Raw genomic sequence first — 51,348 nt, 5'->3', positions numbered from 1 at the left:
GCCACGGTGTACGGGCGGCGGCCCCTTTTCTCTCTCCGCTCCCACACCCCTTGCAGAGGCAGCGATGGCACACGCGCAGGTCCGCGACATCCCCCCCCCCCCCCCCCCGCCCCCGGGGGGTGCCGGGCCCCCCCCCCCCCCCCCCCCCCCGCCGTACTCACCCGCCTCGGTGCCACCCCCTCCGGGGCGCCCGGCATGCGGAACACCGGCCTCCGCGGCCGCGCCGCGAGTACCTGGCGGCCGACGGGCGCCCCGGGGTGTTGTCGGCCGCCCCATCGGCGTACGCTGACAGGCGCCATGCCGTACGAACCACCCACGCACACCGTCGAGCGCTCACTGCGCGCCACCACCGGTGCCAGGATTGTCGCCGGTGTCGACGAGGTCGGACGCGGAGCGTGGGCGGGACCGGTCACCGTGTGCGCGGCCGTCACCGGCCTGCGCAGACCTCCCGCCGGACTCACCGACTCCAAGCTGATCAGCCCCAAGCGCCGTGCGGAGCTCGCACCGTTGCTGGAGCGCTGGGTCACCGCGTTCGGTCTCGGCGACGCCTCTGCGCAGGAGATCGACGAGCTCGGGATGACGGCCGCGCTCCGCCTCGCCGCCGTACGGGCTCTCGAAGCCCTGCCGGTGCGGCCGGACGCGGTGATACTCGACGGCAAGCACGACTACCTGGGACAGCCCTGGCAGGTCCGCACGGTGATCAAGGGCGACCAGTCCTGTATCGCGGTCGCGGCCGCTTCGGTGATCGCGAAGGTCCACCGGGACACGATGATGGCCGAACTGGGCGCGGATTCAGGCGAGTACGCCGCATTCGCCTTCGACGCCAACGCCGGCTACCCGTCGCCCGTGCACAGGGCCGCGCTGGAGGAGTGGGGACCGACACCCCACCACCGTCTGTCGTGGTCCTATCTCGACGCGCTGCCCAGGTGGCAGCACCTCAAGAAGGTCCGCATCTCCGCCGAGGCGGCTGCACTGGAAAGCGGGGGCCAACTCGGCTTCGACTTCTGATCGCGCACATGTACCCACCCGCCGACGCCCCGTGTGCCGGCGTTTGATAGACAACCACCCATGCCTCTCATCCCCGAGGAGCCTCAGATTCACGAGAGCGCCCAGGGTCCCCGCGTCACTCCGGCCGCAGGCCGCACCGCGTCGACCCCCCGTCCCGTACCCGGCCCGCGTTCAGCGGCCACGCCGCGCCCCGGTCGTCCCGGGCCCGGCCCCGCGAGGCCCGCGCCCCCCGCGCAGCGTCCGCACCCCACCCCCGGCCGCCCCCAGGCGGATCGGCCGGAGAATCGTTCCGCACCGCAGATCCAGCTGATCCCCGCCTCGGCGGACGGCGCACTCGACGCCGCCGACGAAGCAGTGGACCTGCTGCTCGACTCCGGCCGCGCACCGGGCGACATCCTGGTGCTCACCACCGGTGAGCAGCACCCGTGGGCCGCGCACGAACTCTCCTTCGGCGAGGCCGCCTACTGGGCGCAGCACGAGGCCGGCGACGATGTCTTCTTCGCCGGTGCCGCAGTCGCGGACCGGGTGCGGAGCCGCCCGGTGGTGATCGTCGCCGTCAATGGCGGTGACGCCGTCCCCGGCGCGCTGACCGGTGCGCGGGAACGCGCCGGAGCACTGCTGATCGTGTGCGGGGAACCGCAGCGGATCAACGCGGTGCTCGGCGCCGGAGTCTGATCCGCGGGGCGTACCCGGCCGCGGCCGCGGGCCCGGCTGCCCGACGGGGCGGCCGGGTCGGCGGGCCGTGGGTCAGCGGGCCGCGGTGCGCCGCAGCGCCTGTGCCGCGCCGCCGCCGGTGCGCAGCGGGGCCGGATCCTGGTCCAGCGAGGTGTCGGCGAGAGCGGACGGCTGCGACATGGAGTGGGGACGCCGCCCGCCACGGCCCTCGCCCAGCACCTGCCAACCGCCGCGGGTCAGCGTGATGTACGCGCCGCACCGCAGCCCGTGCAGTGTGCAGGCGTCCCGCAGGCCCCACATCCACGCCCCGTCCTCCTCCGTCCAACGTTCGTCGCCCTCACGGCAGTAGAGAAGCACCGCGGTACGGACAGGGGTGCGGCGGCGAAGATCGTGCGGGATGACCCGGCGCAGATGCGCCAGCAACGCGTTGCGGAACTCCCAGCCGTCCGAGGCGGTGGAGCGGCGGGCGAACGAAGCGCTGGCCGTGAGGCGTTCCTCGTGGTCGAGCACGGCGACCACAGCGGTCGCCGGGGTCGGCCGGTGCCGGGAGTGCAGGCCGCTGACGACCTCGCGGGGGCTGCGCAGCAGCGGTATGCCGGCTTCGGCCCACTCGGTGGGTTCGAGCATCCTGGCAAGACGGTTGGCGGAGTCGGCGGACGCCGACATCGAAGTGGCTGCGGACGGAGCGAATCCGAAGGTCACGATCCTCCCTTCGCATACGCGCCCATGGTGCGGGCAGGGTCGAGTGAGGGCGCACCGTGGCACAGCCCTTCCGGGCCGCGAAAGGGACTGTGCGGGGAGCGAGTCCAATTCTTCCTGGCGTATCGGCAGGCGGCAACGAGCAATTGGCGCAGCTGACGGGAATCAGCCGAAATGACTCTGATATCCCTGCCCACACCGTGCCCGGGTGATGCCTTCCGCCCCATCCGAACGGCGAGGACCAGCGGAAACACCGCTCCGCCCCGCTCTGCTGCCCGTCAGAACCCCGGTGATCCCAGAGCGCTCCCCGCGCCCGGGAACACTTGGCCGAACGGTCCTCTGTGAGCTGTGGGTCACGTGGGGTGAAGTGGCCGATTGTCCGAGGCATCGGGTTGCATGGGGGCATGGACAACCTGGAGCTCCGCGCCGAAGCCGATGACATCCTTGCCGAGCTCGTCGGTGACCCCGGGGGTTCGGCGCGGCTGCGGGAGGACCAGTGGCAGGCGGTGGCGGCTCTGGTGCGGGAGCGCCGCCGTGCGCTGGTGGTGCAGCGCACGGGCTGGGGCAAGTCCGCGGTGTACTTCGTCGCCACCGCCCTGCTGCGCCGGCGCGGCTCCGGGCCCACGGTGATCGTCTCGCCGCTGCTGGCGCTGATGCGCAACCAGGTCGACTCGGCGGCGCGGGCCGGTATCCGGGCGCGCACCATCAACTCGGCCAATCCGGAGGAGTGGGACACCATCTACGAGGAGGTCGAGCGCGGCGACACCGATGTGCTCCTCGTGAGTCCGGAACGCCTCAACTCGGTGGACTTCCGCGATCAGGTGCTGCCCAAGCTCGCGGCCACCACCGGTCTGCTGGTGGTGGACGAGGCGCACTGCATCTCCGACTGGGGCCATGACTTCCGTCCCGACTACCGCAGGCTGCGGGCGATGCTCGCCGAGCTCTCCCCCGGCGTACCGGTGCTGGCCACCACGGCGACCGCGAACGCACGGGTCACCGCGGACGTGGCCGATCAGCTGGGCACCGGCGCGGGCGAGGCCCTGGTGCTGCGCGGTCCGCTGGAGCGGGAGAGCCTGCGGCTGGGTGTCGTCCGGCTGCCGGACGCGGCGCACCGTCTGGCCTGGCTCGCCGAGCACCTGGACGAATTGCAGGGTTCGGGAATCATCTACACCCTCACTGTCGCGGCGGCCGAGGAGGCCACCGCCTACCTGCGCGGGCGCGGCTTCCGCGTGGCGTCGTACACGGGGAAGACGGAGAACGCCGACCGCCTGCAGGCCGAGGCCGACCTCCAGGAGAACCGGGTCAAGGCGCTGGTCGCGACATCGGCCCTGGGCATGGGCTTCGACAAGCCGGACCTGGGCTTCGTGGTGCATCTCGGCTCGCCGTCCTCGCCGATCGCCTACTACCAGCAGGTGGGGCGGGCGGGGCGCGGTGTGGCCCACGCCGATGTGCTGCTGCTGCCGGGCAAGGAGGACGAGGCCATCTGGCGCTACTTCGCCGATACGGCCTTTCCGCCCGAGGCGCAGGTCCGACAGACTCTCTCGGCCCTCGTCACCGCGGGACGGCCCTTGTCCGTGCCGGCCCTGGAGGCCGTGGTGGATCTTCGGCGCACTCGCTTGGAGGCGATGCTGAAGGTGCTGGACGTCGACGGCGCGGTCAAGCGTGTGAAGGGCGGCTGGACGGCCACGGGAGCCGAGTGGGTGTACGACGCCGAACGCTACGCGTGGGTGGCGCGGCAGCGGACAGCCGAGCAGCAGGCCATGCGCGACTACGCGAGCACATCCCGGTGCCGGATGGAGTTCCTGCGCCGGCAGCTGGACGACGAGGGAGCGGCGCCGTGCGGCCGATGCGACAACTGCGCGGGCGCCTGGGCCGATTCAGCCGTTTCGGCGGACACCTTGATGGGCGCGACGAAGGAACTGGACCGCCCGGGGGTGGAGGTCGAGCCGCGCCGGATGTGGCCGACGGGGATGCCCGCACTGGGCATCGAGCTCAAGGGCCGTATCCCGGCCAAGGAGCAGTGCTCCACCGGGCGTGCCCTGGGGCGGCTCTCGGACATCGGCTGGGGCAACCGGCTGCGCCCGCTGCTGGCCGAGAACGCGCCCGACGGGCCGGTCCCCGACGACGTCCTGAAGGCCGCGGTGGCGGTCCTCGCCGACTGGGCGCGCTCCTCGGGCGGCTGGGCGCCGAATGCCCCGGACGCCACTGCCCGGCCGGTGGGAGTCGTCGCCGTACCCTCCCTGACCCGTCCGCAACTCGTCGGCTCCCTGGCCGAGGGGATCGCGACGGTCGGCCGCCTCCCCTTCCTCGGCACCCTGACGTACACCGGGCCGAGCGGCGCGCACCCGGCACGCCGCAGCAACTCCGCCCAACGGCTCAGGGCGCTCTTCGGTGCCTTCGCCGTCCCCGAGGAACTGGCCGGAGCCCTCGCCCGTACTCCCGGCCCCGTCCTGCTCGTGGACGACTGCACCGAATCCGGCTGGACCCTCGCTGTCGCCGCCCGGCTCCTGCGCCGGGCGGGGAGCGACCAGGTCCTTCCACTGGTCCTCGCCGCGGCGGGCTGACAGGCCCCGGCGACAGCCGTTGCCCCGGCGATCGACCAGCCGTTCCCGCCGAGGAGTCGGGCACGTACGGAGTCGGCCGCGGCCCTGGGTCCTGCGACGCGGATCAGGTGGCTCATGTCCCCATGCAACCCGATGGGTACGACGGACCGCCAACGCCCCGTGACCCTTGTGGACAAGTTATCCACAGGGGGTCGCGGAATCCGTCCGCTCGCGGGACGGTCGTGCCATGAACCAGCACCACGAATCCAATGGTCCGGCCGACGAGCAGCAGATCACCCTCCGAGGACCTGCCGAACTCGCCGACGCTCTCCCGTATCTCATGGGGTTTCACCCGAACGACAGCGTGATCATGGTCGCCCTGCACGGCGGCCGGGGCCGCTTCGGCGGGCGGCTCAGGCTCGGCATCCCGCAGTCGCCGCAGGAATGGGCGCCCGTCGCCGAGCAGCTCGCCGAGTGCCTGATCAAGGGGAGCGAGCGGCGTGGTGAACGCCCTGACGCGATCGTCATCTTCCTCTGCAAGGATCCCGCCGAGGGCGAGTCCGGCAGCCAGGTCATGGAGCGGCTGCGACCACTCGCCCAGCGTCTGCGTACGGCCTGTGGCGCGCTGGACGTACCGGTGCTCGAAGCACTCTGCATCTCCGACGGCCGGTACTGGTCCTACTGCTGTCCGGACGGGCGTTGCTGTCCGGCGGAGGGAAACCGGCTGGCCATGCCCGGCACTTCGGTGATGGCGGCCGCTGCCGCCTACGCGGGCATTCAAGTGCGCGGAACGCTACGGGAGATGGAGGCACGGCTCGCGCCCCTGACCACCTCGGAGGCAGCGGGCCAGCAACGCGCCCTCGACTCGGCGGGTGTCGAGCTGATGCCCAAGCTCCTCGACGAGGCGGGGCGCGAGGACGTGGCCCGCGAGACCCTGGACCTGGCCCGGAGGCTCATGAGGCGCCTCAGGGAGGCACCGGTGGCCGCACCATCCGCCGCGGACATCAGCGATGACCGGTTGATCAGTCACGACGAGGCAGCCGCGGTGATCCTCGGCCTGCAGGACCGGGAGACCCGCGACAAGGCGGCGGAGTGGATGGAAGGCCCGGAAGCCGATTCGGCGCTGCGGCTCTGGCGAGCACTGTCCCGTCGTTGCGTGGCACCGTACGAGGAGCATGCCGCGGCGCCACTGACCCTGGCCGGATGGGTCTCGTGGTCGACGGGCGACGAACCGGGTGCGCGGGTTGCTCTGGGCCTCGCCCTGCGGATGGACCCCATGTACACCTTCGCCCAACTGCTTCATGAGGCGTGCAACCAGGGCCTCGACCCGGAGACCCTGCGCCGGTGCCTGCGCGGGGAGCGCAGTGCGCGGACGGGGCGGCGAGGGCACCGGACGGACCGGGGTGCGCGCCCCCGCACGGTGCGGCCGACCACCGCGCGGCCGACCACCGCGCGTCGGAAGAAGCCCCCGTCCGGCGCCACTCGTCCCGAATCCGCGGTCACCCGGCGCGGGTCCCGGCAGGCCACCCCCGGCCGGCGCGCATCCCGTGACGCCGAATGACCCGCACGCGGTGCTCTTCCAGGAGGTCTTGGAAGAGCACCGCGAAGGGAGTGTTTATCGTCAGGCAGACGACTATGATCACGGCATGCCGCCCTACGACCCGTCGACCTTCCCGCCCTTCGCTGTCACCGTCGACCTGGTCGTGCTCACGGTGCGCCGCCACGCGCTCTGCGCGCTGGTGGTACGCCGTGGTGAGCCACCGTTCCAGGGGCGATGGGCGCTGCCCGGCGGATTCGTGCGAGCCGATGAGGATCTCGGTGCCGCAGCGGCGCGTGAGCTCGTCGAGGAGACCGGTCTGTGCGCCCAGGATCCGGCGGCCCCTGCGGTCGGGAACGGCGCCCACCTGGAACAGCTCGCCACCTATGGAGACCCGGCTCGTGACCCGCGGATGCGAGTCGTCAGCGTCGCTCATCTCGCCCTGGCGCCCGATCTGCCGGCCCCACGGGCGGGCGGCGACGCGAACAGTGCGCGATGGGCGTCCGTCGAGGACCTGCTCGGGGCGGACGGGAGCCTCGGCCACGAGGGTGAGAAACAGACCCCGCTGGCCTTCGATCACGCGCAGATCCTTGCCGACGGGGTCGAACGCGCCCGCTCCAAGATCGAATACTCCTCCCTGGCCACCGCGTTCTGCCCGCCGGAGTTCACGGTCGGCGAGCTCCGGAGGGTGTACGAGGCGGTATGGGGAGTGGTTCTCGACCCGCGGAACTTCCATCGCAAGGTAACCGGCACCCCCGGCTTCCTGATGCCCACCGGTGGGACGACCACTCGCCAGGGCGGCCGTCCGGCCCAGCTCTTCCGGGCCGGTGCGGCCACCGTGCTCAACCCTCCGATGCTGAGGCCGGAGGTCTGACCTCGCGGAACACCCACGGGGTCGGCGCTGCGCAAAAAGTCGGATATGTCGGGTTATCTTTCTGCGGTACCCGCACTGCCGTCGAGCGGTCTCACCTTCCGCGAGGGAAGCGATGCTCCAGGCCATCGGACTCACCAGCACCCCCCGCCGCGGCCTTCGGGCAGCCGTGGACGACCTCACCTTCGAAGCCCGGCCCGGCCACGTCACCGCACTTCTGGGTGGTCCGGGCTCGGGCAAGACCGCAGCCCTGCGCCTCATGCTCGAACTCGACGCGGGGCGGGGAGTCACCTACTTCCGGGGCAGGCCGATGCACCGGATCCCGCACCCCGCACGCGAGGTGGGAGTGCTGCTCGGAGACGTGCCGGGGCACCCTGTCCGTACTGCTCGCGGCCAGCTCCGGATGCTCTGCGCGGCCGGAGGCGTACCCGCGGCACGGGCCGATGAACTGCTTGAACTCGTAGGTCTCGCCGCGCTCCGTGACCAGCGCATCGGCACGCTCTCGCTCGGCATGGACCGGCGCCTCGCCCTGGCTTCGGCGCTGCTGGGCGATCCGCACACGCTCGTCCTCGACGATCCGACGGAAGGCCTGGCACCACGCGAGGGCTGCTGGGTGCACGGGCTGTTGCGGGCCCATGCGGCCCGGGGCGGGACCGTTCTGTACTCCACGGCGGACCCCAAGGAGGCCGCAAGGGCCGCCGACCACGTCGTCACCATCGACGGCGGCCGCCTGGTTGCCGACCAGGACGCCGATGCCTTCTCCCGGACCCGCCTCCGCCCCCGGGTCGCGGTCCGGACCCCGCACGCGGCCCGGCTCGCGGCAGTGGTCAGCCGCGAGGCCCGGGCGGCCCGCCGCTCGGTGGAGGTGGTCACCGAAGCGGGCGGCCGTCTCGCCGTGTACGGCTCCTCCTGTGCGGAGATCGGGGATGCGGCGTTCCGGCACGGGCTTCCGGTCCATCGACTGGTGGACGAGATCGGTGACACCGGCCCCGCGGCACCCAGGGGCGGCATGGACCCCACGGATCCCGACGGCTCAGCCGGTCCAGGAGTCTCCTCGGCCCCCTCGAACCCCAAGGACCCCGCAGACCACGCGGGGCGAGACAGGGGCAAAGAGGCAGGCGATCCGCGACCGGTCGCGCGGGCGTCGGCACCGCAGTCGGCGCTTCCCATCCGGAGGCGTCCGGCCCGCGGACCGCTCCACCCGTTGCGATACGAGTTGCGCCGTCTGCTCGGCGTCAGGACAACCGCCTTGATCATGGCCGTTGTTCTGGTCGTCTCCGTCGGGCTCTCCGTGCTCCTCGCCCGCAACGGCCATGCGCCGTTGCCGAAGGTGCTGGCGGCCTGGCCGTCGCTGCTGCCCCTGCCGCCTGCGGCGGTCGGGGCGGGACTGCTCGGCGCCCTCTCGTTCGGTGACGAATTCCGCTACCCCGCGCTCGCCGCGGGCCGCGGTACCGTCCCCCGCCGCCTGGGGCTGCTGCTGGCCAAACTGGTGGTGTCCGCGGGCGTCGCCGTGGTGCTCGCGCTGGCCGTGGTCCTGGTCTCCGCCGAAACCCTTCGCCTCCTGTACGGCCATGACTGGATCCACGTCCCACCGAATTCCGTTTCCCTGGGCGTGAGTTGGGCGGCGCTGACCGTGGGCTGCGCCTGGGCGGGTCTGCTGGCCGCCGGGGTCTTCAGGGTGACGACGGCCGGTGTCGCCGCGGTACTCGCCATTCCTGTACTTGTTGTACCGCTTGTCCAGATGGTGCTGACGGGACCGGGGTCCCGTCCGGTCACCGGGCTTCCGGCCAGGCTCCGCGGACTGATGTGGCCGCGCTGGCCACACGAGACGGACCGATGGATCGCCCTCGCCGTGGGCGTCGTGGCGCATCCGGTGGGGACCGCGCTGGCGCTCTCGCTGTCGGTCCTGGTCTGCGCGTATCTGTTCACCGGCCTTCATGGCAGGGTCCGTTGGCGGTCGCAGAGGGCTGCCGGATCGGGTCAGGCTTCGTAACCCTTTTGGGAATGCCCGGTTTATACCAGTAAAGCGTCAATTGGGGGGCTGGCGCTGATCACCCTTTCGTGTGCTTTTCACCAAAGACCTCAAGAGCCGAGTGAGCTACGCCGACAAAGGATGCGTGAGTACCCTTGCGCACACCATGATGACCGCCGCCCGCTCCGCCGATTCCGGCCTCGCCGTCGGCCCGGGTGAAATCGACCGCTACTCGTACGCGGAGGCGCCGGCCGGCGAGCGTGCCGCTCTTCGCTCCTGGGACGGCCCCGACGCCGACCTCGGCCGGGTGAACCGGCGGGGCTCGGCCAGCCGGGGCCGCGGCCTCCACGGCCAGCTCGTCCAGCAGCTCGGCCAGATGATCGTCTCCGGCGACCTGGGCGCCGACCGCCCTCTCGTGCCGGAAGAGATCGGCCAGCGTTTCGAGGTCTCCCGCACCGTCGTACGCGAGTCCCTGCGCGTCCTCGAAGCCAAGGGCCTGGTCAGCGCCCGGCCCAACGTGGGCACCCGGGTCCGCCCCGTCAGCGACTGGAACCTGCTGGACCCCGACATCATCGAATGGCGCGCCTTCGGCCCTCAGCGCGAGGACCAGCGTCGCGAGCTCGGGGAGCTCCGGTGGACGATCGAACCCCTTGCCGCCCGTCTCGCCGCGGGCCACGGCCGTGAGGACATTCAGCAGCGCCTCGGAGACATGGTCGAGATCATGGGGCACGCGGTCGGACAGGGCGACGCGATCACCTGTTCCCGGGCCGACGCGGAGTTCCACTCCCTGCTCATCCAGGCGGCGGGCAACCGCATGCTGGAGCACCTCTCCGGCATCGTCTCCGCCGCACTGCAGGTGTCCGGCGGTCCGGTCACGGGCTGTGACCGCCCCGGCGAAGCGTCCCTCGGCCACCATGCCCGGATCGTCGATGCCCTCGCGTCCGGTGACGCGGCGGGTGCCGAGGCGGCCATGCGTCAACTGCTCGTGGTCCACCCCGAGGTGGAGCGTGTGGTGCCGGCACCCCGCGAGCACTGAGCGCGGCACGGCCGGGGTGTGCGAACCGCGTGTCGCCGGGCCGCCACGGTCCGGCGACACAGTTGTGGGGAATTTGCACTCTTGGTCGCGTTCATCGCAAATGAGGTGTGACTCGGGCCACGCGGATTGGGCGTAACACTCCTCGAAACAGTGCGATGACTTAAGAGGTGACCGTCGCGGAAGGAATACAGCAGCCATTCAGTGCGCTGTGCAGTTCTGAGGCCAAACCCGCGCCGCCGGTACATTCCCAGCCCGGCGGTCGTCGGCTCCAGCCCTCTCCAGGGCCGGGCCGGAAGCCGTTTCCATCGTTCCGAGAGGTTGTTCGTGTCGGCCAGCACATCCCGTACGCTCCCGCCGGAGATCGCCGAGTCCGAGTCTGTGATGGCGCTCATCGAGCGGGGAAAGGCTGATGGGCAGATCGCCGGCGATGACGTGCGTCGGGCCTTCGAGGCTGACCAGATTCCGCCAACCCAGTGGAAGAATGTTCTGCGCAGCCTCAACCAGATCCTCGAGGAAGAGGGTGTGACGCTGATGGTCAGTGCCGCGGAGCCGTCCAAACGTGCCCGCAAGAGCGTCGCAGCGAAGAGCCCGGTCAAGCGCACCGCCACCAAGACTGTCGCGGCCAAGACGACCGTGACCAGGACGGTCGCGGCCACTGCCGCCCCGTCGGCAGAGACCGTGGACGTGGTGGCCGACGACGCTGCCGCGGCCGGCCCTGCGAAGAAGGCAGCAGCCAAGAAGACGGCTGCCAAGAAGACCGCCGTGAAGAAGACGGCGGCCAAGAAGACGGCATCGAAGAAGTCCGGAAAGCAGGACGACGAGCTCCTCGACGGCGACGAGGCGGTCGAGGAAGTAAAGGCCGGCAAGGGCGAGGAAGAGGAGGGCGAGGGCGAGAACAAGGGCTTCGTCCTCTCCGACGACGACGAGGACGACGCACCTGCGCAGCAGGTCGCCGTCGCCGGCGCCACCGCCGACCCGGTCAAGGACTACCTGAAGCAGATCGGCAAGGTTCCCCTCCTCAACGCCGAGCAGGAGGTCGAGCTCGCCAAGCGCATCGAGGCCGGTCTGTTCGCCGAGGACAAGCTGGCGAACTCCGACAAGCTCGCTCCGAAGCTCAAGCGCGAGCTGGAGATCATCGCCGAGGACGGCCGCCGCGCCAAGAACCACCTGCTGGAGGCCAACCTCCGTCTCGTGGTGTCGCTGGCCAAGCGCTACACCGGCCGCGGCATGCTTTTCCTGGACCTCATCCAGGAAGGCAACCTCGGTCTGATCCGCGCGGTCGAGAAGTTCGACTACACCAAGGGCTACAAGTTCTCCACGTACGCCACCTGGTGGATCCGTCAGGCGATCACCCGCGCCATGGCCGACCAGGCCCGCACCATCCGTATCCCGGTGCACATGGTCGAGGTCATCAACAAGCTCGCCCGTGTGCAGCGCCAGATGCTCCAGGACCTGGGCCGTGAGCCCACGCCGGAGGAGCTGGCCAAGGAACTCGACATGACCCCCGAGAAGGTCATCGAGGTCCAGAAGTACGGTCGTGAGCCGATCTCCCTCCACACCCCGCTGGGTGAGGACGGGGACAGCGAGTTCGGTGACCTGATCGAGGACTCCGAGGCGGTCGTCCCGGCCGACGCGGTCAGCTTCACGCTCCTCCAGGAGCAGCTGCACTCGGTGCTCGACACGCTCTCCGAGCGCGAGGCCGGTGTCGTCTCGATGCGCTTCGGTCTCACCGACGGCCAGCCGAAGACCCTGGACGAGATCGGCAAGGTCTACGGCGTGACGCGTGAGCGCATCCGTCAGATCGAGTCGAAGACCATGTCGAAGCTGCGCCACCCGTCGCGTTCGCAGGTGCTGCGCGACTACCTCGACTAGGTCGCAGGAGTACACGGACCGAGGGCCCGGATCCCATTGGGGAGCCGGGCCCTCGGCCTATCAGCACGTGCGGTCGGCGACCGGCGGGATGACTCTGGGTGGGAATGGTTCACCACAGAGTCAGGAGTGCGCATGTCCCGTACCGCCTTCCGCGCCCTGACCGGGGCGTTCGCCCTGGTCGCCGCCGCAGCCCTGATACCGCTCGGATCACCTGCCCAGGCAGCCGAGGACGGCATCGTCATCGGTGGCCAGCCCGCGCACGTCAAGGACAGCCCGTGGGTCGTGGCGCTTTCCAGCCGCGACCGGTTCGGGGGAGCGCGCGCCGGCCAGTTCTGCGGCGGTGCCCTGGTGGCGCCCAAGAAGGTGCTGACCGCTGCGCACTGCCTGAGCCGGGCGGCGCTCGGCGTCGATGTCGCCAGCGTGCGCGATCTGCGCGTCATCGCGGGCCGCGATGCCCTGCTCGGGACCGGGGGGAAGGAGATCGCGGTCCGGGATACCTGGACCAATCCGGGGTTCGACCCCATCACGAACGCGGGGGACCTGGCCGTGCTCACCCTTGCCGAGGCGCTCCCCGAGAAGAGCGTGATCCCGATGGCCGAAGCCGGCGACGAGGCGTACGTACCGGGCACCGAGGCGGCCGTCTATGGATGGGGTGACACGACGGGCAACAGCGACTACGCGGCGTCGCTGAGATCGGCGAAAGTGAGCGTTCTGCCCGACGCCCTGTGCACGCAGGCATACCCGGGCGGCAGGAACGGCATGTACGACGCCTCAGCGATGCTCTGCGCGGGCGAACTGCTCGGCGGGTACGACGCATGCCAGGGCGACAGCGGCGGGCCGCTGGTGGCCCGTGGGCGGCTCATCGGGCTGGTGTCCTGGGGGAACGGCTGCGCCCGCGCCGGGAGCCCGGGTGTGTACACGCGGATCTCCGCCGCGATCGGCTGGATGCCGGAAGGCAGCTGAACGGCGGCACCGCGAAGGTACGAGAACGGGCGGCTCCCCCTCTGGGGAGCCGCCCGTCGGCAGGTCCGGGACCTGGCCCTTGCTCGTCGTGGATGCGAGGTGTCAGTGTTGTTCCTCTTCGGCGGCTTGGGCCTGCACAGCCGTGAGCCGGTCCGTCTCATCCTGTATTTCCGCGGCGATCTTCTTGAGTTCCGGCTCGAACTTGCGACCGTGGTGGGCGCAGAAGAGCAGTTCACCGCCGCTGATCAGGACGACGCGCAGATATGCCTGGGCGCCGCAACGGTCGCAGCGGTCTGCTGCGGTCAGCGGGCTCGCGGGGGTCAGAACAGTAGTCACGTCGCCTCTTCTCTAGCTCGACGAGCTGTCGTACCAGGGTCAACATCCAACCAGGCCGAAAACGTTCCCGCTCGTGGCTTTTCTTCGAAACTTCTTCTCAAGATGGCTGTCTGTTGCCGGTTGGCGGCGAATGTGCCGTATTGCGGAGCGCTACGGTTTCGCGTTGCTTGTCTTGGTGGGATCCTCCCGGCCGGCTTGCCGGTTTGTTCATGAGGACGTGCCCGGAGCCTAAATGGTTCATGCCTGGAAGGGAACGTGATGTTCGCGTCACTCCTACGAGGGATCGAACGTGTATGCGAGGCTGGACTAGTGTGAGGGTTGTCGAAGGGTGGCGTTACAACCGCTCTACCAGGCCTCGGTACCCTCTCAGCGGCGACCGAAGCCGAGCCCGTTACCCACTGGGCCCCAAATGAAATTCAGCGAGGAGCGAACCGCGTGACCGCCGATACGTCCGTGCCGTCCACTGCGCTGCTGACCGGAGCAGACCGAGACGGCTCCAACTACACCGCGCGGCATCTGCTCGTACTCGAAGGGCTCGAAGCGGTTCGCAAGCGCCCCGGGATGTACATCGGGTCCACCGACAGCCGCGGCCTCATGCACTGCCTCTGGGAGATCATCGACAATTCCGTCGACGAGGCCCTGGGCGGCTACTGCGATCACATCGAGGTCATCCTCCACGACGACAATTCCGTGGAGGTCCGGGACAACGGACGGGGCATCCCCGTCGATGTCGAGCCCAAGACGGGTCTGTCCGGCGTCGAGGTCGTGATGACCAAGCTGCACGCCGGCGGAAAGTTCGGCGGCGGCTCGTACGCCGCGTCCGGCGGTCTGCACGGCGTCGGTGCCTCCGTCGTCAACGCGCTCTCCGCCCGGCTCGACGTCGAGGTCGACCGCAACAGCGCGACGCACTCGATCAGCTTCCGGCGCGGAGTCCCGGGGATCTTCACCGAGCAGGGGCCGGACAGCCCGTTCGACCCGGCCAACGGTCTGCTCAAGGGCAAGCGGGTGCCGAAGGCGCGCACCGGCACCAGGGTGCGTTACTGGGCAGACCGGCAGATCTTCCTCAAGGACGCCAGGCTCAACCTGGAGACGCTCCACCAGCGGGCGCGACAGACGGCCTTCCTCGTTCCGGGCCTCACGATCGTCGTCCGCGACGAGCGCGGGCTCGACGGCGAGGGCAAGACCGAGGAGACCTTCCGCTTCGACGGCGGCATCAGCGAATTCTGCGAGTACCTCGCCCAGGACAAGGCGGTCTGCGACGTCCTGCGCCTGACCGGGCAGGGCACCTTCAAGGAGACCGTGCCGGTCCTGGACGAGCGCGGTCACATGACGGCGACCGAGGTCACGCGTGAGCTCGCGGTCGACATCGCCCTGCGCTGGGGCACCGGGTACGACACCAACCTGAAGTCCTTCGTCAACATCATCGCCACCCCCAAGGGCGGCACGCATGTGACCGGATTCGAGCGTTCCGTGACCAAGACGGTCAACGAGGCGCTGCGCTCCGCCAAGCTGCTCCGCGTCGCCGAGGACGACATCGTCAAGGACGACGCGCTCGAGGGCCTCACCGCGGTGGTCACCGTGCGCCTGGCAGAGCCGCAGTTCGAGGGCCAGACCAAGGAGGTGCTCGGTACCTCCGCGGCCAACCGGATCGTCGCCAACGTCGTGGCCAAGGAACTCAAGGCGTTCCTGACCTCGACGAAGCGCGACGCGAAGGCCCAGGCCAGGGCGGTCCTGGACAAGGCCGTCGCGGCCGCGCGGACCCGCATCGCGGCCCGCCAGCACAAGGACGCGCAGCGCCGCAAGACGGCGCTGGAGTCCTCCTCGCTGCCGGCGAAGCTCGCCGACTGCCGCAGCGACGACGTGGACCGCAGCGAACTCTTCATCGTCGAGGGCGACTCCGCGCTCGGTACGGCGAAGCTCGCCCGGAACAGTGAGTTCCAGGCGCTGCTGCCGATCCGGGGCAAGATCCTCAACGTCCAGAAGGCGTCCGTCTCGGACATGCTGAAGAACGCCGAGTGCGGTGCGATCATCCAGGTCATAGGAGCCGGGTCCGGACGGACCTTCGACATCGACGCGGCTCGCTACGGCAAGATCGTTCTGCTGGTGGACGCCGATGTCGACGGCGCGCACATCCGCGTGCTGCTGCTGACGCTGTTCCAGCGGTACATGCGGCCCATGGTCGAGGCCGGCCGGGTCTTCGCCGCGGTGCCCCCGCTCCACCGGATCGAGCTGGTCCAGCCGAAGAAGGGCCAGGACAAGTACATCTACACGTACTCGGACAACGAGCTGCGCCAGCGGCTGTTGGAGCTCCAGCGGAAGAACGTCCGGTACAAGGACTCGATCCAGCGCTACAAGGGTCTGGGCGAGATGGACGCCGACCAGTTGGCGGAGACCACGATGGATCCGCGCCACCGCACCCTGCGCAGGATCAACATCGGCGACCTGGAAGCGTCCGAGCAGGTCTTTGATCTGCTGATGGGCAATGAGGTGGCGCCGCGCAAGGAGTTCATCACCAGCTCCGCCGCCACCCTGGACCGCTCGCGCATCGACGTCTGAGCGATGCCGTCTCCACCCGCGGGTGGAGACGGCATCTCCACCCGTGATCAACCCCTGAGCCGATGCTCCGACTTGGCTGCTTCCGTAGCGTCGAAGGCGTTCACCTTCCCGCACATCGGAGGCAGCCATGTCAGGGCTCGTCAACGTTCTGGTGATCGGCGCAGTGATCGCTGTTGTCGTCGTTCGTCAGTGCTCGGCACAGCAGATCACGGACGACCGGCGCTGGTGGATCCTGCCGGGGGTGCTTCTCGTCCTGTCGCTGCGCGAGCCCGGTCCGGTGGATCCGCGTCACGCGGTGCTGTCCGTGGCGATCCTGGGCGCGGAGCTGGTGGTGGGGGCGGTGACAGGCGCCGGCTGGGCCTGGACCACCCGGTTGTGGCGTGAGGCGGACGGCTCGCTGTGGAGCAGGGGCACCAGGGCCACAGCCTTCGTCTGGACAGCGGGGCTGGCACTGAGGGCGGCACTTTACGGGGCTGCCGCACTGATGGGCATACGCCAGGGCACCGCGGCCCTGTTGGCGGCTCTCGCCGTGATGTTGGCGGCGCGCGGAGGCGCGCTGATGTGGCGGACGGGGCAGATGCGTCCGGCTTACGGTGGCTCCGCGTACGGTGGCTCCGCGCATGGAGGCTCCGCGTACGGTGGCGGCGACGGGACGATGTCGCGGTCGGCGTGGAAGGACCGCGTATGACGCGTACGACCTGGACCAGTTGGCCGTCCCGGGAAGCCCTGTCGGGGGCGAGCCACACCCGTCCGCGGAAGATGCTCACCTGGTCCGTCCGGGTGGGGCTGCTCACCGCCATGCTCTGGGGCACGTTCAGCGGCGGACAGTTCGGGCCCTGGGAGATCGCGCTCGGTCTGGTGGGGGTACTGGGCTGCGCGTTCGCCGCATGGGCATTCTTCCGGGCCAGTCTGGAACACCGGCTGTGGCCGTCGCTCGGTCTGCTGGCGTTGTTGATGCTCATGGCGTCCGGGGCACAGCAGGCGGGTGCCGATGTGCCCGCGCTGATCCTCTGGTGCGGCTGTGCGATCGCCGCGCTGGAGCGGTTGCCGCTCACGGCGGGCCTCCCCGCCGCGGCCGTCGCACTCGGGGCGTACGCCGCAGTCAGCACCGACGGCTGGCTCTCCACTTTCCTGTCCACAGCGGGTCTCTCGCTGGCGGGCTATGTGCTCCGGCTGGATGCCGAGGCCCGGGGCAATGCCCAGCGGCTCCTGGTGCAGGAGCGTGCCGCCCGCAAGGCCGAGGCCGAGACGGCCGCGCTGGACGAGCGGGCCAGGATCGCGCGGGAGATACACGATGTGCTCGCCCACAGCCTCTCCGCCCAGCTGGTGCATCTGGAGGCGGCGCGGCTGCTGATCGAGCGGGAGCCCGCAGGGGAGTTCCGGGACCGAGTGCTGGAACGGGTCGTGGCGGCACGGTCCATGGCGCGTGAGGGGCTCGCGGAGACCCGTCAGGCTCTCTCTGCGCTCCGGGGAGAGGTGTCTCCGGTGGAGGAATTCCTGCGGCAGCTGGTGGCCGCGGAGCCGGCGCAGGTCAGCGTGGCGGGGGAGCAGCGGACGCTGACCGCCGAGGCTTCGCAGACGGTCCGCAGGGTGGCGCAGGAGGCCCTGACCAATGTGCGCAAGCACGCCCCGGGGGCCAGGGTTCTCGTGCGGCTGGAGTATCTGCCGGACGAAGTCGCCCTGGAGGTGAGCGATTCGGGTGGACGCAGACCTGAGGGCGAGCTGTCCGGCAGTGGCTCCGGATACGGTCTGCTCGGGATGAGGGAACGGGCCGAGCTGTTGGGCGGGACGCTGGAGGCCGGCCCCGGCGAGGAGGGTTTCGTGGTGAGTCTGCGGGTGCCGGCGTGAACGCGCGGGTCGTGGTCGCCGACGACCAGTCGGTGGTGCGTGAGGGGATCGTGATGCTGCTGGGGCTGCTGCCCGGAATCGAGGTGGTCGGGTCGGCGAAGGACGGGGAGGAGGCCGTGGAGCTCGTGGCCGAACTGGCCCCCGACGTCGTTCTGATGGATCTGCGGATGCCCCGGTGCGACGGGGCGGAGGCGACACGGCGGATCCGCAGGGACCATCCGGGGACCCAGGTGGTGGTGCTCACGACGTTCGCCGACGACGACTCGCTCTTCCCCGCGCTGCGGGCCGGGGCACGCGGCTATCTCACCAAGGACGCGGGGGGTGAGGAGATCGTGCGGGCCATCCAGGCCGTGCTGTCCGGCGAAGCCGGCCTCTCGCCCAGCGTGCAGCGCCGTCTGCTGGAGCGTGTGACCACGGGCCCGCCGCCGGCGCCCGAGCCCCAGCTGCCCGACGGCCTGACGCCACGTGAGCTGGAAGTGCTGGTGCTGATCGCGGAGGGGCTGTCCAATCAGGAGATCGCCCGCAGACTGCACATCTCGCAGGCCACCGTGAAGAGCCACATCAACAATCTCTTCGCCAAGGCCGGAGTGCGTGACCGGGCACAGGCCGTTCGCTATGCGTACGTTCGGGGCCTCGCACAGCCGCCCGGGCAGGCCGTCACCTGAAGAGGTGAAGACAGGCGAATGAACTGCCCGGGATCTTCCCGATCTGCCCATTCTTGGGTACACGGCCGAAGTGGTCCGTGGACAAGGGGAGTTGTTCCGTGGAGAAGGAAGCAGGGCGTGAGGCCGCAGTGATGCGACTCGACGACCCGTGGTACGACGCGCTGGCCTCTGGATGGGGCGAGCTGGACGGTACGGGGAGCTTCGCTCCCACCGGACCACCCGGGCCCGCGGACCCGCGGCGCGGCCACAGCGCGGCCGACATCTATCTGGAGGTGCAGCGCAGCGAGGCATTCCAGGAAGTGCGCCGCCGGTACCGGCGGTTCGTCCTCCCCGCCACCTCCGCCTTCCTCGCCTGGTACCTCGTCTACGTCGTCGCCGCGATCACCGCGCCGGGAGTGATGGCCCACCCGGTGGCGGGGGCGGTCAATGTGGCGATGGTCGCGGGGCTCGGGCAGTTCCTCACGACCTTCCTGCTCACCGGGGCGTACGCCCGCCACGCGCGGCTGCGCAGGGACCGGGCCGCGCTCGAACTGCGCTGGGAGACACAGGAGATGACGCGGGGAGCCGGACGTTGAACGGGAACCATCAGACGCTGGCGCTCCTGCTGTTCAGCGCCTTCATCGCGGTGACGCTCGCCATCACCACCTGGGTGAGCCGCAACCGCCACGGCTCGGCCGAGGAGTTCTATGCGGGCGGCCGTCTGTTCTCCCCCATGGAAAACGGTTTCGCCATCGCGGGCGACTACATGTCGGCCGCCTCGTTCCTCGGTATCTCCGGTCTGATCGCCCTCTTCGGCTATGACGGCATGCTCTATTCGGTCGGCTTCCTCGTCGCCTGGCTCGTCGTCCTGCTGCTCGTCGCCGAACTGGTGCGCAACTGCGGCCGATTCACGCTCGCCGACGTGGTGGCGGCGCGGATGGCGGAGCGCCCGGTCCGGATCGCGGCGGGCACTTCGTCCGTCACCGTCTCCGTGCTCTATCTGGTGGCACAGATGGTGGGCGCGGGCAGCCTGGTCGCCCTGCTCCTCGGCGGTACGAGCGGCGCCGCCCGCTCCTGGACCGTCATCGGTGTCGGGGCACTCATGGTCGTCTACGTGTCGCTCGGCGGGATGCGCGCCACCACCTGGATCCAGATCGTCAAGGCGGTTCTGCTGATGGCGGGAGCGGTCGTGCTCACCGTTCTCGTCCTGCTCCGCTTCCACGGCGATTTCAACGCCCTGCTCAACTCCGCCGCGGAACGGAGCGGGCACGGAAGCCGGTTCCTCGCGCCGGGTCTCCGGTACGGCGGATCGTGGACTGCACGCATCGACTTCATCAGCCTGGGACTGGCCCTGGTGCTCGGCACCGCCGGGCTGCCGCACATCCTGTCGCGGTTCTACACCGTGCCCACCGCCCGTGCGGCCCGCCGTTCGGTCGTCTGGTCGATCGGGCTGATCGGCAGCTTCTACCTGATGACGATCGTGCTCGGATTCGGGGCGGCCGCTCTGGTCGGTTCGGCCGATGTCCGGGCGTCCAACGCCGCCGGCAACACGGCGATCCCGCTGCTGGCCATGGAGCTGGGCGGCGGCGAGGGGTCCACCGGGGGCGCGATCCTGTTCGCCGTGGTCGCCGCGGTCGCCTTCGCGACCATCCTCGCGGTCGTCGCGGGGATCACCCTCGCCTCGTCCGCCTCCGTGGCCCATGATCTCTACGCCTCGATCAGGCGCCCGGGCTCCAAGCAGTACAGCGAGGTCGCCGTGGCCAGGGTGGCCGCCGCCGCGATCGGGGTGGCAGCCATCGGGCTCGGACTGATCGCCCAGGACCTGAACGTGGCGTTCCTGGTCGGGCTGGCCTTCGCCGTCGCCGCCTCGGCCAACCTTCCGGTGCTCCTGTACTCGCTGTTCTGGCGGAACTTCACCACCCGCGGCGCGGTCTGGTCCGTCTACGGCGGGCTGATTCCCGCCGTGCTGCTGGTGCTGCTCTCGCCGGTCGTTTCCGGCAGCCCCGCCTCGCTCTTCCCGGGCGTCGACTTCCAGCTCTTCCCCCTGGAGAACCCCGGGCTGGTCTCCATCCCCCTGGGCTTCCTGGCCGGCTGGGTCGGAACGATCACCTCCACCGATCCGCCCGACGAGGCCAAGCACGCGGAGACCGAGGTCCGCGCACTGACCGGGGCGGGCGCGGTGTAGCCCCGCACCACCGCACGGCCGGGGTCAGGAATGTGTGCCGGTGGACCAGGTGTAGCGGTGTTCCGGTCGGCCCGTCTCGCCGTACCGCAGCGTCAGCCGCACCCTGCCGGTTCGTTCCAGCAGCTTCAGATAGCGCTGGGCGGTCTGCCTGCTCATGCCGGCGCTCTCCGCGATCTCCTGCGCGGAGAGCGGCCCCTGCGCGCTCCGGAGTGCCTGCCTGACGAGTTCCGCCGTGGTCGGCGAGTGGCCCTTGGGCAGATCGGGTTCGCCCGCCGCCCACAGGGCGCCGAAGAGCCGGTCCACCTCACCCTGCTCGGCCTCGCCGCCGCGTTCCAGCGTGTGGCGCAGCGCCGCGTACGCCTCCAGCTTGGTGCGCAGCCCCGCGTACGCGAACGGCTTCACCAGATACTGCAGCGCGCCGTGCCGCATGGCCTCCTGGACGGTGGCGACGTCGCGTGCCGCCGTCACCATGATCACGTCGGTGTGGTGGCCGAGCCTGCGCAGCTCCCGCACCATGGCCAGGCCGTTGCGGTCGGGCATGTAGTGGTCCAGCAGCACCAGGTCCACGGGCCGGCTCCCGATCGTGGCGAGGGCCTCGGCGGCGGAGTGCGCCTGGGCGGTCACCCGGAATCCCGGCACCCTGGCGACATAAGCCGCGTTGACCTTCGCGACCCGGATGTCGTCGTCCACGACCAGGACCTCGATCACTGAGCTTCTCCCGCTGTGCCGGTATTCGTTTCGGTCATTTCCACGGTGTCGGCAAGGGCCTCCGGCAGTACGACGGTGAACTCGGCGCCGCCGTCCACGCCTCCGTCCACGGTGACACCGCCACCCTGACGTTCCGCCAGCCGCCGCACCAGGGCGAGGCCCAGACCGCGCTTGCCGTGTGCCGGGACCTCCTTCGTCGACCAGCCCTCCGTGAAGATCGACTCGCGCTGTCCGGGCGGCACCCCGGGACCGCTGTCGCTGACCCGCAGCACCACCGTACGGCCCTCGGCGCGCAGACCCACCTCGACCAGAGCGCCGTCCGCACCGGCCGCCGCGTCCAGCGCGTTGTCCACCAGATTGCCGACGACGGTGACCAGCCCGCGAGGGTCCACCAGCCGGTCCTGGAGCAGCGTCCCCGGGGCCATGCGGAGCGCGACACCGCGTTCCGCCGCCACGGTCGCCTTGCCGACCAGGAGCGCGGCCAGCAGTGGATCGTGCACCTTCTCGGTGACCTGCTCGGCGGTCGCCCGCTGGACGCCCACGATCTCGGTGACGTACTCCATGGCGTCCTCGTGCAGGTCCAGTTCCAGCAGCCCCAGCAGGGTGTGCATGCGGTTGGCGTGCTCGTGGTCCTGGGCCCGCAGCGCGTCGATCAGGCCGCGCGTCGAGTCGAGCTCGCGGCCGAGGTGTTCGAGTTCGGTGCGGTCGCGGAGGGTGGCGACGGCGCCGCCGTCGTCGGTCGGCATCCGGTTGGCGAGCAGGACCCGGGTTCCCTGGACCGTCAGCAGATCGTCGCCGATCACCCGGCCCGCCAGCACATCGGCGGTCCGGCCCGCGCCGAGCACGGCGTCCAGCGGACGGCCCGCCGCGTCGGGGCCGAGCCCGAGCAGCCGCTGTGCCTCGTCGTTCAGCAGTCGCACCCTGCCCGTCCGGTCGAGCGCGACGACCCCTTCCCTGATGCCGTGCAGCATCGCCTCGCGCTCCGTCAGCAGCGCGGAGATGTCGGAGAACGCGAGGTCATGGGTCTGCCGCTGGAGACGCCGGGAGATCAGATAGGCGGCCAGCGCCCCCACGGCCAGCGCCCCGCCGGCGTAGGCGAACAGCCCGGGGATCGTGGCGAGGAGCCGGGCGCGGACACCCTCGTACGCGATCCCGACGGAGACCGCGCCCACGATGTGCTGCGCCTCGTCGCGCAGCGGCACCTTCCCGCGGGCGGAGCGGCCGAGCGTCCCGTTGTCGATCTCCATGACGTTGCGCCCGGCGAGCGCGTCGCTCGGGTCGGTGGAGACGACCCTGCCGATCTCGTCGGCGTCGGTGTGCGACCAGCGCACCCCGCGCCGGTCCATGACGACGACGTACTCGGCGCCGGTGGCGCGCCTGATCCGCTCGGCCGCGGACTGTACGGGGCCGGTGGGGGACGGGTCGGTGGCGAGCAGCGCCTCGGTGACCTGCGGCTGGGCCGCCGTGCTCTGCGCGATGGCCAGGGCACGGCGCATCGCCTGGTCGTCCAGCTGGGCGCTGAGGGGTGCCAGGAAGAGGCCGGTGGCCAGCACGGTGACGCCGGTGGCGACGGCCAGCTGCATCAGCAGGACCTGGGAGAAGACCCGCTGTGGCCAGACGGGCCGCCGTGCTGTCCTGGCGGTGGGCGGTGGGGCGCTCATCGTATGAACGGTAAAGGGCATTCCGGGGCTTTCCGAAATTCCCCTCCCGGGACCCGGGTGCCCGTCTCCCGGAGCCCCTCCCCGCGGATTGTCCGTCTATTCCGGCGGTTCACCCGTGGCGATGTCGGTGGCGCCGGGCAGCGGCTGAGGCGGTCGGGGCCCGCCGTACTGGCCGCTGGGGCGCATCCGCAGGGGCCGCTCGCCGTACTCCTCCAGGGCATGGGCGATCCAGCCGGCCGTGCGGGACACCGCGAACACCGTCTCGCCGGCCTCCGCGGACATGCCGCAGGAGACCGAGAGCACGGCGAGCGCCAAGTCGACATTGGCGTGCAGGGGAGCGTGCCGGGCCGTCGTGGCGACCACGTCGCGTGCGGCCGCCAGTGCCGCGTCCGCCTGCGGCACCTCGGCGAGCAGGGCGAACAGCGCCCGCGCCCGCGGGTCCTCGGCGGTGTAGAGGCGGTGGCCGAGGCCGGGCACCCTGCGTCCGGTACGGAGATGGTCCGCGACCACCGGCACGGCGCTGCCCCGCTCCAGGACCTCGGTCAGCATCCGGTGCGCCAGCCCGCTCGCCGCCCCGTGCAGCTGGCCCTCCAGGACTCCGAGGCCCGCGGAGACCACCGCGTACGGATGGGCGCGGGCGGATGCGGCGACCCGGGCGGCCAGCGTCGAGGCGGCGAGATCGTGGTCGATCAGCAGGGCCAGGGCGGTGTCCAGCGCGGTGACCGACGGTTCGTCGGCCGGCCGTACGGTGAGTTTCGGCCACAGCTGCCGGGCCAGTCCGGCACTCCTTCCCTCCGCCCGCTCCACGGTCTCCCCGGCCGCCGACGGTGCGCCGGAGGCCGGGGGCAGTGCGCCGACCAGGGTCGGAACGAGGCTCCGTGCGGCGGCGAGCACCGCTTCGTGCGAGAGGTCGAACCGGAGCGGATCGGCGGTCGACGAGGCGACCACCGCCACCCGCAACCGGTCCGTCGAGCCGCTGTGCACGGGAAGCGCGTCGACCGCCCGGCGCGCGGCGGCCAGCGCCTCATCCGGTGCCGTGAAGCGGACTCCGGGCCGCAGCTCGCCGGTCCAGAGCCACTCGGCGACCTCCTCGTACGCGTACCGCCGGGCCAGCTCGACCGCGTCGACCCCGCGGAAGTAGTAGCGGTCGTCCTCGATCAGTGTGATGCCGGTGCGGAAGACCAGGTCGCCGGTGGCGGGGGAGGGGGGCCTGCGGGCCGTGCGGCGGGCCAGGGCGTCGACCTCGGCGGCGTCGAACGTGCTGCCGCGTCCGCCCGGAGCGCGCCTGCTGCTGAGCTGGCCCCGGCTGACGTACGCGTACACCGTCTCCGGCTTCACTCCGAGACGTTCGGCCGTCTCCCGGGTGCTCAGCCGCTGCGGAGCCGTCGCCTCCGGATCGTCGCCGGAAGCTGCTTGATCCTTCATGCCGACACCGTATCCATATTGATTCAATCAATGTTGACAGGATTCAAGTCAATCATGGAAGGTCGAAATCAATGTCACGGGTACCCGCCGGGACGCTCACGGAGGAAGAGATGCCGACCATGACCAGCACCACCCCGCTCGACGTACCCCGAGGCCTCGCAGGTGTCGTCGTCACCGACACGGCTCTCGGCGATGTCCGGGGGCGCGAGGGCTTCTACCACTACCGGCAGTACTCGGCGATCGAGCTGGCGCAGGTCCGCAGCTTCGAGGACGTCTGGTACCTGATGTCCGAGGGCACGCTGCCCGACGCCGCGGCCCGTACCGAATTCGCCGCCCGTACCGTCGCGCTGCGCCGGCTGCCCGCCGAGGTGCGCGAGGCGCTGCCCGCCATCGCACGCGCCGGCGCCGCCTCCGGGCCCCTGGCCGGTCTGCGCACCGCCCTCTCGCTCCTCGGCGCCTCGGCCGGCTTCCGGCCGGTGTACGACATCGACGCCGACCGGCGCCGCGCCGACGCCCTGGCCGCCTGCGCCGCCGTTCCCACCGTGCTGACCGCCCTGCACCGCCTCGGCCGGGGCCTCGAACCGGTCGAGCCGCGTGACGACCTGCCCCATGCGGCCAACTACCTCTACATGCTCACCGGCTCGGAACCGGACCCCGCGCGCGCCAGGGCCGTGGAGCAGTACCTGATCTCCACCATCGACCATGGCTTCAACGCCTCGACGTTCACCGGCCGCGTCGTGGCCTCCACCGGCGCCGACATGGCGGCCTGCCTGGTGGCGGCCGTCGGCGCGCTCTCCGGACCGCTGCACGGCGGAGCGCCCAGCCGGGCGCTCGACACCCTGGACGCCATCGGCACCCCCGACCGCATCGACGGCTGGATCCGCGAACGCGTGCTCGCGGGCGAGCGGATCATGGGCTTCGGGCACCCCGTCTATCGCACCGAGGACCCCCGCTCCCGGATGCTGCGGGGCATCGCCCAGGACTTCGGCGGCCCGCTGGTCGACTTCGCCGTCCAGGTCGAGCGCCAGGTCGAGGCGATACTCGCCGAGCTCAAGCCGGGCCGGGAGCTGCACACCAACGTGGAGTTCTACGCCGGGGTCGTCATGGAGCTGTGCGGGCTGCCGCGCGAGATGTTCACGCCGACGTTCTGCGCGGCGAGGGTGGTCGGCTGGAGCGCCAATATCCTGGAGCAGGCGGAGGACTCGAAGATCATCCGCCCGGCGGCCCGCTACGTCGGTACGCCCCCGCCGCAGCCGGTCCCCATGCCCTGAGGTCCCCGAGAGAGGTCCGAGTTGAACCCGTCGTCCCCGCCCCGCAAGCAGCAGATCCCGGTCATCGTCCTTGCGGGGTTCCTGGGGTCGGGCAAGACGACCTTGCTCAACCACCTCCTGCGCAACCGCGCCGGAAACCGGATCGGCGTGATCGTCAACGACTTCGGCTCCATCGAGATCGACGCCATGACGGTCTCCGGACAGATCGGTTCCACGGTCTCGCTGGGCAACGGCTGCCTGTGCTGCGCGGTCGACGCGAGCGAACTCGACACCTTCCTGGAGACACTGACCAGGCCCGCCGCCCGTCTGGACGTGATCGTGATCGAGGCCAGCGGACTGGCCGAGCCGCAGGAACTCCTGCGCATGATCCTGGCCAGCGAGAATCCGCACATCGTGTACGGGGGACTGGTCGAGGTCGTCGACGCCGCCGAGTTCGACGCCACCCGGGACCGCCATCCGGAGATCGACCGCCATCTCGCCGTCGCCGACCTCGTCGTGCTGAACAAGACCGACCGCATCGGGAGCGACGAACAGGCCCGCATCCGGGACGTCATCGCCACGGTGGGTGCCCACGGCGGCGCGGCGGCCGTCATCGGTGCCGTGTACGGACGCATCGACCCGGAGCTGCTCTTCGACCCGGCGCTGCGGCCGAACGGCGAGGAGAAAGTACGCCAGCTCACCTTCGAGGATCTGCTCCGGGACCGGAGCGAGGAGGTCCTCGACGATGAGGGCGGGGACGGCCACGAGCACCACCTGCACGCCGCGTACGACAGCGTGTCCTTCACCGCGGACGTGCCGATGAACCCCCGCCGCCTGATGGAGTTTCTCGACTCCCGGCCACAGGGCCTCTACCGGATCAAGGGATTCGTCGACTTCGGTGCGGGCGACCGGGCCAACAAGTACGTCCTGCACGCGGTCGGCAGGTTCCTGCGGTTCGACCCGCAGCCCTGGAAGCGCGACGAGCCGCGCCGCACCCAGCTGGTGCTGATCGGCTCGGGCATCGCCCCGGACGCCCTGCACAAGGAACTCGCCGACTGTCGCGAGAACGCCGCACCGGGCCCGGACACGACGCGGGACGAGGGTCCGGACACGATGCAGGCCCAGGGCCCGGACACGACGCAGGACGCCGCACATGAGCGAAGCATGTGGGGCGTCCTGCGGTACGTACAACGGCCCGACCGGCCGGGCGACGCGTAGCACTCCGCCACGCGCCGCCCTGCCGTTCGGCTACACCGGGCCGGCGACCACCGCGACCGGCTTGGCCAGCGGCGTCCCCGAACCGTCGCGCCGCGGGTCCGGCTCCGGCAGCTCGCTCGGCGTGCCGTTCTGCTGCGCGGCGCGGGCGGGCGTCGCACCCGCCCAGCCGAACACCAGGACGTCCTCGCCCTTGAGGAACCGCTGGCAGCGCACCCCACCGGTGGCCCGGCCCTTGCGCGGGTACTGGTCGAACGGGGTGAGCTTGCACGTCAGCACCGAGTCGTCCAGCGTGCCGTGCGAGCCGGCGACGGTGAACACCACCGCGTCCGCGGCCGGATCCACCGCCGTGAACGAGATCACCTCGGCGTCCGCTGCGAGCTTGACACCCGCCATGCCACCGGCGGGACGGCCCTGCGGCCGCACCTGCGCCGCCTGGTAGCGCAGCAGCTGCGCGTCGGACGTGATGAAGACCAGGTCCTCCTCGCCGGTCCGCAGCTCGGCGGCGCCGACGACCCGGTCCCCGTCCTTGAGGGTGATGACCTCCAGCTCGTCCTTGTTGGCCGGGTAGTCCGGCACCACCCGCTTGACGACCCCCTGCAGGGTGCCGATCGCCAGCCCGGGGGAGGCCTCGTCGAGCGTGGTGAGGCAGACGACGGTCTCGTCGCTCTCCAGCGTGAGGAACTCGGCGACCATTGCCCCGCCCGACAGATTGGGCGCCGCATGGGTGTCCGGCAGCTGGGGCAGATCGATCACCGCGAGCCGCAGCAGCCGTCCCGTCGACGTCACCACGCCCACATCGCCGCGGGCCGTCGCCGGCACCGCCGACACGATCACATCGTGCTTGGAACGCTTGGCGTCCTCGGCGAGCACGATCGGCTCGTCATTGGCGGTACGGGCCAGCAGGCCGGTCGAGGACAGCAGCACCCGGCACGGGTCGTCCGCGACCTCCAGCGGCACCGCGGCGACCTGCGCACCGGCCGACTCCAGCAGCACCGTACGACGGTCGGTGCCGAACTTCTTGGCGACCGCGGCCAGTTCCGAGGAGACCAGCTTGCGCAGCTCGGTGTCCGATTCGAGGATGGCGGTGAGCGCCTCGATCTCGTCGTTGAGCCGGTCCCGCTCGCTCTCCAGCTCGATCCGGTCGAAGCGGGTCAGCCGGCGCAGCGGGGTGTCCAGGATGTACTGCGTCTGGATCTCGCTCAGCGAGAAGTGCTCGACGAGCCGCTCCTTCGCCTGCGCCGAGTTGTCGCTGGACCGGATGATCCGGATGACCTCGTCGATGTCGATCAGCGCGACGAGCAGGCCCTCGACCAGATGCAGCCGGTCGCTGCGCTTGCCCCGGCGGAACTCGCTGCGCCGGCGCACCACGTCGAAGCGGTGGTCGAGATAGACCTCCAGGAGCTCCTTGAGCCCCAGCGTGAGCGGCTGTCCGTCGACCAGCGCCACATTGTTGATGCCGAAGGACTCCTCCATCGGCGTCAGCCTGTAGAGCTGCTCCAGCACCGCTTCCGGCACGAAGCCGTTCTTCACCTCGATGACCAGGCGCAGGCCGTGCTCGCGGTCGGTCAGGTCCTTCACGTCCGCGATGCCCTGGAGCTTCTTCGCCGAGACCAGGTCCTTGATCTTGGCGATCACCTTCTCCGGGCCGACGGTGAAGGGCAGTTCGGTGACGACCAGGCCCTTGCGGCGGGCCGTCACGTTCTCCACCGAGACGGTCGCCCGGATCTTGAACGTGCCGCGGCCGCGGGCGTACGCGTCCTTGATGCCGCCCAGGCCCACGATCCGGCCGCCGGTGGGCAGGTCGGGACCCGGCACGAACCGCATCAGGGTCTCCAGGTCCGCGCCCGGATGCTTGATCAGGTGCCGGGCGGCGGCGATGACCTCGCCCAGGTTGTGCGGCGGCATGTTGGTCGCCATGCCGACCGCGATCCCGGACGACCCGTTGACCAGGAGGTTCGGGTACGCGGCGGGGAGAACGGTCGGTTCCGTCTCCTGGCCGTCGTAATTCGACTGGAAAGCGACGGTGTCCTCGTCGATCGACTCCGTCATCAGTGACGTCGCGTCGGCCATCCGGCACTCGGTGTACCGCATGGCGGCCGGCGGGTCGTCGTTTCCGAGCGAGCCGAAGTTGCCGTGGCCGTCGACCAGGGGGAGCCGCATGGAGAACGGCTGCGCCAGACGGACCAGCGCGTCGTAGATCGACGCGTCCCCGTGCGGGTGCAACTTGCCCATGACCTCGCCGACGACGCGGGCGCACTTCACGAAGCCGCGATCGGGGCGCAGGCCCATCTCGTTCATCTGGTACACGATGCGGCGGTGCACCGGCTTCATGCCGTCGCGGGCGTCGGGCAGGGCCCGTGAGTAGATCACCGAGTACGCGTACTCAAGGAAGGAGCCCTGCATTTCGTCGACGACGTCGATGTCGAGGATCTTCTCCTCGAAGTCGTCCGGCGGCGGGGTCTTCGTGCTGCGGCGGGCCATCGCTGCTGCGACTCCTTCACGGATTCTGTTCGGGCAACCTCAGGTTCTGACGCGGACCATTGTGGACCGCCGCACTGACATCGCCGACCTCGACCCGTCCCAAGAGGCGTTCCGGGCCCCGGCCGAGGCGCTTTCGCGCCCCGCCACGCGGGGGATGCGCCCCTCTTTCATGCGAACTTCCGCGTTACGGGAACTTCGCCAGGGGTCCGTGCGCTTGCCTAAAGTGACAGGTCTCGCAGGAAATCCAGTATCGCGATCGAAGGGACGTACATGCCCATGGGTCACACGGCCACCGCTCAGGCCGGCTCCGGCGGCCTGACAGCGACCGAGCACCGCCTGGCCAACGGCCTGCGCGTGGTGCTCTCCGAGGACCATCTGACCCCGGTCGCCGCGGTCTGCCTCTGGTACGACGTCGGCTCGCGCCACGAGGTCAAGGGGCGCACGGGGCTGGCTCACCTCTTCGAGCACCTGATGTTCCAGGGCTCCGGCCAGGTCAAGGGGAACGGCCACTTCGAGCTGGTGCAGGGGGCCGGTGGCTCGCTCAACGGGACCACCAGCTTCGAGCGCACCAACTATTTCGAGACCATGCCCACGCACCAGCTGGAGCTGGCCCTGTGGCTCGAGGCCGACCGGATGGGCTCGCTGCTCGCCGCGCTCGACGAGGAGTCCATGGAGAACCAGCGCGACGTCGTCAAGAACGAGCGCCGCCAGCGCTACGACAACGTCCCGTACGGCACGGCGTTCGAGAAGCTGACGGCACTGGCCTACCCCGAGGGCCATCCCTACCACCACACCCCGATCGGCTCGATGGCCGACCTGGACGCCGCGACCCTGGAGGACGCGCGCACCTTCTTCCGTACGTACTACGCGCCCAACAACGCGGTGCTCTCGGTCGTCGGCGACATCGACCCCGAGCAGACCCTCGCCTGGATCGAGAAGTACTTCGGCTCCATCCCGTCCCACGACGGCAAGCAGCCGCCGCGCGACGGCACGCTCCCCGCGATCATCGGCGAGCAGCTGCGCGAGGAGGTGCGCGAGGAGGTCCCGGCGCGCGCGCTGATGGCCGCCTACCGGCTGCCGCACGACGGCACCCGCGAGTGCGACGCGGCGGACCTCGCGCTGACCGTGCTCGGCGGCGGCGAGTCGTCGCGGCTGCACAACCGCCTCGTGCGCCGTGACCGTACGGCCGTGGCGGCCGGGTTCGGCCTGCTGCGGCTGGCCGGTGCGCCCTCGCTGGGCTGGCTGGACGTCAAGATGTCCGGTGGCGTCGAGGTGCCGCAGGTCGAGGCCGCGGTCGACGAGGAGCTCGCCCGGTTCGCCGCCGAGGGCCCCACGCCCGAGGAAATGGAGCGCGCGCAGGCCCAGTTGGAGCGCGAATGGCTGGACCGCCTCGGCACGGTCGCCGGCCGCGCCGACGAACTGTGCCGGTTCGCCGTGCTGTTCGGCGACCCGCAGCTCGCCCTGACCGCCGTTCAGCGGGTGCTCGACGTCTCCGCGGAGGAGGTCCAGGCGGCCGCCAAGGCCCAGCTGCGCCCCGACAACCGCGCGGTGCTGGTCTACGAGCCGATCGAACCGGCCGAGCCCGCGGACGCGGCGGACACCGACGAGACCGACGCGGCCGACGCCGACGACACCGACGCGCACGAGGGGGCGGACCAGTGACCGACGCTGCCGCGACTGGAGTTTCGATGCAGTACCACCCGCAGCCGGCCCCCGGCACCGCCCGCCCCTGGGCCTTCCCCGCGCCCGAGCGCGGCGCCCTGCCCAACGGCCTCACGGTGCTGCGCTGCCACCGCCCCGGCCAGCAGGTCGTGGCGGTCGAGATCTTCCTCGACGCCCCGCTGGACGCCGAGCCCGAGGGCCTCGACGGCGTGGCCACGATCATGTCGCGGGCGCTGAACGAGGGCACCGACAAGCACAGCGCCGAGGAGTTCGCCGCCGAGCTGGAGCGCTGCGGCGCCACCCTCGACGCGCACGCCGACCACCCCGGTGTCCGGGTCTCCCTGGAGGTCCCGGCCTCCCGGCTGGCCAAGGCCCTCGCGCTGGTCGCCGAGGCGCTGCGGGCGCCCGCCTTCGCCGAGAGCGAGATCGAGCGGCTGGTGCGCAACCGGCTCGACGAGATCCCGCACGAGCAGGCCAACCCGGCCCGGCGCGCCGCCAAGCAGCTGTCCAAGGAGCTCTTCCCGGCCGAGGCGCGGATGTCGCGCCCGCGCCAGGGCACCGAGGAGACGGTGGAGCGGATCGACTCGGCCGCCGTGCGTGCCTTCTTCGACGCCCACGTCCGGCCGTCCACGGCGACCGCCGTGGTCGTCGGTGACCTCACCGGCATCGACCTGGACGCCCTGCTCGCCGACACCCTCGGCGACTGGTCGGGGGACACCGCGGCCCCGCGCCCCGCCCCGCCGATCACCGCGGACGACACCGGGCGGGTGGTGATCGTCGACCGTCCGGGCGCGGTGCAGACGCAGCTGCTGATCGGCCGGATCGGCGCCGACCGGCACGACAGCGTGTGGCCGGCCCAGGTGCTCGGCACGTACTGCCTGGGCGGCACCCTCACCTCCCGTCTCGACCGGGTGCTGCGCGAGGAGAAGGGCTACACCTACGGCGTACGGGCCTTCGCCCAGGTGTTGCGGTCCTCGGCTCCGGACTCCGCCTCGGGGGCGACCGGCGCCGCGATGCTCGCCATCAGCGGTTCGGTGGACACGGAGTCCACCGAACCGGCGCTCAAGGACCTGTGGACCGTGCTGCGGACCCTGGCGGCCGAGGGGCTGACCGACGAGGAGCGCGAGACGGCCGTGCAGAACCTCGTGGGTGTGGCGCCCCTGAAGTTCGAGACGGCGGCCTCCGTCGCGGGCACCCTCGCCGACCAGGTCGAGCAGCACCTGCCCGACGACTTCCAGGCGCAGCTGTACGCCCGGCTCGCGGAGACCGGCACGGTCGAGGCGACCGCGGCGGTCGTCAACGCCTTCCCGGGTGACCGGCTGGTCACGATCCTCGTCGGCGACGCGGCACGGATCGAGGAGCCCGTCCGGGAGCTGGGCATCGGAGAGGTGTCGGTGGTCACCGGCTGACGAGAGGCCCGGCGGGCGCCGGGCGGGGCCGGTCATCAGCCCCGCCGCACCCCCACCCTCGGCATGTCGATATCGCCAGATATCGGGACAGAAGGAAGGCCCTTGCGAGTGCGATCTCGCCAGGGTCTTCCTTTTTGTCCGTTATGGGGGGAGGTTGCCTGTCTGCCCTGTGGGATGCGCTACAAAACGGCCTGTCCGTTTGGTGAATGAAAGTGACCCCGCTTAGCGTCGGCTCGACTGTCCGTCACTCGTATGCCGCATCCGTGACGTACCGGACAGTCATCGCCGAGTCCCCGTCAGGCGCGAGCCTGGGGAGCCGGGGACCCACGCAGTCCCTGGGGTGAATCGGATGCCTGAGCCCGCACGGGCCGGGGCGTCCGTAGGAGACCTTCCTGCTCCGAACCCGTCAGCTAACCCGGTAGGCGAGAAGGAAGGAAAGGACCAGCCACTCCATGGCGTTCACCCGTGCCACCGGGAAGCACCGTGCCCCGAGCCGACTGACGCGCCGCAGCGCGAAGGCCGTCGGCGTCGCGGCTCTGGCCACCACCGGCGTCATCGGCGGCCTGGCCGCTCCCGCCTTCGCAGCGGACTCCGACGCCCCCTCCGCGAGCGAGACCGGTCTCAGCCAGGTCATCGCCATCGACAAGACCCTCGCCGACCGGATCGACGCCCAGGCCGACGCCCAGCAGCACCAGGCCGACGCCGCGGCGAAGGCGAAGGCCGAGGCCCACCGCAAGGCCGAGGCCGAGAAGAAGGCCGAGGCGAAGGCGAAGGCCAAGGCCAAGGCCGAAGCGAAGCGCGCCGCCGAGGCCCGCGCCGAGAAGGCGCGCGCCGCCCGGTCCGCCGAACGCACCCGCCTGGGCGCCTTCCGGCTTCCGGTCGCCGGTTCGTACGTCAGCACCGGCTACAAGTCCAGCGGCTCGCTCTGGTCCTCCGGCAGCCACTCCGGCATCGACTTCCACGCCGCCTCCGGCAGTTCCGTCGTCGCCGTCGGCGCCGGCACCGTCGTCGAGGCCGGCTGGGGCGGCGCGTACGGCAACAACATCGTGCTCCGGATGACGGACGGCACGTACACGCAGTACGGCCACCTCTCCTCGATCGGCGTCTCCGTCGGCCAGAGCGTCGGCGCGGGCCAGCAGATCGGCCTCTCCGGCTCGACCGGCAACTCGACCGGACCGCACCTCCACTTCGAGGCCCGGACGACCCCGTCGTACGGCTCCGACATGGACCCGGTCGCGTACCTGCGCGCCCACGGCGTCGACGTCTGACCGACGCCCACGCACCACCTCGTCCGAAGGCCCCGGCGGCATGCCGGGGCCTTCGGCATTTCAGCCGCCCGCCCGCGGGGGACGACCGCCCGCCCGGTCACCCCGTGGCCAAAAGATATTCATGAATTTTCGCCCGGCATCGGAAATGCGGCCGCATTGCAATAGAGTCGCACAACAGGCGTCGGCCGGCCGCGATTTGCGGGTGATTGAGGCGGAGGTTCGGACATGCGCATTCCGGCGCATTCGGTATGCACGGCAATCCGTGACGACATCGTCTCCGGTGTCTTCGAACGCGGCAGCCGTCTCACGGAGGAGTTGCTGGCCCGCCGTTACGGGGTCTCCCGCGTCCCGGTGCGCGAGGCGCTGCGCACCCTGGAGTCCGAGGGTTTCGTGGTCACCCGCCGGCACGCGGGCGCCTGCGTCGCCGAGCCCACCGAACGGGAGGCGGCCGACCTCCTGGAGGTCCGCACGCTGCTGGAGCCACTGGGTGCCGCCCGCGCCGCGCAACGCCGCACCGAGGCTCACCTCAAGGTGCTCCGCGGCCTCGTGCGGCTCGGCCAGGACCGGGCCCGGCGCGGCGAGGGCGAGGACCTGCGCGCGCTGGGCGGCTGGTTCCACGAGACGCTGGCGCAGGCCTCCGGCAGCCCCGGCCTGATCGCGCTGCTCACGCAGCTGCGGCACAAGATCGCCTGGATGTACGCGGTCGAGCAGCCCGTCGGCCCGGTGGACTCCTGGGCCGAGCGCGGGGCCATCGTGGACGCGGTGGCGCGCGGCGACGCGGAACGGGCCAGGGCGCTGGCCGCGCACCACGCGGAGCGGGCCGCGGCCACGCACCGGCTGCGACGACGGCCCGCCGCTCCCGGCGCAGACCGGGTGAGGACCACGCAACATTCCGTAAACACCGCAGGCGTCCGGGATTAACAATTACGCCGTATACAAAGAGAAGTCGTCGCGATACAAGGAGAAGTCATCGCGCGGGATGTCGCCGGACCGGGTCGAATTCCGTGCCGCCTGAATTCCGTGTGCCCATGCTCCGCCTGCCCGCATTGCGTTCATCTGAATTCTCGTCGGACGGTCCGCTCCGGAAAGCATTGGACGGTCGACTCCGGAAGGCGCCGGACGGTCCGCGCCGGAAACAAAAGCACCGGACGGTCCGCGCCGGAAAACAGAAAGAGCCGCGACCCCTGGTTCAGGGTGCCGCGGCTCTCTCGCCGAACGTGTTTCAGACGGTCTCCGGGAGCTCCTCGAGCCCCTCGGCGACGAGCTTCGCCAGGCGGTCCAGGGCCGCTTCGGAGTTGTCGGCCTCGGATGCGAGCACGATCTCCTCGCCACCCTGCGCGCCGAGCCCGAGGACCGCGAGCATGGAGGCGGCGTTCACCGGGTTGCCGTCGGCCTTGGCGATCGTCATGGGAACGCCGGAAGCCGTGGCGGCGCGGACGAAGATGGAAGCGGGGCGGGCGTGCAGGCCCTCGGCCCAACCGACGTTGACGCGGCGCTCAGCCATGGTTCTGCCCTTCACGAATCAACAGTTGTCTAGACCAGTCTCTCACGCGGTGCGCAGTGCTCCGGCCGACCCCGGGAGCAGCCCGCAACGCCCGCGACCTTGCCGATCGGCCCTCCCAGACTGCCCCGGCCCCGGGACCTACGCGACCGCTGACAGAGCCGTACGCTTTGCCCATGCAGCCCGCGCCCGAGCAGAGTCCGCATCACGCTTATCCCGACCACTGGGAAGCGGACGTGGTGCTCCGCGACGGAGGCACCGCGCGCATCAGGCCCATCACCACGGACGACGCCGAACGGCTGGTCAGCTTCTACGAGCAGGTCTCCGACGAGTCGAAGTACTACCGGTTCTTCGCCCCGTACCCGCGGCTGTCCGACCGGGACGTGCACCGCTTCACCCATCACGACTACGTCGACCGGGTGGGGCTCGCCGTCACGGTCGGCGGCGAGTTCATCGCGACCGTCCGCTACGACCGGATCGACGAGCGGGGCAGGCCCGCCTCCGCCCCCGCCGACCAGGCCGAGGTGGCCTTCCTCGTCCAGGACGCGCACCAGGGCCGGGGCGTGGCCTCGGCACTGCTCGAACACATCGCGGCCGTCGCCCGCGAGCGCGGCATCCGCCGCTTCGCCGCCGAGGTGCTGCCCGCCAACAACAAGATGATCAAGGTGTTCCGGGACGCCGGATACACCCAGCGGCGCAGCTTCGAGGACGGCTCCGTCCACCTCACCCTGGACCTCGAACCGACCGCCGAGTCCCTCGCCGTCCAGCGCGGCCGTGAGCAGCGGGCGGAGGCGCGCTCCGTGCAGCGCCTGCTGGCCCCCGGATCCGTCGCGGTCATCGGCGTCGGCCGGACTCCGGGCGGCGTCGGCCGCACGGTCCTGCGCAACCTCCTCGGGGCCGGCTTCACCGGCCGCACGTACGCCGTGAACCGCGCCTTCGCCGCCGACCAGGTGACCATCGACGGCGTCCCCGCCCACCGCTCGATCGGCGAGATCGACGAGCCGGTCGACCTCGCGGTCGTCGCCGTCCCCGCCGACCGGGTCCCGGAAGCCGTCGCGGACTGCGGCGAGCACGGCGTCCAGGGCCTGGTCGTGCTCTCCGCCGGATACGCCGAATGGGGCGCCGAGGGCCGGGAACGGCAGCGCGAACTGGTCCGTCAGGCCCGCTCGTACGGGATGCGGATCATCGGCCCGAACGCCTTCGGCCTGATCAACAACGCCGAAACGGTCCGGCTGAACGCCTCGCTCGCCCCCGAGCCGCCCGCCCCCGGGCGCATCGGCCTCTTCACCCAATCCGGAGCGATCGGCATCGCGCTGCTCTCCGGGCTCTACCGGCGCGGCGCGGGCCTGTCCACCTTCATCTCCGCGGGCAACCGCGCCGACATCTCCGGCAACGACTTCCTCCAGTACTGGTACGAGGACCCCGATACCGATGTCGCCCTGCTGTACCTCGAATCGCTCGGCAACCCCCGCAAGTTCACCCGCCTCGCGCGGCGCACCGCGGCGGTGAAGCCGGTCGTCGTGGTGAAGGGCGCCCGGCACAGCGGTTCCACCCCGCCCGGTCACGCCGTCCCGATCAGCCGGATCCCCGACGCGACGGTCTCGGCACTGATGCGGCAGGCGGGCGTGATCCGGGTCGACACGGTGACCGAGATGGTCGACGCGGGCCTCCTCCTCGCCGACCAGCCGCTCCCGGCCGGCCCCCGGGTCGCGATCCTCGGCAACTCCGAATCGCTCGGCCTCCTCACGTACGACGCCTGCCTCGCCGAAGGGCTGCGCCCGCGCCCGCCCCTCGACCTCACCACCGCCGCCACCCCGCAGGACTTCAGGAACGCCCTGGCCGAGGCCCTCGCCGACGACGGCTGCGACTCGGTGGTGGTGACGGCGATCCCGTGGGTCGGCGAGGACGGCGAGGCGGAATCGGGCGATGGCGAGGTGCTCGCGGCCGCTCTGCACACGGCCGCCGCCGCGGGCCCCACCAAGCCGGTCGCCGTCGTGCACGTCGAGATCGGCGGGCTGGCCGAGGCCCTCGCCGCGGCCACCAGCACGGTCGCCCAGCCCCGCCCGGCCCGGACCCCGCCCGCCCCGGCAGCGCGGACCGGAGCGACCACCTCGCCCGGCACCGGCCCGAGTCCGGCACCGGCGGCGCCCCTCGCCGGCGCCCCCGGCACCCGGAACGGCCGGATCCCCGCCTACCCCGCCGCCGAACGGGCGGTGCGCGCCCTGGCCGAAGCGGTGCGGTACGCGCAGTGGCGACGGCAGGCCGCCGTGCCCGGCAAGGTGCCCGAGTTCCTCGACGACACCATCGACGAGCCCGGCACCGCCGCCCTCATCGACGCCCTCCTCGGCCCCGACCCCGACCCGAGGGGCCTGCAGCTCACCCCCGACCAGGCCCGCGAACTCCTGGGCCGCTACGGCATCACCGTACGGCCGACGCTCCCGGCGCCCGACCCGGACGCCGCGGTCGCGGCGGCGGCCCGGCTCGGCTATCCCGTGGCGCTCAAGACCACCGCGCCGCACCTGCGTCACCGGGCCGATCTCGGCGGTGTCCGGCTCGACCTCGCCAACGAGACCGCGCTGCGCCGGGCGTACGGCGAACTGACCGACCTGCTCGGCAAGCCCGCCGAACTCCGGCCCGTGGTCCAGTCCATGGCGCCGCGCGGCGTCGACACCGTCGTACGGGCCACGATCGACCCGGCGGCCGGCGCCGTCCTCTCCTTCGGGCTCGCGGGCGCGCCCTCCGAACTCCTCGGGGACACCGCCCATCGCCTCGTCCCGGCCACCGACCGCGACGCCGCCGAGCTGATCCGGTCCATCCGGGCCGCTCCGGTGCTGTTCGGCTGGCGCGGCGCGGCGCCGGTGGACACCGCCTCGCTCGAAGAGCTGCTGCTGCGGGTCTCCCGGCTGGTCGACGACCACCCCGAGGTGGTCTCCATCGCCCTGGAACCGGTCGTGGTGGCCACCCAGGGGCTGACCGTCCTCGGTGCGAGCGTCCGTCTCTCACCGCCCCCGGCCCGTACCGATCTCGGCCCCCGCCGCCTCCCCAACTACTGACCCGGGCGGCGCCGGGCCCGAGAGGGCCGGACCGCCCCGCCGCGCAACGTCCCCGGCAGTCATCCGCCCCCCGTAGGATGGTCCTCATGGCAAAGACCGGTACGACGACCCAGGGGCTGCGCGCGGCGATCGAGCGCAGTGGCTACTACCCGGCCCTCGTGGCCGAGGCGGTGGAGGCCGCCGTGGGCGGTGAGCCGGTCGCTTCGTACCTGGTGCACCAGGAGACCACCTTCGACTCCAACGAGGTGCGCCGCCACGTCACGGTCCTGGTCCTGACGGACAACCGTTTCATCGTCAGCCACACCGACGAGCAGAACGCCGACACCAGCTCCCCGACCCCGTACGCCACCACCTCCACGGAGTCCGTCAAGCTCGACCGGATCTCGTCGGTCGTGGTCAGCCGGGTCGTCGCCAACCCCGAGAAGTACGTGCCCGGCACGCTGCCCCGCGAGGTCGTCCTCACCATCGGCTGGGGCGCCGTCTCCCGGATCGACCTGGAGCCGGCCGCCTGCGGCGACCCCAACTGCGAGGCCGACCACGGCTACACCGGCAACTCCACCGCCGACGACCTGAGCCTGCGGGTCAGCGAGGCCGGAGACGGCCCGGACACCGTCCGCCAGACCCTCGCCTTCGCCCAGGCGCTCTCCGAAGCCACGGCCGCGACCGCGGCGACCGGCCGCTGATGGCACAGCCGGCCTGGCAGGACCCCGTTCTGCTCCCCGTCGAGAGCGCCCCGGTGCCGGAGTACGGCAGCGGATCGCTTGCCGACCTGCTGCCCACGCTCGTCGCCGGACAGGGTGTTCCGGGCTTCGCCGCGGCGATCCCCGAACTCACCCCAGCCGACCGGAACTGCGTGTTCCTGATCGACGGCCTCGGCTGGGAGCAGATCAAGGCCCACCCCGACGAGGCACCGTTTCTGCACTCCCTGCTCCCCACCTCGCGCGGCGGCACCGGCCGTCCGATAACGGCGGGCTTCCCGGCCACCACGGCGACCTCGCTGGCCTCGGTGGGCACCGGCCTCCCGCCCGGGGAGCACGGCCTGCCCGGCTACAGCGCGCGCAACCCGGAGACCGGCGAGCTGATGAACCAGCTCCGCTGGAGGCCCTGGACCTCCCCGAAGGCCTGGCAGCCGTACCCCACCGTCTTCCAGCTGGCCGACGCCGCGGGTGTGCGTACCGCCCAGGTCTCCGCCCCCGCCTTCGAGCAGACCCCGCTCACCAAGGTCGCGCTCAGCGGCGGCTCGTTCCTCGGCCGGCTCTCCGGCGAGGAGCGGATGGACACCGCCGCCGAACGTCTCGCCGCAGGTGACCGGTCGCTCGTCTACACGTACTACAGCGAGGTCGACGGCAAGGGCCACCGCTTCGGCGTCGACTCCGACGCCTGGCGCGGCCAGCTGATGTACGTGGACGGCCTGGCGCGGCGCCTGGCCGAACAGCTCCCGCCCCGCTCGGCGCTCTACATCACCGCCGACCACGGCATGATCGACATCCCGTTCGACGAGCAGTCCCGGATCGACTTCGACGAGGACTGGGAACTGCGCGCGGGCGTCGCCCTGCTCGGCGGCGAGGGCCGGTGCCGGCATGTGTACGCCGTCCCGGGCGCCGAGGCGGACGTGCTGACCGTCTGGCAGGAAGTGCTCGGCGAGCAGTTCTGGGTGGCGAGCCGGGACGAGGCGATCGCGGCCGGCTGGTTCGGCCCGAAGATCGACGAACGGGTCCACGGCAGGATCGGCGACGTCGTCGCGGCGGCCCACGACGACGTGGTGATCACCGCCTCCGTCAACGAGCCGAACGAGTCCGCGATGGTCGGCATGCACGGCTCGATGACCCCCGTCGAGCAGCTCGTCCCGCTCCTCGAAGTACGCTCGTAACCCGCGTTTCTCCCCCACCTCGCTTCCCATGCCCGAAAGGTGCTCGACCCCTCATGCCCGAGCTTGTGTTCTTCTCCGGAACGATGGACTGCGGAAAGAGCACGCTGGCGCTCCAGATCGGCCACAACCGGTCGGCCCGCGGCCTGCAGGGCGTGATCTTCACCCGCGACGACCGGGCGGGGGAGGGCAAGCTCTCCTCGCGCCTGGGGCTGGTCACCGAGGCCGTCGAGGCCGACGAGGGCATGGACCTGTACGCCCATCTCGTCGACCGGATAAGCCGGGGCGGCCGGGCGGACTACGTGATCGTCGACGAGGCGCAGTTCCTGGCTCCCGTCCAGATCGACCAGCTCGCACGCATCGTCGACGACCTGGACCTGGACGTCTTCGCGTTCGGCATCACCACCGACTTCCGGACCAAGCTGTTCCCCGGCTCCCAGCGACTGATCGAACTGGCCGACCGGGTGGAGACGCTCCAGGTCGAAGCGCTCTGCTGGTGCGGCGCGCGGGCCACGCACAACGCCCGGACGGTCGGTGGCGAGATGGTCGTCGAAGGCGCCCAGGTGGTCGTGGGAGACGTCAACCAGCAGGCGGGCGAGGTCGGTTACGAGGTGCTGTGCCGACGCCACCACCAGCGCAGGACCACCAGCGCCACCGCCCGCGCGGGCGTGCTGTCGCCGGACGTACTGCCCGTCACCTCCGCCTGAACCGCCCGTCGGCCACCGCCCGCGGCTGCTTAGGATGAGGCGGTGAACACGGTGAGCGCGGAAGCGGAAGAGGAAGACTCCGGACCGGGCCCGCTGGGCAAGGTGCAGCCCAGGCAGCTGATCGTGACCGTCTACGGGCTGTACGCGCGCGACACCGCCGGCTGGATGTCGGTGGCCTCGCTGATCCAGCTGCTCGCCGACCTCGGCGTCGAGGCGCCGACCGTACGCTCCTGCGTCTCCCGGCTGAAGCGGGCCGGACTGCTCGAAGCACGGCCGGTGTCCGGAGCGGCCGGCTACCGGATCTCGTCCGAGACCGAGCGGATACTGCGCGACGGCGATCCGCGTATCTTCGCGGCCCGGCGGGCCACCGTCGACGAGGGCTGGGTACTGGTCGTCTTCTCGGTGCCCGAGTCCGAACGGGCCAGGCGGCACACCCTGCGCACCCAGCTCACCCGGCTCGGCTTCGGTTCCGTGTCCGCCGGGGTGTGGATCGCGCCGGGACATGTGCACGACGAGGCGGAGTCCATGCTGGCCAGGCACGGCCTGCGCTCCTACGCCGACCTCTTCCGGGCCGACTACCTGGCGGCCGGCGGGGGAGACGCCGGGGAACTCGCCGCGAAGGTCCGCTCCTGGTGGGACACCGTCCGGCTGCAGCGGCTCTACGTCGAGTTCCTCGCCGCGCACCGCCCGGTGGCCGAGCGGATCGCGAACGGTACCGCAGTGACGGACCGGGAGGCGTTCACGACGTACATCAGGGTGCTCACCGACTGGCGGCGGCTCGTCTACCTCGATCCCGGCGTCGCGCGTGAACTGCTGCCCGCCGAATGGAGCGGAACCCACGCCTCCGAGCTCTTCGACGAGATGCACGCCCGGCTGGCCGGACCCGCCCGTCGGCACGTCGAACGGGTCCGGACCGGCTGAGACGCCAGCGTCGGACCGGCTCAGCGAGCGGCCGACCGGACGATCGTGAACGTCGCGCCCTCCGGGTCCGCCACGGTCGCCACCCGGCCGCTCGCGCCCTCCCGGGGCGGCTGCAGGACGTACCCGCCGAGCTCCACGACCCGCCGGGCCGCCTCGTCGGTGTCGGAGACCTCGAAGTACGTCATCCAGTGCGGGCCCCGATCGCGCGGCAGGGCGTGGCCGACACCGTGCAGCGAGGCCACGGGGCGGCCCCCCAGATGCAGGGTCTGGTAGTCGAAGTCGGCCGAGACGACCGCCTCGGCCTCGTAGCCGAAGACCGTCTGGTAGAACTTGCAGACCGTCGCGGTCTCGCGGGTCACCAGCTCGTTCCAGACCGGCGTGCCAGGAGCACCGGCGAGCGCGGTACCGATGTGCGCGGCGGCCTGCCAGATGCCGAAGACCGCGCCCCCGGGGTCGGAGGCGATGGCGAGCCGGCCCGCCTCACCCGCGTCGAGCGGGCCCACGGCGACCGTGCCGCCGCAGGCCCGGATGGTTTCCGCCGTGAGGTCCGCGTCGTCGGTGGCCAGATAGGTCGTCCAGGCGACCGGCAGATGCCGGTCGGGCGGCAGCTGCCCGAGGCCCGCCACCACTTTTCCGTCGATCAGCGCCCGGACGTACGGACCCAGCTGGTCCGGACCCGGCACGAATTCCCAGCCGAACAGGTCGGCGTAGAAGTCCTGGGTCGTGCTCAGACCGTGCACGATCAGACTCACCCAGCAAGGTGTTCCGGGCGTACGCGGGGCGGCAGCCTCGGTCATCGTCACTCTCTCCTCGGACCATCGGGGTGGCCTTACGGGGGGAACGGGGCCGGTGCGCCGTCGTGCGGTACGGGATGTGTACGCCCCGTGCAGATGTTGGCACCACCCGGCGCACGATGTGCTCCGGCCGCGCCGCACTTTCCGGATCTCGACACAGGGAGACCGATTTGCCGCGGTGCACCCGTTTCGAGGGTGTTACGGACAGGGCGCCTCTTGCGCGAGGATGGCACCCATGAAGCCCATCATCACCGCATCCGAATACGTGAGCGAGTCGGCGGGGCCACGTCCGCCGGTGCTCCTGGACGTACGTTGGCAGCTGGGCGGCCCGAACGGGCGGCCCGACTACGAGGCCGGGCACATTCCCGGTGCGGTCTTCGTCGACCTGGACGCGGAACTCGCCGGCCCCGCGGGCAGCGGCGGCCGCCATCCACTGCCCGATCCGGACGAATTCGGGGCCGTGATGCGCCGGGCGGGTGTCTCCCGGGACACCCCGGTGGTCGTGTACGACGGCGGCCAGGGCTGGGCGGCGGCCCGTGCCTGGTGGCTGCTGCGCTGGACGGGTCACCCGGACGTCAGGGTCCTGGACGGCGGTCTCGCCGCCTGGACGGGTGATCTCCAGACCGGGATCCCGGCCCCGGCCGAGGGCGACTTCCGGCCCGCTCCCGGTGCGCTGGGGCTGCTCGACGCGGACGGAGCGGCGGCGCTGGCCCGCTCGGGGCTGCTGCTCGACGCGCGGGCCGCCGAGCGCTACCGGGGCGATGTGGAGCCGATCGACCGGGTGGGCGGCCACATCCCGGGCGCCGTCTCGGCCCCGACCTCCGAGAACACGGGGGACGACGGGCGGTTCCTGGCCCCTGAGGCGCTGGCGGTCCGCTTCAAGGAGCTCGGCGCCGACCGGGCGGACGAGATCGGCGTCTACTGCGGCTCCGGCGTCTCCGGTGCCCATGAAGTCCTGGCCCTGGCCGTCGCCGGGATCCCCGCGGCGCTGTACGCGGGTTCCTGGTCCGAGTGGTCCGGCGACGAGTCCCGCCCGGTCGCCACGGGGCCCGAGCCCCGGTAACGGCGGGCGATCCGACCGGGACCGCCGCGCCCGGCCGCATGAGCGCGGGGTGCGGCGGACGCGGACGGCACGAGGGCCCGTACGCAGTGGCGTACGGGCCCTCGTCATGCCGTGGATCCCGCTCAGTCCTGCTTCTTGCGGCGGGTACCGAAGACGATCTCGTCCCAGGTCGGTACGGCGGCCCGGCGGCCCGGCCGGACGCCGTCCGCCTCGGCCTGGCGGTCCGTCGTACCGGTCAGCCGGTCGCGGTGGCCGGCCACCGCTCGCGGCATCAGCACGTCCGCGTAGGCGGAACCGGCGCCCGCGGAGGCTGCCGCGGCCGGTGGCTCGTCGGCCTCCGGCTCCTGTGCGGCGGGCTCGATCGCGGGGGGCTCGGGCTGCGTCGGCCGTTCCGGCACCACCATGTCGCCGCGGAAGCTCGGTACCGCCTCCAGCAGGCTGGTCAGCGAATCGCGCTCACCGGCCGAGACGGACGCGATGTGCTCCTCGGGCTCGGGCGGGGGCGGCGGGGCCGTGGGCCGCTCCATCTGACGGTCCAGGGCACGGTCCAGCGGCCGGTCGCGCGGCAGCCGGGCGATCCGGGGCACGAACGGGAAGCTCGGCTCGGGCGCGGCGACGTCGTCGGTCTCGCCGATCAGTGAACGCGCCTCGTCGTCCACGGCCTGGACCAGCCGGCGCGGCGGGTCGTAGGTCCAGCTGGCCGAGTGCGGCTCGCCCGCGACCCGGTACACCAGGAGGACCTCCCAGGTGCCGTCGTCGCGGCGCCAGGAATCCCACTGGACGGTCTCCTTGTCGGCGCCGCGCAGCAGCAGCCGCTCCTGCACCGCCTCGCCGAGCTGGGGTCCGGTGTTCTCGCCGGGACGGCGCACGGGGGTCTTCCGGGCCCGCTCGGCCATGAAGGCGCGCTCCGCGAGCACGGGGCCCTCGAAGCGGCGGACACGGTCGACGGGGATCCCGGCGAACTGGGCGACCTCCTCGGCGGAGGCACCGGCTCGTATCCGCGCCTGGATGTCGCGGGGGCGGAGGTGGCTCTCCACCTCGATCTCGATCTGGCCGAGTCGCGCGCGGTCGTTGCGCACGGCGGCTCGCAGCCGCTCGTCGATGGGAAGCGTGTACTCCGTGCTGTCCGCAGACTTGAGCACCAGTCGTGTGCCGTCGTTGGAGACGGCCACGACACGCAGTTCGGGCATGGGGACCTCCCGGGTGGTGCCTGCCGACGTCACGTGCGTCGCTGCTTCCGCTAGTCGAGTGTGGCCTGCCCGGGTGCAGCCTGCCACAACATTGCCGTGTTGCCCGGCGTGTCGGGCGTGAGCCCTTGATCGCCGGTATGACACGGTGACCTATTCTGCAACAGAAAGTGACCGCTGGTCACCTCATGTATCCAGTCGCCGTGCGATGCCGTGGCGCCGCCGGATCGAGTGCCTCCTTCGGCCCCCTCCCGAAGATCCCGGACACCCGCTCGGGAGTCCGGCCCCAGGGCTCGCCACAGTACTCCATTCGGGCCACCAGGGTGGACCGCCGCGCCGTCGAAGTTCTCCTGAGGTGCGGGAGTTGAGCTACCCGGCCCGCAACGGTGCACCCCTCGCGGGTGTCCTGCTTCACAGAATCTCCCGAAGCGGAACTAATCACTTCGCTCAATTGTCCCTTCCTGTTGCATGGTGGGAGAGATGTCAATCAAGGGCTGGAAATGGTGCAGAAGCCGGAAAGCGACATAGAACCCAAGGAAAGGCGTATAGATCTGAGCGTGCCGCAGGTGGCGGGCAGTGCCGTGGCAGCGGTCGCGGCGGCGGTGGCCGCCTCCCAGCTGGGTGTGTACGGAACGATCCTCGGCGCCGGAGTGATGAGCGTCGTCGCCACCTGCGGGGGTTCCGTCTTCCAGCACTTCTTCCGTCGCACGGGTGAGCAGATCCGCGAGGTCACCGTTCAGGTGAAGCACCCGGGCCGCGAGGTGACGGTGCATACGCGTGAGACGGGCGATGCGCGTGCGACGAAGGAGGTGCGGGGAGCACCGGCCGGGACCCCGGCCGGTGCTCCCCGCGGAACCGCGGATGCCACGGATGCCGGGGACGCCACCACGGTGCTGCCCGCCATGGACGCCACGACCGTGCTGCGCAAGGCGGACGCCACGACGGTGCTGCGCAAGGCGGACGCCACGCTTCCGCCACCCGCCCCGGCCGACGATCCGGACCGCACCCGCATGCTGCGGCCCCTCGACGCGACCCAGCTGCTCACCACGGCACGCCCGGATCCGGACGAGGAGTTCTCCGAAGCCAGCACGCACGGCACCCGGATCCGGGGCTGGAAGCGGTCGGCGCTCGGCGCGGCGGTGGTCTTCGTCCTCACGATGGCCGGAATCACCACGTACGAGCTGATCTCCGGCAACGATCTGAGCGGTGGTCAGGGCACGACCGTCGGCTCCGTCGTGCGCGGCGGGGAACGGGGTTCCGGGCCGGACGGTCCGGCGCCGACGACGAGCACCGGTACCGGTCAGGAGCGGACGCCGGGCCAGGACAGCGGCGCGACGCCCGGTACGGACCCGCAGGGCGGTGCGAGCCGGAGCCCGGACCAGGGACAGGGCGAGGGCTCCTCGGCCGATCCGACGCCCCGCCCCACGCAGTCCGGCAGTACCGGTGACGGTACGAGCCCGCCCCCGGCGGCCACTCCCTCCCCGTCGGCCCCCGCCGACGGCTCCACCGCCGGCACGGACCCCTCGGGCGAGGCCCCGGCACAGGGCAACGGCGCCACCGCGGGCACGGACACCGGGCAGTGACGAACGGCCCCGCGCTCCCCGGGCAGGTACGCCCGGGGAGCGCGGGGCCGTTCGCGGGCCGGAAGGGCCTACTCGCCCAGGACCCGGCGCAGGTAGTCGTTGCCGAAGAGCCGGTCCGGGTCGAGCCGGTCGCGTACGGCGGTGAACTCGCCGAACCGCGGGTACACCCCGGCGAGGTACTCGGCGTCACGCGTATTGACCTTGCCCCAGTGCGGGCGGCCGCCGTGGGCGGTCATGATGCGCTCGACCGCCGTGAAGTACGCCTGGTAGGGCGTGCCCTTGTAGAGGTGGACGGCGATGTACGCGCTCTCGCGGCCCGAGGCCGTGGAGAGCGCGATGTCGTCCGCGGGGGCGGTACGGACCTCCACCGGGAAACTGATCCGCAGCGGCGAACGCTCGACCATCGCCTTCACCTCGCGCAGCGCCTCCACGGCCGCCTCGCGCGGCAGCGCGTACTCCATCTCCACGAAGCGGACCCGGCGCGGGCTGGTGAAGACCTTGTAGGGGATGTCGGTGTACGTACGGGCCGACAGGGCGCGGCTGGAGAGCTTGGCGATCGAGGGAATGGTGGCGGGCACCGCCCGGCCCAGTGAACAGGCCACCTGGAAGATCCCGTTGGAGAGGAGCTCGTCCTCGATCCAGCCGCTGACCTTTCCGGGCGGGGCGGCGGGGCCGGCGCTGCGGTTGTTGCGCTTGGTGTTGCAGTTCCCGGTGTGCGGGAACCAGTAGAACTCGAAGTGCTCGTTCTCGGCGACCAGCTCGTCGAAATCGCCCATGACCCGGTCGAAGGTCATCGGCTCCTCACGGGCCGTCAGCAGGAAGACCGGTTCCACGGCGAAGGTGATCGCCGTGATGACACCCAGCGCGCCGAGCCCGATCCGGGCGACGGCGAAGATGTCGGCGTTCTCCTTCTCCGAGCAGGTCAGCACCGTGCCGTCGGCGGTGACCAGTTCGAGGGCGCGGATCTGCGCGGATATGGACGCCGAGTCACGGCCGGTGCCGTGGGTGCCGGTCGAGGTGGCGCCCGCGACCGTCTGCTCCATGATGTCGCCCATGTTGGTGAGCGAGAGGCCCTCGCGGGCCAGCGCCGTGTTCAGCCGCTTCAGCGGGGTGCCGGCCTCGACGGTCACCGTCATCGCCTCGCGGTCGATGTCGCGGATGCCGGTGAGCAGGTCCGGGCGGATCAGCACACCGTCGGTGGCCGCCGTCGCGGTGAAGGAGTGGCCGGTGCCGACCGGCTTCACCCGCAGGCCGTCCTCGGAGGCCCGGCGCAGCACCTCGGCCAGCTCCGGTACGGAGGCCGGGGACACGGCCCGTACCGGCCGGGCGCTGACATTCCCCGCCCAGTTACGCCACGCGTTCGTCGTCGTCCGTGCGTCGGTCATCTTCCGCGCGCCCTTCCATGAGAACCGGCCCGCTGAGCCGGCGATACCCCAGGAACGCCACCGCGGCCGCGAGCGTTCCCGCCGCGACGGGCACCACGTACCCCGCCTCGGCCCCCGACGCGTCGACCACCCAGCCGGCGGCCGAGGAGCCGAGCGCCACTCCGACGGCGAGCCCGGTGCTGGTCCAGGTCATGCCCTCGGTCAGTTCGGTGCGCGGTACATGCTGCTCGACGAGGGCCATGGTGGTGACCATCGTCGGTGCGATGGCGAGACCCGCGACAAAGAGCGCCACGGCCAGGAACGGCAGGTTCCCGGCCAGTTGGAGGGGGATCATACTCACGGCCATCGCGCACACACCCACCAGCCACCTGGTGGACGCCTTCCCCTTGAGGCGGAGCACCCCGAAGACCGCTCCGGCCAGACAGGACCCCAGCGCGTACACGGCCAGTACGAGGCTGGCCGCGGCCTTGTGGCCCCGCTCCTCGGCGAAGGCCACCGTCACCACGTCGATGGAGCCGAAGATCGCGCCGGTGGCCACGAACGTCACCACGAGCACCTGGAGGCCCCGGGAGCGCAGCGCCGAGCCGCCGGTGTGCTCCCGGCGCGGATGCGGAACGGGCTCGGTGGCCCGCTGCGCGGTCAGCCAGAGGACGCCGACCAGCAGGAACCCGGCCGCCAGGAGCGGCCCGGCCTCCGGGAACCAGGCGGTGGACAGCCCGATCGAGATGATCGGCCCGAAGATGAAGCACACCTCGTCGACGATCGACTCCCACGAGTACGCGGTGTGCAGCTGCTGCGGCGCACCGCGGTAGATCTCCGCCCAGCGGGCCCGGACCATCGAACCCACGCTCGGCACGCAGCCGGCGCCCGCCGCGAAGACGAAGAGCGTCCAGTCGGCCAGCCGCTGCTGCGCGCAGAACAGCAGCCCGGCCACCGCCGCCAGCGCGACGAGAGTGGCGGGACGCAGGACCCGGCGCTGTCCGTGCCGGTCGACGAGCCGGGAGATCAGCGGCCCGATCACCGCCGCGGACATCGCCAGCGTCGCGGAGAGCGCTCCGGCCAGCCCGTAACGGCCGGTGAGCTGGGAAACCATGGTCACCACACCGATGCCCATCATGGACAGCGGCATCCGGCCGAGGAAACCGGCCGCCGAGAATTCCTTGGTGCCGGGGGCGGCGAATATCGCGCGGTAGGGACTGGGCAAGGAGGGCTCCGGAACAGCGTGATCACACGCGCCTGTCATACGTGAACGTAACCGATACAGATTACGGTCGGCGCGATCGGTCCGGCAGCGGGGGCGGCCTTGGAGCCGATGTCGGTGGGAGGGCTGTCCGAGGCGGGTGGCAGGATCGGTGCCATGTCCGATCTGCGCGATCCCGCCCCCTACGACGCCCTGCTGCTGCTCTCCTTCGGCGGCCCCGAAGGCCCGGACGACGTGGTCCCGTTCCTGGCGAACGTGACCCGTGGCCGAGGCATCCCCGAGGAGCGGCTGAAGGAGGTCGGCAAGCACTACTTCCTGTTCGGCGGCGTCAGCCCGATCAACGCCCAGAACAGGGCCCTGCTGGACGCCCTGCGCAAGGACTTCGCCGAGCACGGGCTGGATCTTCCGGTGTACTGGGGCAACCGCAACTGGGCGCCGTACCTCACCGACACCCTGCGCGAGATGAGCGCCGCCGGGCACCGCCGCATCGCCGTCCTCGCCACCAGCGCCTACGCCTCCTACTCCGGCTGCCGGCAGTACCGCGAGAACCTCGCCGAGTCACTGGCCGCCCTGGAGACGGAGGGGCTGCCGGTGCCCCGGGTGGACAAGCTCCGGCACTACTTCAACCACCCCGGGTTCGTGGCACCCATGGTGGAAGGCGTCCTCGCCTCGCTGGCCGACCTCCCCGAGGACGTACGGGCCGGGGCGCACCTCGCCTTCACCACGCACTCCATCCCCACCTCCGCGGCCGACACCTCCGGCCCCGTGGAGGCGCACGGCGACGGCGGCGCCTATGTCGCCGAGCACCTCGACGTCGCCCGGCTGATCGTCGACGCGGTGCGCGAGGAGACCGGCGTCGAGTACCCCTGGCGGCTCGTCTACCAGTCGCGCAGCGGCGCCCCGCACATCCCCTGGCTGGAGCCCGACATCTGCGACCACCTGGAGGCACTGCACGCGGACGGGGTGCCCGCCGCGGTGATGGCCCCCATCGGATTCGTCTCGGACCACATGGAGGTCCTGTACGACCTCGACACGGAGGCCACCGCGAAGGCCGCCGAGCTGGGGCTGCCGGTGCGCCGGTCGGCGACCGTCGGCGCCGACCCCCGGTTCGCCGCGGCCGTGCGCGAGCTGGTGCTGGAGCGCGCCGCCACCGAGCGGGGGCAGGACGCGCCGCGGTGCGCGCTGGGCGCGCTCGGGCCGGGCCACGACCTCTGCCCGGTCGGCTGCTGCCCGGCCAGGGCCCCGAAGCCCGCCGCGGCGGGCGCCGACAGCCCGTACGCGTGACCGCCCCGTCGTACGCCCACGAACCCCTGGAGAGCCGTGACCGACCCGAACCTGTCCGAACTGCTCGCCCTCGCCCTGGAGGCCGCCGCACGCGCGGGCGCGCTGCTCCGTGACGGCCGCCCGGCCGATCTGGGGGTGGCCGCGACCAAGTCCAGCCCGATCGACGTCGTCACGGAGATGGACCTCGCAGCCGAGAAGCTGATCACCGGCTTCCTGACCGAGCGCCGCCCGCAGGACGGCTTCCTCGGAGAGGAAGGGACCAGTGCCGAGGGCAGCAGCGGCATCCGCTGGGTCATCGACCCGCTCGACGGCACCGTGAACTACCTCTACGGGCTGCCCACCTGGGCCGTGTCCATCGCCGCCGAACGGGACGGCGTGCGGGTCGTGGGCGTGGTGGAGGCCCCGATGCGCCGTGAGACGTACCGGGCGGTGCTCGGTGGCGGGGCGTACGCCGAGGGCGGCGCGTACGGCGACGGCGCCGCGCTGCGCTGCCGGCCCGCGCCGCCGCTCGACCAGGCGCTCGTCTCGACCGGTTTCAACTACGTCAGCGAGGTCCGTACGCACCAGGCGGACGTGGCCCACAAGCTGATCCCGCGGCTCCGGGACATCCGGCGCGGCGGCTCCGCCGCCGTCGACCTCTGCGACGTGGCCGCGGGCCGTCTCGACGGCTACTACGAGCGCGGGCTCCACCCCTGGGACCTGGCGGCGGGCGACCTCATCGCCCGCGAGGCCGGCGCGCGCACCGGCGGGCGTCCCGGGCTGCCCGCCGACGGCGATCTGACGGTCGCCGCCGCACCGGGCGTCTTCGAGCCGCTGCAGGCCCTCCTGGAGGAGTTCGGCGCCTGGCACGACTAGAAGGGCCGACCGGGTCCGCCCGGGGCGGGGGGTCTTGTCCCCCCCCCCCGCGGCCCCCCCCGGGGGGGCCGCGCGCCCCCCGGCGGCCCCCCGGGGGGGGGGCGGGCGTCTCCCCCGGCG

Annotated in this window: 41 protein-coding genes and 1 riboswitch; of the genes, 30 read left to right on the top strand and 11 right to left on the bottom strand. The window is 71.5% G+C overall.

What is annotated here, in order from left to right; translation table 11 throughout:
- Positions 1-297 precede the first annotated feature (297 nt).
- Together ACFYY1_RS24605 and ACFYY1_RS24600 are read left to right on the top strand one after the other, a co-directional pair.
- Positions 298-1,008, top strand: a complete 711-nt coding sequence (locus ACFYY1_RS24605; RefSeq protein ID WP_388589146.1) for a ribonuclease HII — start codon at positions 298-300, stop codon at positions 1,006-1,008.
- Positions 1,009-1,068: 60 nt separating this feature from the next.
- Positions 1,069-1,683, top strand: coding sequence for a hypothetical protein (locus ACFYY1_RS24600; protein WP_388589143.1), 615 nt, complete (start codon positions 1,069-1,071; stop codon positions 1,681-1,683).
- Between the two features lie 72 nt (positions 1,684-1,755).
- On the opposite strand, the gene ACFYY1_RS24595 is transcribed toward ACFYY1_RS24600, so the two are convergent.
- Positions 1,756-2,385 carry a hypothetical protein gene (locus tag ACFYY1_RS24595; RefSeq protein WP_388589140.1) on the bottom strand — a complete coding sequence of 210 codons (630 nt, stop codon included), beginning with the start codon at positions 2,383-2,385 and terminating at the stop codon, positions 1,756-1,758.
- A gap of 401 nt (positions 2,386-2,786) precedes the next feature.
- On the opposite strand from ACFYY1_RS24595, the gene ACFYY1_RS24590 reads away from it, so the two are divergent.
- The 7 genes from ACFYY1_RS24590 to ACFYY1_RS24560 all read left to right on the top strand — a co-directional run bounded on the left by ACFYY1_RS24590 (position 2,787) and on the right by ACFYY1_RS24560 (position 13,176).
- Positions 2,787-4,946 carry a RecQ family ATP-dependent DNA helicase gene (locus tag ACFYY1_RS24590; protein WP_388589138.1) on the top strand — a complete coding sequence of 720 codons (2,160 nt, stop codon included), beginning with the start codon at positions 2,787-2,789 and terminating at the stop codon, positions 4,944-4,946.
- Positions 4,947-5,172: 226 nt separating this feature from the next.
- Positions 5,173-6,486, top strand: coding sequence for a DUF4192 domain-containing protein (locus ACFYY1_RS24585; protein WP_388589136.1), 1,314 nt, complete (start codon positions 5,173-5,175; stop codon positions 6,484-6,486).
- A gap of 85 nt (positions 6,487-6,571) precedes the next feature.
- Positions 6,572-7,336 carry an NUDIX domain-containing protein gene (locus tag ACFYY1_RS24580; protein ID WP_388589134.1) on the top strand — a complete coding sequence of 255 codons (765 nt, stop codon included), beginning with the start codon at positions 6,572-6,574 and terminating at the stop codon, positions 7,334-7,336.
- 112 nt (positions 7,337-7,448) lie between these two features.
- Entirely contained in the window at positions 7,449-9,326 is a 1,878-nt protein-coding gene (locus tag ACFYY1_RS24575; RefSeq protein ID WP_388589132.1) for an ATP-binding cassette domain-containing protein, read from the top strand.
- A 124-nt stretch (positions 9,327-9,450) separates the two neighbouring features.
- Positions 9,451-10,341: a FadR/GntR family transcriptional regulator gene (locus ACFYY1_RS24570; RefSeq protein WP_388589130.1), complete on the top strand. Its 891-nt coding sequence runs from the start codon at positions 9,451-9,453 to the stop codon at positions 10,339-10,341.
- A 324-nt stretch (positions 10,342-10,665) separates the two neighbouring features.
- Entirely contained in the window at positions 10,666-12,213 is a 1,548-nt protein-coding gene (locus ACFYY1_RS24565) for an RNA polymerase sigma factor (RefSeq protein ID WP_388589128.1), read from the top strand.
- 132 nt (positions 12,214-12,345) lie between these two features.
- Positions 12,346-13,176 (top strand): S1 family peptidase, encoded by an 831-nt coding sequence (locus tag ACFYY1_RS24560; protein WP_388589125.1) that lies wholly within the window; start codon positions 12,346-12,348, stop codon positions 13,174-13,176.
- Positions 13,177-13,278: 102 nt separating this feature from the next.
- Here ACFYY1_RS24560 and ACFYY1_RS24555 read toward each other — a convergent pair whose 3' ends face one another.
- A complete protein-coding gene (locus tag ACFYY1_RS24555; protein WP_024489001.1) occupies positions 13,279-13,512 on the bottom strand; it encodes a hypothetical protein in 234 nt (77 codons plus the stop codon).
- A 435-nt stretch (positions 13,513-13,947) separates the two neighbouring features.
- Between ACFYY1_RS24555 and ACFYY1_RS24550 the strand changes: the two genes are divergently transcribed.
- The 6 genes from ACFYY1_RS24550 (at position 13,948) to ACFYY1_RS24525 (ending at position 20,745) form a co-directional block, all read left to right on the top strand.
- Positions 13,948-16,068, top strand: a complete 2,121-nt coding sequence (locus ACFYY1_RS24550) for a type IIA DNA topoisomerase subunit B (RefSeq protein ID WP_388589122.1) — start codon at positions 13,948-13,950, stop codon at positions 16,066-16,068.
- A gap of 127 nt (positions 16,069-16,195) precedes the next feature.
- On the top strand, positions 16,196-16,756 hold the full coding sequence (locus ACFYY1_RS24545) for a DUF1453 domain-containing protein (RefSeq protein ID WP_388589119.1): 561 nt from the start codon (positions 16,196-16,198) through the stop codon (positions 16,754-16,756).
- Entirely contained in the window at positions 16,753-17,916 is a 1,164-nt protein-coding gene (locus ACFYY1_RS24540; protein WP_388589116.1) for a sensor histidine kinase, read from the top strand. The genes ACFYY1_RS24545 and ACFYY1_RS24540 overlap by 4 nt, the downstream gene beginning before the upstream one ends.
- Positions 17,913-18,581, top strand: a complete 669-nt coding sequence (locus tag ACFYY1_RS24535; protein WP_388589113.1) for a response regulator — start codon at positions 17,913-17,915, stop codon at positions 18,579-18,581. Before ACFYY1_RS24540 ends, ACFYY1_RS24535 begins: the two co-directional genes overlap by 4 nt.
- A 131-nt stretch (positions 18,582-18,712) precedes the next feature.
- On the top strand, positions 18,713-19,156 hold the full coding sequence (locus tag ACFYY1_RS24530; RefSeq protein ID WP_388589174.1) for a DUF485 domain-containing protein: 444 nt from the start codon (positions 18,713-18,715) through the stop codon (positions 19,154-19,156).
- Positions 19,153-20,745: a cation acetate symporter gene (locus ACFYY1_RS24525; protein WP_388589112.1), complete on the top strand. Its 1,593-nt coding sequence runs from the start codon at positions 19,153-19,155 to the stop codon at positions 20,743-20,745. Before ACFYY1_RS24530 ends, ACFYY1_RS24525 begins: the two co-directional genes overlap by 4 nt.
- Before the next feature lie 24 nt (positions 20,746-20,769).
- Here ACFYY1_RS24525 and ACFYY1_RS24520 read toward each other — a convergent pair whose 3' ends face one another.
- The 3 genes from ACFYY1_RS24520 to ACFYY1_RS24510 all read right to left on the bottom strand — a co-directional run bounded on the left by ACFYY1_RS24520 (position 20,770) and on the right by ACFYY1_RS24510 (position 24,539).
- The gene (locus ACFYY1_RS24520; protein WP_388589110.1) at positions 20,770-21,453 is read right to left on the bottom strand and encodes a response regulator; all 684 of its coding nucleotides are present in this window, start codon (positions 21,451-21,453) and stop codon (positions 20,770-20,772) included.
- Positions 21,450-23,114, bottom strand: a complete 1,665-nt coding sequence (locus ACFYY1_RS24515) for an ATP-binding protein (protein WP_388589107.1) — start codon at positions 23,112-23,114, stop codon at positions 21,450-21,452. Before ACFYY1_RS24515 ends, ACFYY1_RS24520 begins: the two co-directional genes overlap by 4 nt.
- Before the next feature lie 96 nt (positions 23,115-23,210).
- A complete protein-coding gene (locus ACFYY1_RS24510) occupies positions 23,211-24,539 on the bottom strand; it encodes a citrate/2-methylcitrate synthase (RefSeq protein WP_388589105.1) in 1,329 nt (442 codons plus the stop codon).
- Positions 24,540-24,649: 110 nt separating this feature from the next.
- Here ACFYY1_RS24510 and ACFYY1_RS24505 point away from each other — a divergent pair, with 110 nt between their 5' ends.
- Both ACFYY1_RS24505 and ACFYY1_RS24500 read left to right on the top strand, forming a co-directional pair.
- Positions 24,650-25,810 carry a citrate synthase/methylcitrate synthase gene (locus ACFYY1_RS24505; protein WP_388589172.1) on the top strand — a complete coding sequence of 387 codons (1,161 nt, stop codon included), beginning with the start codon at positions 24,650-24,652 and terminating at the stop codon, positions 25,808-25,810.
- 21 nt (positions 25,811-25,831) lie between these two features.
- A complete protein-coding gene (locus ACFYY1_RS24500) occupies positions 25,832-27,007 on the top strand; it encodes a CobW family GTP-binding protein (protein WP_388589102.1) in 1,176 nt (391 codons plus the stop codon).
- Positions 27,008-27,037: 30 nt separating this feature from the next.
- Here the strand turns inward: ACFYY1_RS24500 and ACFYY1_RS24495 are convergent, their stop codons facing one another.
- Entirely contained in the window at positions 27,038-29,488 is a 2,451-nt protein-coding gene (locus tag ACFYY1_RS24495) for a DNA topoisomerase (ATP-hydrolyzing) subunit A (RefSeq protein ID WP_388589099.1), read from the bottom strand.
- Positions 29,489-29,758: 270 nt separating this feature from the next.
- On the opposite strand from ACFYY1_RS24495, the gene ACFYY1_RS24490 reads away from it, so the two are divergent.
- From ACFYY1_RS24490 to ACFYY1_RS24475, 4 genes are all read left to right on the top strand, one after another.
- Positions 29,759-31,150 carry a M16 family metallopeptidase gene (locus ACFYY1_RS24490; protein WP_388589098.1) on the top strand — a complete coding sequence of 464 codons (1,392 nt, stop codon included), beginning with the start codon at positions 29,759-29,761 and terminating at the stop codon, positions 31,148-31,150.
- Between the two features lie 26 nt (positions 31,151-31,176).
- Positions 31,177-32,559, top strand: a complete 1,383-nt coding sequence (locus ACFYY1_RS24485) for a M16 family metallopeptidase (RefSeq protein WP_388589095.1) — start codon at positions 31,177-31,179, stop codon at positions 32,557-32,559.
- A 273-nt stretch (positions 32,560-32,832) separates the two neighbouring features.
- Positions 32,833-32,998, top strand: a riboswitch (cyclic di-AMP (ydaO/yuaA leader).
- 13 nt (positions 32,999-33,011) lie between these two features.
- On the top strand, positions 33,012-33,827 hold the full coding sequence (locus tag ACFYY1_RS24480) for a M23 family metallopeptidase (protein WP_388589092.1): 816 nt from the start codon (positions 33,012-33,014) through the stop codon (positions 33,825-33,827).
- A gap of 225 nt (positions 33,828-34,052) precedes the next feature.
- Positions 34,053-34,748 (top strand): GntR family transcriptional regulator, encoded by a 696-nt coding sequence (locus ACFYY1_RS24475; protein WP_388589088.1) that lies wholly within the window; start codon positions 34,053-34,055, stop codon positions 34,746-34,748.
- Between the two features lie 301 nt (positions 34,749-35,049).
- On the opposite strand, the gene ACFYY1_RS24470 is transcribed toward ACFYY1_RS24475, so the two are convergent.
- Positions 35,050-35,331: an HPr family phosphocarrier protein gene (locus ACFYY1_RS24470; protein WP_356088077.1), complete on the bottom strand. Its 282-nt coding sequence runs from the start codon at positions 35,329-35,331 to the stop codon at positions 35,050-35,052.
- A gap of 173 nt (positions 35,332-35,504) precedes the next feature.
- Between ACFYY1_RS24470 and ACFYY1_RS24465 the strand changes: the two genes are divergently transcribed.
- The 5 genes from ACFYY1_RS24465 (at position 35,505) to ACFYY1_RS24445 (ending at position 41,876) form a co-directional block, all read left to right on the top strand.
- Positions 35,505-38,381, top strand: coding sequence for a GNAT family N-acetyltransferase (locus ACFYY1_RS24465; RefSeq protein WP_388589085.1), 2,877 nt, complete (start codon positions 35,505-35,507; stop codon positions 38,379-38,381).
- 86 nt (positions 38,382-38,467) lie between these two features.
- Positions 38,468-39,064, top strand: coding sequence for a DUF5998 family protein (locus ACFYY1_RS24460; RefSeq protein WP_266427777.1), 597 nt, complete (start codon positions 38,468-38,470; stop codon positions 39,062-39,064).
- A complete protein-coding gene (locus ACFYY1_RS24455; RefSeq protein ID WP_388589082.1) occupies positions 39,064-40,251 on the top strand; it encodes an alkaline phosphatase family protein in 1,188 nt (395 codons plus the stop codon). Before ACFYY1_RS24460 ends, ACFYY1_RS24455 begins: the two co-directional genes overlap by 1 nt.
- Before the next feature lie 53 nt (positions 40,252-40,304).
- The gene (locus tag ACFYY1_RS24450) at positions 40,305-40,955 is read left to right on the top strand and encodes a thymidine kinase (RefSeq protein ID WP_266729269.1); all 651 of its coding nucleotides are present in this window, start codon (positions 40,305-40,307) and stop codon (positions 40,953-40,955) included.
- A gap of 42 nt (positions 40,956-40,997) precedes the next feature.
- Positions 40,998-41,876 (top strand): PaaX family transcriptional regulator C-terminal domain-containing protein, encoded by an 879-nt coding sequence (locus ACFYY1_RS24445; protein WP_388589079.1) that lies wholly within the window; start codon positions 40,998-41,000, stop codon positions 41,874-41,876.
- 20 nt (positions 41,877-41,896) lie between these two features.
- On the opposite strand, the gene ACFYY1_RS24440 is transcribed toward ACFYY1_RS24445, so the two are convergent.
- Positions 41,897-42,673, bottom strand: a complete 777-nt coding sequence (locus ACFYY1_RS24440) for a VOC family protein (RefSeq protein ID WP_388589077.1) — start codon at positions 42,671-42,673, stop codon at positions 41,897-41,899.
- Positions 42,674-42,905: 232 nt separating this feature from the next.
- On the opposite strand from ACFYY1_RS24440, the gene ACFYY1_RS24435 reads away from it, so the two are divergent.
- Positions 42,906-43,733, top strand: a complete 828-nt coding sequence (locus ACFYY1_RS24435) for a sulfurtransferase (RefSeq protein ID WP_388589074.1) — start codon at positions 42,906-42,908, stop codon at positions 43,731-43,733.
- A gap of 122 nt (positions 43,734-43,855) precedes the next feature.
- On the opposite strand, the gene sepH is transcribed toward ACFYY1_RS24435, so the two are convergent.
- Positions 43,856-44,923 carry a septation protein SepH gene (sepH, locus tag ACFYY1_RS24430; RefSeq protein WP_388589072.1) on the bottom strand — a complete coding sequence of 356 codons (1,068 nt, stop codon included), beginning with the start codon at positions 44,921-44,923 and terminating at the stop codon, positions 43,856-43,858.
- A gap of 497 nt (positions 44,924-45,420) precedes the next feature.
- On the opposite strand from sepH, the gene ACFYY1_RS24425 reads away from it, so the two are divergent.
- Positions 45,421-46,503: a hypothetical protein gene (locus ACFYY1_RS24425; RefSeq protein ID WP_388589070.1), complete on the top strand. Its 1,083-nt coding sequence runs from the start codon at positions 45,421-45,423 to the stop codon at positions 46,501-46,503.
- 68 nt (positions 46,504-46,571) lie between these two features.
- On the opposite strand, the gene ACFYY1_RS24420 is transcribed toward ACFYY1_RS24425, so the two are convergent.
- Both ACFYY1_RS24420 and ACFYY1_RS24415 read right to left on the bottom strand, forming a co-directional pair.
- Positions 46,572-47,888 (bottom strand): D-arabinono-1,4-lactone oxidase, encoded by a 1,317-nt coding sequence (locus ACFYY1_RS24420; protein WP_388589068.1) that lies wholly within the window; start codon positions 47,886-47,888, stop codon positions 46,572-46,574.
- Positions 47,851-49,092, bottom strand: a complete 1,242-nt coding sequence (locus tag ACFYY1_RS24415; protein WP_388589065.1) for an MFS transporter — start codon at positions 49,090-49,092, stop codon at positions 47,851-47,853. The genes ACFYY1_RS24420 and ACFYY1_RS24415 overlap by 38 nt, the downstream gene beginning before the upstream one ends.
- A gap of 153 nt (positions 49,093-49,245) precedes the next feature.
- Between ACFYY1_RS24415 and ACFYY1_RS24410 the strand changes: the two genes are divergently transcribed.
- Positions 49,246-50,373, top strand: coding sequence for a ferrochelatase (locus tag ACFYY1_RS24410; protein ID WP_388589063.1), 1,128 nt, complete (start codon positions 49,246-49,248; stop codon positions 50,371-50,373).
- 36 nt (positions 50,374-50,409) lie between these two features.
- The gene (locus ACFYY1_RS24405) at positions 50,410-51,228 is read left to right on the top strand and encodes an inositol monophosphatase family protein (protein WP_388589060.1); all 819 of its coding nucleotides are present in this window, start codon (positions 50,410-50,412) and stop codon (positions 51,226-51,228) included.
- The last annotated feature ends 120 nt before the right edge of the window (positions 51,229-51,348 follow it).

Origin of the sequence: Streptomyces sp. NPDC001890 (assembly GCF_042891445.1) — a bacterium.
Taxonomy (GTDB): domain Bacteria; phylum Actinomycetota; class Actinomycetes; order Streptomycetales; family Streptomycetaceae; genus Streptomyces.
Note: the sequence above shows the minus strand (reverse complement) of the source record. Positions and strands in the feature narration are given on the sequence as shown.

Excerpts from the sequence above, each read along its gene's own strand:
- ACFYY1_RS24605 (WP_388589146.1), top strand. The coding sequence starts at position 298 with ATGCCGTACGAACCACCCACGCACACCGTCGAGCGCTCACTGCGCGCC.
- ACFYY1_RS24600 (WP_388589143.1), top strand. The coding sequence starts at position 1,069 with ATGCCTCTCATCCCCGAGGAGCCTCAGATTCACGAGAGCGCCCAGGGT.
- ACFYY1_RS24590 (WP_388589138.1), top strand. The coding sequence starts at position 2,787 with ATGGACAACCTGGAGCTCCGCGCCGAAGCCGATGACATCCTTGCCGAG.
- ACFYY1_RS24585 (WP_388589136.1), top strand. The coding sequence starts at position 5,173 with ATGAACCAGCACCACGAATCCAATGGTCCGGCCGACGAGCAGCAGATC.
- ACFYY1_RS24580 (WP_388589134.1), top strand. The coding sequence starts at position 6,572 with ATGCCGCCCTACGACCCGTCGACCTTCCCGCCCTTCGCTGTCACCGTC.
- ACFYY1_RS24575 (WP_388589132.1), top strand. The coding sequence starts at position 7,449 with ATGCTCCAGGCCATCGGACTCACCAGCACCCCCCGCCGCGGCCTTCGG.
- ACFYY1_RS24560 (WP_388589125.1), top strand. The coding sequence starts at position 12,346 with ATGTCCCGTACCGCCTTCCGCGCCCTGACCGGGGCGTTCGCCCTGGTC.
- ACFYY1_RS24545 (WP_388589119.1), top strand. The coding sequence starts at position 16,196 with ATGTCAGGGCTCGTCAACGTTCTGGTGATCGGCGCAGTGATCGCTGTT.
- ACFYY1_RS24540 (WP_388589116.1), top strand. The coding sequence starts at position 16,753 with ATGACGCGTACGACCTGGACCAGTTGGCCGTCCCGGGAAGCCCTGTCG.
- ACFYY1_RS24530 (WP_388589174.1), top strand. The coding sequence starts at position 18,713 with ATGCGACTCGACGACCCGTGGTACGACGCGCTGGCCTCTGGATGGGGC.
- ACFYY1_RS24515 (WP_388589107.1), bottom strand. The coding sequence starts at position 23,114 with ATGAGCGCCCCACCGCCCACCGCCAGGACAGCACGGCGGCCCGTCTGG.
- ACFYY1_RS24510 (WP_388589105.1), bottom strand. The coding sequence starts at position 24,539 with ATGAAGGATCAAGCAGCTTCCGGCGACGATCCGGAGGCGACGGCTCCG.
- ACFYY1_RS24505 (WP_388589172.1), top strand. The coding sequence starts at position 24,650 with ATGCCGACCATGACCAGCACCACCCCGCTCGACGTACCCCGAGGCCTC.
- ACFYY1_RS24495 (WP_388589099.1), bottom strand. The coding sequence starts at position 29,488 with ATGGCCCGCCGCAGCACGAAGACCCCGCCGCCGGACGACTTCGAGGAG.
- ACFYY1_RS24490 (WP_388589098.1), top strand. The coding sequence starts at position 29,759 with ATGCCCATGGGTCACACGGCCACCGCTCAGGCCGGCTCCGGCGGCCTG.
- ACFYY1_RS24485 (WP_388589095.1), top strand. The coding sequence starts at position 31,177 with ATGCAGTACCACCCGCAGCCGGCCCCCGGCACCGCCCGCCCCTGGGCC.
- ACFYY1_RS24480 (WP_388589092.1), top strand. The coding sequence starts at position 33,012 with ATGGCGTTCACCCGTGCCACCGGGAAGCACCGTGCCCCGAGCCGACTG.
- ACFYY1_RS24475 (WP_388589088.1), top strand. The coding sequence starts at position 34,053 with ATGCGCATTCCGGCGCATTCGGTATGCACGGCAATCCGTGACGACATC.
- ACFYY1_RS24470 (WP_356088077.1), bottom strand. The coding sequence starts at position 35,331 with ATGGCTGAGCGCCGCGTCAACGTCGGTTGGGCCGAGGGCCTGCACGCC.
- ACFYY1_RS24465 (WP_388589085.1), top strand. The coding sequence starts at position 35,505 with ATGCAGCCCGCGCCCGAGCAGAGTCCGCATCACGCTTATCCCGACCAC.
- ACFYY1_RS24460 (WP_266427777.1), top strand. The coding sequence starts at position 38,468 with ATGGCAAAGACCGGTACGACGACCCAGGGGCTGCGCGCGGCGATCGAG.
- ACFYY1_RS24455 (WP_388589082.1), top strand. The coding sequence starts at position 39,064 with ATGGCACAGCCGGCCTGGCAGGACCCCGTTCTGCTCCCCGTCGAGAGC.
- ACFYY1_RS24450 (WP_266729269.1), top strand. The coding sequence starts at position 40,305 with ATGCCCGAGCTTGTGTTCTTCTCCGGAACGATGGACTGCGGAAAGAGC.
- ACFYY1_RS24440 (WP_388589077.1), bottom strand. The coding sequence starts at position 42,673 with ATGACCGAGGCTGCCGCCCCGCGTACGCCCGGAACACCTTGCTGGGTG.
- ACFYY1_RS24435 (WP_388589074.1), top strand. The coding sequence starts at position 42,906 with ATGAAGCCCATCATCACCGCATCCGAATACGTGAGCGAGTCGGCGGGG.
- sepH (WP_388589072.1), bottom strand. The coding sequence starts at position 44,923 with ATGCCCGAACTGCGTGTCGTGGCCGTCTCCAACGACGGCACACGACTG.
- ACFYY1_RS24425 (WP_388589070.1), top strand. The coding sequence starts at position 45,421 with ATGGTGCAGAAGCCGGAAAGCGACATAGAACCCAAGGAAAGGCGTATA.
- ACFYY1_RS24420 (WP_388589068.1), bottom strand. The coding sequence starts at position 47,888 with ATGACCGACGCACGGACGACGACGAACGCGTGGCGTAACTGGGCGGGG.
- ACFYY1_RS24410 (WP_388589063.1), top strand. The coding sequence starts at position 49,246 with ATGTCCGATCTGCGCGATCCCGCCCCCTACGACGCCCTGCTGCTGCTC.